This is a genomic window from Polaribacter sp. IC073, assembly GCF_007997075.1.
Taxonomy (GTDB): domain Bacteria; phylum Bacteroidota; class Bacteroidia; order Flavobacteriales; family Flavobacteriaceae; genus Polaribacter.
On record NZ_VORS01000004.1, the window covers coordinates 288,357 to 338,733 of the forward strand.

Genomic DNA, 50,377 nt, shown 5'->3' on the forward strand with positions numbered 1-50,377 from the left:
AACGGAAAGCAAATTGACGGTGCTACCGACGATGTTTTACCAATGGGAAGCATTAGAGCAAAGTTTGAAGCTTTTGGTTGGGATGTTTTAGATGTTGAAAAAGGAAATGATATTGAAGCGGTATTGGCTGGTTTAGCAGCAGCAAAAGCATTAACAGGTAAAGGAAAACCAGTGTGTATTTTATTGCACACAGAAATGGGGAACGGAGTAGATTTTATGATGCACACACATGCATGGCATGGTAAAGCACCAAGTGATGCTCAATTAGAAAGCGCATTGGCTCAAAACCCTGCAACTTTAGGAGATTACTAAAAATTGAATTTTAAAATCAAAATTATATTTATAAGAAAGCTTTTCAATTTAATTGAAAAGCTTTTTTTATGGTTTTATTTTGATTTGAAGTGTAAGAATACCTTTACCTTTACAACTAACAAATTAAAATTGATTCAAGTTTAAATCATTTATTATTCAAAAAATTACATGAAAATAGGTATTGTATGTTACCCAACATTTGGTGGAAGTGGAGTAGTTGCTACAGAGTTAGGAATGGCTTTAGCAGACAAAGGTCATGAAGTACATTTCATCACGTACAATCAGCCAGTTCGTTTAGATTTTTTATCACATAATTTGCATTTTCATCAAGTAGTGATAGAAGAATATCCACTTTTTGAATACCAGCCGTATGAATTAGCGTTGTCTAGTAAAATGGTAGAAGTTGTTAGAAAACACGAATTAGAAGTTTTACATGTGCATTATGCTATTCCGCATGCCTATGCAGCGTATATGGCAAAACAAATGTTAAAAGAGAAAGGCTTAGATGTTAGAGTTGTAACTACATTACACGGAACAGATATTACTTTAGTAGGAAGTCACCCAACCTATAAAACAGCAGTAGAATTTAGCATTAATAATTCGGATGTTGTAACTGCCGTTTCTAATAGTTTAAAAGAAACGACGAATAAATTATTCAATATTACAAAAGATATAAAAGTAATTTACAACTTTATTGATGTAGAAAAGTATGAAATTGCAGATAAAGAAGAATGCAAACGTATGGCATTAGCAAAACCCAATGAAAGAATTTTTACGCATATTAGTAACTTTAGACCCGTAAAAAGAGTAGAAGATGTTGTTCGTGTTTTTGGTGAAGTGAGAAAAGAAATTCCTGCTAAATTATTAATGATTGGCGAAGGGCCAGAAAGAGCAAAGGCAGAAAAATTAGTAAAAGAGTTAAAATTAACAAAAGATGTTTTCTTTTTAGGAAACAGTACAGAAGTTGCTAAAATATTATGCTATTCAGATGTTTTTTTATTGCCTTCTCAAACAGAAAGTTTTGGTTTGGCCGCTTTAGAAGCAATGGCTGCAGGAACTGCTGTAATTTCTACAAATACTGGTGGTTTGCCAGAAGTTAATATTCATGGCGAAACAGGTTATTTAAGCAACTTGGGTGATGTTGCAGACATGGCAAAAAATGCCATTTCTATTGTAAAAGACGATGCAATTTTAGAACGATTCAAACAAAATGCTAAAAAACATACCAGGCAATTTTCTTTAGAAAGCATACTTCCTGTTTATGAAGAAATTTATAAATCTTGTTATAAAAGTAATGTTTCATAAATAAAAAGCTCAAACAAATGAATGTTTGAGCTTTTTTTATGTAATTCAGTACAATTATTTCCCAAAAATACCACCAAGCATTCCGCCAAGTCCACCAGATTGTTTTTTATCTCCACCGCCTAAAAACATACCAGCAACATCATCAATAACGCTTCCGTCACCATCTGCATCTAGCATTTTTTCTAAAAAATTCTGGTCGTTATCCGCAGAATTACCTCCTAATAAACCACCTAAAAGACCTGTTAAATCGCCAGAATTACTAATGTTTTTCTCTTTCTTTTGTTTTGCTAAAACGCCCATTAAAATAGGAGCCGCAATTTTTAAAATATTTGCGACAGAACCAGCGTCTAAACCAGATTTCTGACCAATAATTTTTTCTACACCTTGTTGTTTGCTTCCTAAAACATGATTTAAGATGCCTGCACCGTCTTGTTTTACACGCTCATCAACTCCGTCACTAAACAAACCACCAAGATTGTCTAAAATACTCCCATCATGTTTACCAGATAAAGCCCCCATTAAGCCTGCGGCACCTTCAGGAGTTGCAGCATTTCTTTCCATAGCTTTCATTAATAAAGGTAAAGCCATTGTTAAAGCACTACTTGTTTTAGCTGTATCATTTCCTGTAGAACCTGCTACACCAGAAACAATCTGTTTTCCTAAATCACTACTCAATAAGTCTAAAATACCCGCCATTTTTATGTTTTTAATAATTAATATGAATGTTTTCTAATTTTATGACACAATATACGCATAAAGTCACCTCATTTTTAATTATTTTTTTATCTTTCCATTCTAAAATAATTTTAAACAATCTAATGAAGAATTTAGCATTACACTGGAAAATTTTAATGGGAATGGTACTCGGTATCATTTTTGGTTTTATTATGAATACTGTTGATGGAGGTAAGGGTTTTGTTACAGATTGGATAAAACCATTCGGAACCATATTTATCAATCTATTAAAGTTAATTGCAGTGCCATTAATTTTAGCCTCATTAATTAAAGGAATATCAGATTTAAAAGATATTTCTAAAATTAAAAAAATGGGTTTAAGAACTATCTCTATATATGTTGGTACTACTTTAATTGCCATTATTATTGGTTTAGGTATTGTAAATATTGTAAAACCAGGTGCAGGAATGTCTGCTGACACCATTGAGAAAATTAAAGCTAAATACGAAACAGATTTAGGTGTAACCGATAAGTTGGTAAAAGCATCGGCTCAAAAAGATGCAGGTCCTTTACAAGCTTTAATCGATATTTTCCCAAGTAATATTTTTCAGTCATTTGCAAATGCAAGCATGTTGCAAATTATCTTTTTTGCCATGTTTGTAGGAATTTCTTTGTTACTAATACCAGAGAAGAAAGCAAAACCACTAGTAGATTTCTTCGATTCTTTAAATGAAATGGTCATGAAAATGGTCGATTTAATTATGCTTTTTGCACCTTATGCTGTATTTGCACTGTTAGCAAACGTAATTATTGCTTTTGATGATACCGAGATTCTCTTAAAATTATTGGTGTACGCACTTTGTGTAATTGGTGGTTTATTATTAATGATTGCTTTCTACTTAGTTCTTGTGAAGGTGTATACTAAAAAATCTCCTTTATGGTTTTTAAAGCAAATTAGTCCAGCTCAATTATTAGCATTTTCTACAAGTTCTAGTGCGGCAACATTGCCGGTAACTATGGAGCGAGTAGAAGAACATTTAGGCGTAGATAAAGAGGTTTCTGGGTTTGTTTTACCGGTAGGAGCAACTATAAATATGGATGGAACAAGTCTATACCAAGCAATTGCTGCGGTATTTATTATGCAGGTAATTTGGCCAGAAGGTTTAACTTTTTCGAATCAAATTATAATTGTGTTAACAGCATTATTGGCTTCTATTGGTTCTGCAGCAGTGCCAAGTGCAGGTATGGTAATGTTGGTCATTGTATTAGAATCAATTGGTTTTCCGGAAGAATTATTACCAATTGGTTTGGCATTAATTTTCGCAGTAGACAGACCTTTAGATATGATGAGAACTACGGTAAATGTAACCGGAGATGCTACTGTTTCTATGTTAGTAGCCAAATCTTTAGGGAAATTAAGAGACCATCCGCAAGAAAAAAATTGGGACGATAATTACGAAAAAGTAAAATAAAGAAGTTTGTGGTTTTTAGTGGCAGTAGATATTAAAAAATAGGATGTAAATTTCATGTAATGTGCGCGAGAAAAAATTTTTGAAAAATAATTTTCACTCGAAAGAGGTGTCTTTTTACGCTACTATTAATACACTATCACATCCAGTGATTTTCATTTTTCGCAAAATGGTATCGAGATGTTTTTAAAAAAAATACAACACAATAAATAATTATGTCTTTAAAAATTACACATCCTTTAGTTTCTGTAGATTGGTTAAAAGACAATGTAGATGCCAAAAACCTCATTGTTTTAGATTGTACAATTCCGAAAGTAACTTCGGATGCCGTTATTTCTGAATCGAAAACTCAAATTAAAGGGGCTGTTTTTTTTGATATACAACATAGTTTTTCTGATAAAAATGCAATTTTTCCAAATACCGTTTTGGCGCCAAAAGCATTTGAAGTAAAAGCACAAGAATTAGGCATCAATAAAGATTCTATATTGATTTGTTATGACGATTTAGGTACGTATTCTTCACCGAGAGTTTGGTGGATGTTTCAATTAATGGGCTTTAAAAATGTGGCTGTTTTAAATGGAGGTTTGCCAGAATGGAAAGCTAAAAACTATCTGGTTGAACAACCAGAAGTGCAGCAACCAAAAAAAGGAAATTTTAAAGTTGTGTACCAACCAGAAAAATTAAAAGAAACTACAGATGTTCTTTATTCTATAGAAAATAAAAACGTTTTAATAGTAGATGCACGTTCAAAAGGAAGATTTTACGGTACAGCTCTAGAACCTAGAAAAGATGTAAAAAGTGGGCATATTCCGAACTCAGTGAGTTTGCCTTTTGAAGAAATTCAACAAAACGGAAAAATGAAATCTAATGTAGAGTTGATAAAAATTTTCAGTAATTTTAGAAATAATAAAGAACTCATTTTTACTTGCGGATCTGGAATAACGGCTGCTATTTTAGCTCTCGGTGCTACCATTGCAAAAGTAGAAAATGTGGCTGTTTATGACGGATCCTGGACAGCGTGGGGAAGTACAAATAATTTACCAATAGCTTTGTAATTATGAAATTAGAATGGACCAGAAAAGAATTTGAAGCCTACGTACTTTTATACGCAGCACATTGCAATCGTATAGAAGACATTGCAGAACAAAATTATATTCGTACTAAAATAAACGAAAAAACATTTCATAAAATGCATACCGAGGTGGTGCTAGATTGCGAAGAAGAGAAGTTGCATAAAATACAACATTATGTTTCTCTAAACAATTTCTCTCAAGAAGAAAAAGAGGGGTTGTTAAGAGCTGTAAAACAAGTCTTTTTTGCAGATGGCTCTGTAGATACTTTAGAAAAGAATCTCTATAAAATTTTGAAGAAAATTATAGATTAGTTTGGTATAGCTACCTGCCAATTTCCTGTAAAAATAAAAAGCAATTGCTTTTATTTAGAGCATATTTTGATGTTTTTTTACTAAATTTATCTTAAACACGGTTTCAATCAATAGAAAAAACCTAAAAATCACTATATTTGATGCATTGAGCTATTTATAAAGTAGCTTACCATATTTAGTAGAATTTAGGGAATGACCTTGGATTTGTACATCAATTGAACAAAAAAAAGCAACACATTATTTTGAATTCTAACGAAAAAAAAACGACGACACCTCAAACCTTAAACGATTTAATAGTCGCCTTAAATGAAGGAGAGAGGACGACTTACAATCACATAATACACACAACAAAATTAGAAGCTACTGCTTTTAAGACCTACGCCTCTTGGTCTAATAATTGTTATACTAGAAACTGTATTGTAGATTCAGAAAAATTTGAACTCATTTTAATTTGTTGGCGCGAAGGAGACCAAACAGCTATTCATGACCATGGTGGCGAAGAATGTTGGGTAAAAGCCATAGAAGGGGAGTTTAAAGAAACCATTTATAAGAAAGATGAAACAGGCGAATTAAAAGCTGTTAAAACTACTATTTCTAAACCGAATGACATTACCTATATGAAAGATTTTATGGGGTTTCATCGGTTAGAGAACATGTCTAAAAAGAGAAGTATGTCACTTCATTTATACGCAAAACCAATTCGTAATTGCAATGTTTTTAATGAAGATTTAAAAACCTTCGAGAACAAAAATTTAGACTACGATACCACAGCATAATCAATAACATACTTTAAAAGATAAAAAATAATATGTCTAATATTCCCAGTGATTTAGCTTTATTTAATGAACTTGCAGCGACTTTAATTTCTGAAGAAGAAAAAAATCCGGTAGCAGAAAGAATCGATTCAGATAAATTGTACGAAACGATAGATCTTTCGCTAAATGATGGCGCAATGATAGATGATGCTTTTAAATTGTTATTAAAAGAAGTGTTAATTTCAACACCAAAAACAGCAACTAATTTATTTTTTAATCAGTTATTTGGTGGGCGACAAAGCAAAGCAATTTTAGGAGATTTGTTGGCCGTAATGCTAAACAATAGCATGTACACCTACAAAGTTGCGGGGCCACAAGTTGGTATAGAGCAAGAAATTATTAGACAATCTTGCAATTTAATTGGTTATGGTGCTGCCAGTAACGGCACGTTTCCAACGGGCGGTTCTATGAGTAATTATATGGCTTTGGTTATGGGGCGAGACGCAAAAGATCCGGAGTGTCGATTAAACGGAATGTCGAAACCATTAATTATTTATACCTCTAAAGAATCTCATTATTCAAATGCTAAAAACGCAAGTTTTGCAGGTATTGGTAGAAATAATATTAGATATATAAAAGCAGATGCCAAAGGGAGCATGTTGCCGGCAGCATTAGAAGCGCAAATTTTAAAAGACATTGAAAATGGTGGCATTCCTACGTATGTAAATGCAACTGCAGGAACCACGGTTTTAGGTGCTTTTGATCCTATAGATGCCATTGCAGACATCACCGAAAAGTATGAAATTTGGTTGCATGTAGACGGCGCGTATTGCGGAAGCGTACTTTTTAGCGAGAAATACAAACACTTAATAAAAGGAGTAGAAAGATCGAATTCTTTTAGCTATAATGCACACAAAATGTTAGGTACACCTTTAACGTGTTCTATTATTTTAGTGAATGATAAAAAACATTTGCACGACTCTTTTAGCAACGATGCCGATTATTTGTATCAAACAGATGGAGATGATTTTAACTTGGGTAAAACCTCTTTTCAATGTGGAAGAAGAAATGATGCTTTAAAATTCTGGACGCTCTGGAAATCTTTGGGAACAAACGGATTGAAAGACATTGTAGAGCAACAATTTAATTTGGCAAATGTTGCTTTAAAGTACATTAGAAATAACCCAGATTATACCTTGTACAGCTTCGATGATTCAATTTCTATTTGCTTCAATTATAAAAATATAGATCCGATAGCGCTTTGTACAGCCTTATATGAAAATCAAATTACCGTTGTTGGTTTTGGTTCTTTTAACGCCGATACTTTTGTTAGATTGGTTACTATTAATGCGAATAATAGCGAACAAGACATTTTAAATTTCTTTAAGGTTTTAGAAGATTTTGCTTCGAAAACACCCAATTTATTAAACATAAAATAGAAAAGTAGTTTCAAAAAAACGACTTGTTAAATACACGCGCACATTATTATGTGTTGTGAAATTACTGTTTTAAAATAATTTTGTATCGAGAATAATTACCGTAAACTTCTCGATACAAATGCTTAAAAAATTGAACGTATTCAAACTTCTAAAGCAATATTTTAAAATAAGAACGCCTTTAAGAGCTATTATTCTATCGTTATTTGGTTAATTTCTTGCATAATTTTATGCGTTTCGGTTAACGCTACAATAATTCTAGAACAATTAAAAATATCATTAAATTCTAGAACCCTGCCTTTTTTGTCTTTTAAATCTTTTTTATAATCATTTAATAATTTTTCCATCCATTTTCCTTTATTTGTGCTGCTCAAAGTGTATGGTGGATTTCCAATAATACACATTACAGGCGTATCTCTCTTGATATGGTTGGCTTCATTGGATTCCGAACTCAACTAATTGCAAATAATGTACCCGTATCTGGGTGGTATTCTTCTAAACTATTTGTTAAATATATTTTTGTTCGTTGGTTAAGTTGCTTGGTACCTCGCATGACGGTGTAACAAGTTTCTTTCAGCAATAAATCTATCTGTAAATGTGCCATTGCGTAGGAAGCCATTAACAATTCAAAACCATTTAAATGCGGTAATAAACCTTTTTCTGCATAGCTGCTCCAAATCCCAGATTGTCCTTTAATTTTTTTTATGCACGTGTTTTATTACTTCGGATAAAAAAGTACCTATACCTGTTGCTGTGTCTAAAATTTGCACTTTGTCTACTTCTTTGTCTACTTCTTTGTCTATTTCTTGGTAACCACTTTTAAACTTTTTATTGGCAATGTCTGTTTCTACTTTTACGTTAGTTTTAGAGGTATCTGCCAAATCTTTGGGTGTAATGTCATGAATTAGAATGTCTTTAAAAGCCAATATTTGCTCTTATAAAGTACTGTTTTCTTGGTTTATTTCATCGCTATTTAATGCTTATTCTATCACATCAGACAGCAAACGGACTTTATCCGCCGTCATTTCTGCTAGTTTTAGAACTTTTTATGTTTTGCCCAATATGGGGTCTAAAATCTTTGATCATATTTGTAAACTTTTCAAAATTTTCTGAAATTGGTTTTAACTGATTGTTTACAATTTCTGCAGTGGCAATTTTGGTAATAAACTCACCATCTTGGTAGATATGAAAATCGATATAATCTTTAAAAATAAGATTGGTTAATGAGTCTTTGTACCTATCAAACGGCTCTTTATTACCCGGTTTATTTTCCCTTTAAATCTTTATCGCCAATATCTTTGGCCTCTATAAACCCAACCGGAATGTCTTTTTAGTTAAAATATAATCTGTCGCACCACAACATTGCCTTTTTGGCTCTTTGGTGGCTCTAATATCTTGTAAAATAGTTTCTAGTAGTTATTGTAAATCGCCTCTGAAGGTCTGTTCTGTTGTATTACCTAAAGTAAATCTTTGGTTAAGATTGTCTATGTAGCTTTCTAAAGTTATGTTTTATTTTCTAGCAATGCTTAAAAAAGACTTTTTTATGAGGAATCTTTTATAATACCAGTTTCTTTTTTAAAAAAAAAGGATGCTCTAAAAAGTGACTGGCAATTGTATTTTTTTTAATAATTGTAAATTTTAATGAAGTGGTTTGCTGTAAGTAAAATAAAGTAGCAGCTTTTAAAATTGTATAACAAGAATTAACCTTCACTAAAAATAGAAAGATCTTTTAACGGTGTTTTTAGTATTTTTGATGGCAGCCTTTGATATAAAAAAGGGTGTTTAAATAAAAGTTTTTAAAGTATTAAAATCATGAATTACAACATCTGCATTTTCTAAAGTTTGATCTTCAGAGAATTTATTTGCATAGCCAAAAACAAAAATATTTGCATCATTTGCAGCCTTAACTCCATTGTCTGAATCTTCTATAACAATACAGTTTTCTTTTGGCGTGTTTCCTAAAATGGCCGCTTTGTTAAAAATTTCTGGGTTTGGTTTTGATTCCTTTAAATCTGCGCCACTAATTTTTGCAGAAAAATATTGATTCAGGTTAAATCTATTAAAAACCCTGTCTATATTTACCATGGCAGAAGAAGACGCCAAAACCAACGTAATTTCTTTCTTGTAGAAATATTTTATTATTTCTTCTACACCTTCCACCAGCTGCAAATTAGGATCGTTTTCAAAGAAATTTACATAGCGTTTTCGTTTCTGTAAAACCAACTCTTCTGGGTTTTCATTTAAATTAAAATGAGACACTAAACGCTGAAAAGCATTTATGGTAGAAGAACCTGTAAAAGATTTGTAAAGTACATCTGAAACCGTAACATTTAAAGACAGAAAGGTTTCGTAATACGCTTTTTTGTGAATTTCTTCAGAATCTATAATAACGCCATCCATATCAAAAATAACGCACTTTATTTGTTGTTGCATTTTCATTAGTTAAAAAAAGAGATGAAGTCTTTACCATTGGCTGCTAGAATGTAAATAAAAAGTAAAACGAAGCCACTGTGTACCAAAAGAGCCATTATTTTTTTAAAAGAATTTTTTTCCTTGAAGCTTTTCATAGCATTAAAAAAACCAATGATAGAAAAAATACCAATCATAAATGTAAGAACTCCTATAATGGTAGAGATTACATAAAAACTAGCATTCTCATGAAACGAACTTAAAATTACAATTAAAAAGGTTAAAATAATGCAAATGATACTTAATTTAAAGGCTTTATTGGTGTTTTTCTGTGTCATAATTTATTCTAAAAATTTTGCTTTTAACGCGGCTGTTGGTAGCATGCAACTGTCTTTTTTACCAAACCATTTGTAGCGGTTTTTTGCGATAAAATCATATATATAATCTCTAAATACTTCAGGGAAAACCCATAACAACCGGGTGAGTTGCCAAAGTCCGCCAAAATCATTCATTATTTTCAAAGCCGCCGTAGATTTTATCTCATAAGAAACGCCCGGTTCATAGAGAATAATTGAGTCGGTTTTAGAAGTATCAATTTTTAAATAATTGATAATTTCTTGTCCTTTTTTAGACTGAATTGCAGCAAATAAAAAGGTGTCTTTTGCATCGAATGTAATGGTTTTTGTAACTGCAGTATTGCATAAATTACAAACACCATCAAACAAAATTACTTTCTTATTTTTAGGAATATCAACCATATAAAACACTGTATTTTATGAATTTTCAAAGATACTTTAACTTTTTTTAATTCGAAAATATTTTGGTTGGGTTTACTTCATGATTCCCCATAAATTATACCTTTAATTTTTCGGTAAAACGACTAAAAGCCGTCCATTAGGGAAAATAAAAAATAGTTACTAGAGCCAAGTTAAACGATTATTTCTATTAGTTAAGCAAGAAAATGGTGGGTTTTAAAAAAAAACGATTTTTCTTGTAACATAATTTATTTTGAGACGTCTTATGTTTGTATTTGGATTGTGCTGGTAATTCCTTTTAACAAAAAATTAGCAATACAAACCTTTAGCAACCAATACTTTTATATCAAAATAACCAACAAATGATTAAAATAGAAGGACTACACAAATCTTACCCAATAGGAAAAGATTCTTTACACGTTTTAAAAGGAATAGATTTACACATAAAAGAAGGCGAATTTGTTTCTATTATGGGCTCTTCTGGTTCTGGAAAATCTACTTTATTAAATATTGTTGGTTTATTAGATGGGCACGATGAGGGTAATTATTTCCTAAATGGGCAATTGATAAAAGATTTAAATGAGAAAAAAGCCGCAATTTTAAGAAATAAGTTTTTAGGCTTTGTTTTTCAATCTTTTAATTTAATCTCGTACAAAACAGCTTTAGAAAATGTTGCTTTGCCTTTGTATTATAAAGGTATGGCAAGAAAAGAACGTTTAAAAGTAGCATTAGATTATTTAGAAAAAGTGGGTTTAAAAGATTGGGCAAATCATTTACCAAATGAACTTTCTGGTGGCCAAAAACAGCGTGTGGCAATTGCTAGAGCTTTGGTTACAAAACCAAAAGTAGTTTTGGCAGATGAGCCAACAGGTGCTTTAGATTCTACCACAACAGATTCTGTGATGGATCTGTTAAAAGATATTAATAACGAAGGAATGACTGTTTTTGTAATTACCCATGAAGAGGAAGTTGCAGAACAGACCAAAAGAATTGTACGTTTAAAAGACGGTGTAATTATTAGTGATGAATTTACCAACGCAGCAAAAGCAATATAAATATGTTTGATTTAGATCGTTGGAGAGAAATTTTTCAAAGCATTAATAAAAACAGGTTGCGTTCTGTAATGTCTGGTTTTACGGTAGCTTTTGCAATTTTACTTTTCACCTTATTATTTGGTATTGTTAGTGGTTTAAGCAATTCTTTTAAAGGTGCTTTTGCAGATGACGCTCAAAATGCCATGTTTGTACGTGTTTGGAAAACGTCTAAGCCTTACAAAGGTTTGCAAACGGGTAGAAAAATTCAGTTAAAGAATAAAGATTATGAGTATATCGCAGAAGAGTACTCAGAAAAAATTCAATATAAATCATCTAGAATTTATAAAAATTTCTTCATTAAATATAAAAATGAAGCAAATTCTTACAGTGTAATGGCTGTGAACCCAGACCATCAATTTTTAGAAAAAACAATTATAGATGATGGTAGGTATTTAAATGAAAGAGATTTAAATGAAAAATCGAAAGTTATTGTTATTGGTCGGTTAATTAAAGAAGATTTATTTGGAGAAAGACCCGCTATAGGAAAAAGGGTAAATGTTAGTGGTAGTTCTTTTTTAGTGATTGGTATTTTTTCTGATGATGGCGGAGATAATGAAGAAAGAAAGGCATTTATTCCCTTAACTACGGCACAATCTATGTATGGTAATAACGATTATATTAGTCAGGTTGCACTAGGTTATAACCCAGATTTAAGTTTAGATAAAGCCATTGCTTTCGGAAATCAAATGGAGCGTGATTTGCGTAATAAGATGAATATTCACCCAGATGACCAAAGCGCTCTTTCTGTAAGAAATATGGCAGAAGCAAATAAAGGAATTGGGCAGTTTATGGGTATTTTATATGCCATCGTAATTTTAATTGGCTCTGGAACTTTAATTGCAGGAATTATTGGAATTTCTAATATTATGATTTTTGTGATAAAAGAAAGAACCAAAGAATTCGGAATTCGAAAAGCATTAGGCGCAAAACCATCTTCTATAGTAGGTATGGTAGTGCAAGAATCGGTTTTAATTACAACCATTGCAGGTTATCTTGGGCTTTCTTTAGGAACTTATATTTTAAGTTTGATTGGGAATAGTTTAGAAGAAGATTATTTTATTAAAGACCCAAGTGTAAGTCCAGAAATTGTTTTTGGAGCAACACTTGTATTGATAAGTGCAGGATTAATTGCAGGATATATTCCCGCAAAAAGAGCTGCAAATATTAAACCTATAGAAGCATTAAGAGCAGATTAATTATGAAATTTTTATTCGATTCAGATACTTGGCAAGAAATTTACGGAAGCATTCGTAAAAACAAAGTAAGAACTGCAATTACTATTATTGGTGTGCTTTGGGGAATTTTCTTGTTAGTGGTTTTATTAGGTGCTGCAAGAGGAATGGAAAATGGTTTTAACAAACTGTTTGGTAATTTTGCAACCAACAGCGTTTTTGTTTGGACGCAGTCTACAGATACCCCTTTTAAAGGTTTTCAAGAAGGAAGAAGATTTACTTTAACAATGAATGACATCGATGTTTTAAAATCGGAATATTCAGACGAAATTAAATTGTTAGCACCAAGAAATCAAACCAACAATTTAATTATAAAAGATTTTAAATCGGGTAACTTTAAAGTTAGTGGCGATTATCCTATTTTAGATCAAATTCAGAAAAAGCAATTATTATATGGTCGTTTTTTAAATCAGAATGATATTGCATCTATTGCAAAAGTTACCGTCATATCAGAAGATATGTACAAACAATTATTTGATAAAGATGAGTTTCCGATTGGGCAATACATTAAAATAAATAGCATTAGTTATAAAGTTATTGGTGTTTACAAACCCTCTAACACCATAGATTTTGATGGAGATTGCGCGTATGTTCCGTTTTCTACCTTCAGAAAAGTGTACAATACAGCCAATAAGGTGGATTGGATGATGATTACTGCGCATGAAGGCACAGATATCGAACAAATGGAAAGTGATGTCTTGTTAACTTTAAAAGGGTTGCACAAAGTACACCCAGACGATGAAAGAGCATTTGGTAGTGTAAACTTAGGAAAAGAAATAGGTAAAATTACTGGTTTTATAACAGGTATGCAGTTTTTAACCTGGTTTGTAGGTATTGCCACTTTAATTGCGGGCGTTTTTGCCATTGGTAATATTCTATTAATTACCGTAAAAGAACGTACAAAAGAAATTGGAATTAGAAGAGCGCTAGGCGCAACACCAAAAAGTATTAGACAGCAAATTGTGTTAGAATCTGTTTTTTTAACCACAGTAGCTGGTATGTTAGGTATTATTTTCGGGAGTGTAGTTTTGTTTCTAATTGACATGGCATTTGGTCAAGGAGAAGATGCAGCATTAATAAACCCAACAGTAAATATTCCTATTATATTGATCGCATTTGTCACGTTAATTGTGTTAGGAACCTTAATAGGACTAATTCCTGCGCACATGGCAACAGTAGTAAAACCAATAGAAGCATTAAGAGAAGAATAAAATCAATCAACAAAAATCATGAGTAAAAGATCTAAAATTATTTTAATAGTTATTGCAGTATGTTTTATTGCAGCACTTGTTTGGTTCGGTAAAAAGAACAAAAAGAGTCTTGTAGAATATGAAACAGAAACACCTTTTAGAACCACAATTGTTAAAAAAACTGTTGCAACAGGAAAAGTAATTCCTTTGGAGGAAATTGAAATTAAACCTCAAATTACAGGAATTATAGACAAGGTAATCTTGTTAGAAGGTTCTAAAGTTAAAAAAGGAGATTTAATTGCAGTGGTAAGAGTGGTGCCAAACGAGCAATCTTTAATTAGTGCTAGAGGTAGAGTAGACAATGCTAAACTAAGAGTAGATAACGGACTTGTTTCTTACAAAAGAACGAAGAATTTATTTGACAAAGGTGTAGTTGCAAGAGCAGAATATGAAGGTGTAGAATTATCTTACAACCAAGCAAAACAAGATTTAAAGAATGCTCAGAACGACTACTTAATCATTAAAAGAGGTTCTGCAGGTTCTGGTGGTGCAGCAAATACCAATATTATCGCACAGATGTCTGGGACTATTTTAGAGATTCCTGTAAAAGAAGGAGACCAAGTAATTCAGTCGAACAATTTTAATGCAGGTACAACCATCGCATCGATTGCAGATATGAGTAAAATGATTTTTGAAGGAAAAGTAGACGAATCTGAAGTTGGTAAACTTGTAAAAGGTACCGATATAGAGGTTTCAATTGGTGCTATCGAAGGAACTAAATTCCCTGCAAAACTAAACTTTATTGCTCCTAAAGGAACAGATGAAGGTGGTGCTGTTCAATTTAAAATTAAAGCTGATGTTTCCTTAGATGACAAATTCTTTATTAGAGCGGGTTATAGTGCGAATGCAGACATTGTTTTAGTAAAAAAAGACAGTGTTTTAGCAATAAAAGAAGGATTGTTAAAGTTTGATAAAAAAACTGAAGAGCCTTATGTTGAAGTAAAAACTGGAGAAGGGACTTTTGAGAAAAGAACCGTAAAACTAGGAACTTCTGATGGTGTAAATGTGGAAGTTTTAGACGGAGTTACTAAAGATGACGAAATAAAAATATGGAACAAAGCTTCTAAAGACGAGAAAAAGAAAGACTCATAAAGAATAATTGATCTTAAATAAAAGAGGAACTTATGTATGTAAGTTCCTCTTTTTTATGCTTATGAAAATTTACTTTTGATAACTAATGTCTGTTAGAGCGCAGTCGAAAACTCTTTAATTATGAACTAATAAAACACTTCATTACCACCAAACTAAAAAGAACTTCTCAATTTCTCCGTTTTCTTTTTTTAGCCAGCAAAGAGGTGAAAATTCACGGTCTAAAATTGGAGTCGTTGCTTCTTTAAATTGAGAAAATGATTGCCACTTTACGTTTTCATGTGGAACTAGCAACCAATCTTTTTTAATTGGTATGTAGAATTTACACTTTGAAAATTGTGCTAGTTCTTTCAGTTTGCCATAAAAACCAACAATACACTCTTTATTTATTTTAGATAACTGAATATTTCGATTAGCAATAGGAACAAATAATTGTGCCTTAAAATAGACCTGTTGGGCTACATTTTCTGATGATAAATTGATTGTTTTTAAATATTCTAAACATTCATTGGAGTAGAGAAGTGGTAACTGTTTTTCTTTTAGTTTCGTTAGTTTTTCAAGTAAAGAATCTTTTCTATTGGGACCAATAAAATGATCTATCTCAGTATGACCAACAGAAGCATCATATAGATAGAGTTTATAAATAATTTCTAAATGAATTGGTTTTTTTTCTTTTAAAAGGATACAATCTAATTCACCAAGTGTAATTTTTTCTTTTTGAATTTGAATATTTTCTGCAATAATTTCTATGGATGTATTTTGTGCTAATTCGAAGGAAACAAACCGTTCTATGTATTTTCCTAAGCGTAATTTTTCATCAAGAATACTATTAATTTTTGATGATTTGTACGGAATCTCGAAATGATGTAAGTCAAAAACTGCATTGTCTTTCCACAAACAATTTGTTTGTAAAAAACCATCGTATCTTTTTTGTATATCTTTTGTTGTTTGATGCATAATAGATTTTAAATACTTCGCAAATTTACCATTTTTAAATACGTACGATTGAAAAAATAATGAATTCGTGGTAAAAGTTTTATAGAATTCTTTGTAAATTGAACTTTTAAAACTTCTATAAAATGCAATTCGAAAAATCGACCATTAAATACCTACAAGATTTACAAAAAAATAACAATAGAGATTGGTTTGCAGATCATAAAGAAACGTATTTAAAAGAGCAACAAAAAGCGAAAGATGTATTTGCAGCTATTAATTATAATTTGCAAAAGCACGACGAAATAGAGAAATCTAAAATGATGCGTATTTATAGAGATGTTCGTTTTTCTAAAGACAAAACACCTTACAAAGCACATTTTGCAAATTCTTTCTCTCGATTAGGAAAAGATTTAAGAGGTGGTTATTTTTTAAAAATAAGACCAGGAGAAAGCTTTTTAGCAGGCGGCTTTTGGGAACCTAATAAAGAAGATTTATTAAGGTTAAGAAAAGAAATTGAGTTAGATGCTTCGGAAATTAAAGACATTTTAAAGGATAAAAACTATCAAAAATATTTTGGTGGAAAATTTGAAAGTTTTTCGGAATTAAAAACAGCTCCAAGAGGTTTTGATAAAGAACACCCAGATGTAGATTTATTACGAAAAAAAGGATTTATAGCAACCAGAAACTTTACAGATGCAGAAGTATTAGCGCCTAATTTTGTAGCGGAAGTAGATAAAAGCTATAAAGCATTACGTCCGTTTTTTAACTTGTTTAGTGATATTTTATCAACGAACTTGAATGGAGAATCTTTGAGTTAAAAGGGATACAAAGAGATATTTAATCTTGCTTATTTAACAAGCCTCATGTCGTTTTGAAATGAGCTTTTAGCGATGGAGAAATCTTAAAGTTTTTAAATTTACGGGTTCTTCTTTATAGCTTCGTGAGATTCTATTAATCAACTTAATTTTGTTTTACAAAAAAAAAGTATAAAACAAGCTCTGTTGTTATAGGGTTGTTTGTGAATTATAGGTTTAGAATCTTTTAATATGAGTTTTTTTGGTTTTTAAGGAGTTTTTAGCAACGCTACTTGGTAGGCAAAATTTGCGTTAGGGATTGAAACGGCATCCTTTTAAACTGTTCCCGAAACTTCGGGATAAAACAGTTTTAAAGATAGAGTGTAAAGCCCGACCTTTTAAGGGAACGCCCAAAACTATCTTATTAAATTCTTGTATTGATAGGCTTCAAAAATTAAATTTTTACTTCAAATTTCGATTAACTTCTCGTCTTAACACCAAAACAGTAATAATTGTAGACAGTACATCTGCAATAGGAAATGACCACCAAACGCCATTTATACCAAAGTAGATTGGTAGAAAATATGCCAACGGAATTAAAAATATTCCTTGTTTTAAAAGTGTTAAAAATAAGGCGGGCATTACTTTTCCTGCTGCCTGAAAATACGCTGCCCCCACTAATTGCATGGTTACAACTGGTGTAACTAAAAAGACAATTAACATGGCATCTGGTGTGTTTTCTAAGAGCGTTGCATCGTTTGTGAAAATCCAAATAATTTCTTCCTTAAAGGTAGCAATTGCTATAAAAATTAGGGTTCCAATAATAGATCCAAAATAAATAGATTTCTTGATGGTTTCTTTAACTCGGTCGTTTTTTTCTGCACCAATATTGAAGCCTGCAACGGGTAAAAAACCTTGAGAAATACCTAGAATTGGAGATAAAGCGAACATCATTACTCTATTGATAATTCCGAAAACTGCAATAGAAATTTCTCCACCATAGGTAAATAGTGAGTAATTTAAAACGATCATTAAGATACTAATTGCACCTTGTCTAACTACAGAAACGCCACCTATTTGTGTGATTTCTTTCACTATTTTAAAATCTAATTTAAAGTTCTTCGGAATAATTTTTAATTCACTTTTAGATGATAAAAAGAAATATAAAATATACAAACCACAACTCGCATAAGAAATAGAAGTAGCTAAACCTGCACCATACATGCCCCAATTAAAATATTTTATAAATAAAATATCTAGCAAAACATTTAAAACAGCAGGAACCATCATTGCATACATGGCATATTTTGGTTTTCCTTCTGCTCTAATTGTTGGGTTTCCCATCATTGCAAATGCTAAAAAGGGAACTCCGTAAATAATTACGTTAAAATATTCTGATGCAATTGGTAAAATATCTCCTTTTGCGCCAAATAAATTTAAAATAGGAACGCTAAAAATGTTTCCAATGATTACAAAAATAATGGCGAGAATAACCGTTAAACTAATCTGATTCCCGAAACTTAAGAAAGCTTTTTCAGGATTGTTTGCACCTAAAGCTCTCGAGATTATAGAACTTCCTCCAATTCCAATTCCCATTCCTATAGAAGAAATTAAAAAAGCAATAGGTAATACCACTGTAATTGCGGCAATTGCCAAAACACCAATCCATTGTCCCACAAAAATAGTGTCTACAATCATGTTTAAAGACATTACAAGAATTCCTATAGTTGCAGGAACCGCTTGTTTTACCAATAATTTGCTTATTTTTTCTGTACCTAATTCGTTCGCTAGTTTGTTCATAGAAGTAGTGCAAAGAACGTAAATATTAAGTAAAAAGGAAGCTGAATAATTGTTATAGAATTATTAAAATTTATAAATTTGTACAAAATAGTAGAATGAAAGATATTTTTGAAGTAAAAGTAACGGTAACATCGGAAAATATAGACGATTTAAATCATGTAAACAACGTGGTTTATGTACAATGGATGGACACAGTTGCTTTTAAACATTGGGCATTTTTAACGAGAGATACTCCTTTGCCACAATATATTTGGGTTGTTTTAAAACATGAAATCGAATATTTAAAACAAGCTGTTTTAGGAGATGAAATTACGGTAAAAACGTGGGTTGGTGAAACGAGTGGTTTTAAATCGGAACGTTTCATGGAGTTCTATAGAGAGAATCAATTATTGGTAAAAGCTAAAACAGTTTGGGGAATGTTAGATGTATTAAAGTACAAACCAGCAAGAATTAGAGAAGATGTAATGAAGGTTTTGTATCCTTAAAAAAGAGGTTATTTATATTACAAATATCCTAATTATGAGGTTCAAAATTTAGAATTAACGGTATCCGTTTCTTTAAATAAAACAACATCATAATTTGTTCGTTTATAGTTGAATAAAATCCAAACCCTTTTCCAATTATTAACATCAATAAAAGTATCTTTGCACAAAATTTAGAGACAAAATGGCTTCATTTTCAGAGTTAGGGATAAAATCCTCATATATAAAATCGATTAAAGAATTAGGGATTTCTGAACCTTCAGAAATTCAAGAAAAAGGAATTCCTATTTTATTAAAATCTAAAACAGATTTTATTGGTTTGGCACAAACAGGTACGGGTAAAACGGCTGCTTTTGGTTTGCCAATTTTACACCATATAGATACAACATCTAACAATATACAAGCGTTAATTTTATCGCCAACTAGAGAATTAGTACAACAGATTAAAAAGCAGTTGTTTAAGTTTACTAAGTATGATGAAGAAAAGATATTTATTGAAGCTGTTTTTGGTGGAGAAAAAATAGATAGACAAATAGGTAATTTAAAAAGAACTACACATGTTGTTGTTGCAACTCCTGGTAGATTAATCGATTTAATAGAACGTGGAGATATTGACATTAGTCATGTAAACACCGTTGTTTTAGATGAAGCTGATGAAATGTTAAGTATGGGCTTCAAGCAAGATTTAAATAGAATCTTGAAGTTTACAGTTAAGAACGATAGAAATACGTGGTTATTTTCTGCTACAATGCCAGAAGAGATTAAGAAAATTGTAAAAACTTATATGGATTCTAATGCGCCAAGAATTGAGATTAATCCGGATTCTTTGGTAAATGAAAATATTAGACATCAATTTGTAAAAACTACAATTAAAGAAAAAGCAGGTAAAATTATTTCTTTTTTAGAAAAAAGAGGGGCACAACGTGGTATTATCTTTTGTAGAACAAAAGCAGGCGCACAAAATTTAGCAGAATTATTAATTGAAGAAGGTTTTTCTACAGCCGCTTTAGAAGGTGATATGCAACAAAAAGAACGTGACAAAGTAATGCGTGCTTTTAAAAATGAAAGTTTACAATATTTAGTTTCTACAGATGTTTCTGCTCGTGGAATTGATGTAAGAGATTTAGAGTTTGTAATTCATCATCAATTACCAGAACAATTAGATTATTATACACACAGAAGTGGTAGAACTGCTAGAGCTGGTAAAACAGGAATTTCGATAGCATTTGTTTTGCCTTATGAAATTGAGAGAATTCACGAAATACAGAGAGATTTAAATATTAAATTTACAGAGGTAGAGGTGTAATGAGTGTTATTTATGTATTAGATATTTTAGGAACCTTTGCCTTTGCCATTAGTGGTGCATTAGTTGCTTTAGATAAAAAATTCGATATTTTTGGAGTTATAATTATTGCGTTTGTTACCGCTGTTGGAGGTGGAATGTTGCGTGATGTCTTAATAAATGCGCATCCCATAAATTGGATTGCAGATCTAAACTACTTATATGTTATATTTACTGCTGTAATGTTTACTTTTCTTTTTAAAAGTAAAATTGCCTATTTAAGTAAAACAATGTTTTTATTTGATACGATTGGCATTAGTGTCTTTACTTTATTAGGTTTAGAAAAGGCATTAGCAATTGATTTACACCCAATTATTGCTTTAGTAATGGGAATGGTTTCTGCTGTTTTTGGTGGTGTTTTAAGAGATGTTTTAACGACTAAAATTCCGTTAATTTTTGAAAAAGAAATATATGCTTCTGCTTGTTTGTCTGGCGGAATAGTGTATTTAATCTTAAATTATTTTAGGGTTGATGAAAATATCAACTTTATAATTTCTGCGGCTGTAGTTGTAATAATTAGAGTAATTGCTGTGAGGTTTCACTTAGAACTTCCGAAAGTAAAAAGTGATTTATTTACAATATTTAAAAAATAAAGATGTTGGTCTTTGAAACAATTTCTGACCTTAAAGAAATAGTAGGCAAAGATTTACCAACAGGAAATTGGTATGCGGTTACGCAAGAAATGATTACCGATTTTGCTAATGCTACTTTAGACAAACAATGGATTCATGTAGACGAAGCTAGAGCAGCAAAAGAATCTCCTTTTAAAAGTACTATTGCGCATGGTTTTATGTCGGTTTCTATGATTTCTAAATTGTTAGAAGATGTTTTTACGATTAAGAGTTTAAAAATGGGACTGAATTATGGCTTGAATAAAGTCCGTTTTCCAAACCCTGTTCCTGTAAATAGTCACTTAAGAATGCTTTCTAAAGTGATTGCAATTGAGCCGTTAGCAAATAACGGAGTGAAAGCAACCTTTTCTTGCACCATAGAAATTAAAGGAGAAGACAAACCTGCTTGTGTTGCCGAATTTTTAGCAGCTTTCTATGAGTAGAAAAGCGAATGAATAAACTGCTGTTAATTTGTACTATTTTAAAATTCCGTCTGGAATACATTTTTTAGCATACCAATATAGAAAAAGAGAAAATAGCGGAATTATGACCAACATTACATATTCAAAATAGCCATACAATTCTTTTCCTGGATTTATAAACAGGTTGTAAATTGTTTGAATAGCTACTGCAATTAAACCTATAAGTAGCAATGTTTTTGCTTCTTTTTTTCTCAACAATAATAAAATACACCCTAAGAGAGAAGAAAAGACTGCAATTGCAAAAATGGCTGTCACCCAAGAAGGTAGGTTAAATATAATTTCTAATTGTTCTTGCGAGTACATCGTTTTAAAACGTGCTGTTTTATAAGTCTGATTTAAATAACCATCTACACCCATTACATTCCATATAAGTCCCGTAATTCCGATAACCCAAAAGGCAATACTGGGTTTAGTTGTATCTGTTGTCATGATAATAGTAGGATTGTTTTGCATAAATATACGAAACAAATAATTTATTCAGAAAAAGAAATAACAGCTTCTTTAAATAAATTTGCTTTTGCTTTAAAGAAAGAGTTTTCTAAACCAATTGCTTTTAATCTAGAATCGATGTATTTTTCTTCTCTATAATTTACCAAAAATAAAGAGCTTTCGCCTAAGAAAAATTTACGTTCTTCAGCTTTTAGTAAAATATCATAATCTCTTACTATTTTAAAAGTGAAGTCATTTTGTAAAATATAAGAAGCTAATTCTTGCTGTATGGCGTTTATTTTATTTCTGATGACTACTTTTGTTGCGTTATTTTCTAACCTTTTATCTTGTAACTTTATTTTTGCCAACTTTAAATCTCCTCTTTCTTTTCTTATAAATAAAGGCATGCTAAAATTAATTCCTGCTTTATAATTGTTGTTGTTGAAAGCATTTATTTGATCTCCTTTTGAAGAAATAAAATGATACTGAACATCAATTTTTGGTAATAGATTATTCTCTTTTAGACGTTTTTCTTCATTTAAACTTTTAATTTTAAAACCTAAAGATTTTATTTTTGGGTGATTTTCAATGTCAAAATTTTTAGTATTAAAAAGTGCAATATTAAACGTTCTGTCAATATGAATAACGGTTTCTATATCTGGAATGATGTTTTCTTTTAATTCGATAGGAGTATTTTCATTCAACCATAAAAAATTAGACAATTCTAAGGATGATTTTACCAATTTAATTTTAGATTTTTCTAAATTTAACTTTCGGATATTTAAAATAATTCCTGCTTCAAGTGTATCTATTGCAGGTTTTTCGCCTTCTTTAAAAGCTCTTTTCGTTCCATTAAAACGGACTTTAGCATTGTTTAAAAAGGATTCATAAACTAGTTTTTCTTTATATGTTTTCAACCAGTTAAAGTAAGTTAAAGAAGCATCGTATAAAATTGTATTCACCAATATTTGTTGGTCTTCTTTTGCCTGATTAAGAAAGAACTTTGCTTGTTTTAAAGATGCCATTCTTTGGTTATTTAAGAATCCTTTTGCTAAAGAAACTGAAACACCAGCACTATACAAACCGTCTAAAGGAACTTTATTTTCAGGGTTTAAGTAAACGCCATCATTTTGTTCAAAATTTGCTTTGAACTCGACGCCATACCAAGTAGGAATTTTAAAGGCACCGTTTAATTTGTTATAATATTCTTTTTCTTTAAAGAGTTTTTTATCAAAATCTATTTCAATTTTAGGATCAAAAGCACCTCTTGCTTTTAATAGTTTCGCTTCACTATTATTAATTACAAGATTTGCCTGTTTTACAATAGGATGGTAATTCTTTACGAAACCTAAAAATTCAGGTAAAGTTAGAATATCGCCTACTTTTTCTTGTGCATTTTGCTGCCAAAAAATCAATAAGAAGAATACAATTAGCTGTTTTTTCATATGATTATTTTTTGGTGTCAGATTTTTCTCTTTTACTTCCTTCTGGTTGGTAATAGTTAGGAGGAAAACTGTTTAATTGTCTCCATAATTCAAACCAAATAGGAACCTCTTCTAAAAGTGCAATTGTTTTTGCACCAGAACCTACTCTAATTGCTGCTGGCCACGTATTATCTGTTTCATCTGGCGCTAATAAAATCCTGTATTTTCCATTATTACTTATAAAGTTTTCAATAGCAACTACTTTTGCGCCATACGTTCCGTAAGAAGCATTTGGCCAACCAGAGAAAACAATTGCTGGCCAACCATCAAACTGAACACGTACTTTTTCGCCAATATGCAATAGTGGTAAATCTATAGGTCTTACATAGGTTTCTACTGCTAAATCATATTTCTCTGGCATAATACCAACCAAAGATTCTCCTTCTTTAAAAGTTCCCCCAATTCCGTCTTTTATAGCTTTATTTATAGAGCCATTTTGAGGCGAAGTAACATATAAAAGGCTGTTTCTAATTTTATAATTACTATTATTATTTTCTAATTTAGATACTTGTGCTTTTGCATCAAAACCGTTAGACTTTGCAGTGTACATGTTGCTTTGTGCTTTTGAAATTTTATCAGTAAATGTTGCGCCAATTCTTGTCAATTCTAATTCAGAATTTAAAATTTCATTCTTACTCGCTAACAGTTTGTTCTCTTGTGCAATTAATTTAGACTGGGTTTCTTGCAGTTTTAAACGTTTCTGCTCCACATCTACCACTGCTTTTAAACCTTCCTTTTGAAGTGTTGCGGTTCTATTAAATTGTTTTTCTGCGATTTTTAAGTTTGTTTTAGCAGCTTCAAAATGAATGCTATCACTTTTAGCCTTTAACTTAGATTGCAGTAATTTATTTTTAGATTGTGCTATTTTTAAGCCACGTTCTTGTTTGAGTGCTTGCACTTGTCTTTCTAAAGCTTGCACTTTTCCTTGATATGCACTTACGGAAGATGACTTTGCACTAATTTGCTCGTTTGTCCTTTCAATTAAACGCTTGTCAAAATAATCGCTTTTTACTTCAGAAATTCTAAGAATAGTATCCCCTTTTTTTACATAATCTCCTTCTTTTACAAACCATTGTTCAATTCTACCAGGAATTCGAGATTGTATTGTTTGTGGTCTTTGATCTGGGGTTAAAGTAGTAACTAAACCTTTGCCTGTAATATTCTGAGTCCAAGGTAAAAAAAGAAGAATAAAACCTAAAATGGCAAAAACGAATAAGAATTTATTCAACGCTTTATAATAATCTTTATTAAAAATCTCTTTACCCGATTCAAATGTTGTTAAATCTATTTTTTTATTTAATTGATTGTTAGAAATATTTAACATAGTTCTTAATTTATAGATTTAATTTCCCCTTTTTCTAAGGTAATTATTTGGTTACATTGTGTTCTCCAACTTTTTTTACTACTCACAACAATTAATGCCCAAGGTCTTTTGGCATCTGTTAAGTAACTAATAACTCTTAAAGTTTCCTCTAAGTTAAATTGATCTAGCGGATCTTCTAAAATCATAATTTTTGGCTGTTTAATAATTGCTCTTGCTAAAATTATTTTCTTTGCAATGCTGTAAGACATTTGTTTTCCTTCAGGATATAGAACTGTTTCTAAGCCGTTTGGCTGTTCTTTTAGAAACTGAGTTAAACCTACAACCCCTAATACTTCATAAATAACACTATCTTCTATAGCTTTGTTCCCAAAAACTAGATTGTCTCTAATACTTCCTTCAAAAGGGGTTTCATCGGAAAGAGATAAACCTAATTGAGAGCGGTAATGGTTTAAATGAAGACTTGTTAAAGAGAGATTATTGATGTAAATATTTCCAGAGATTGGTTCTATAATTCCAGAAATTAATCGTAATAATGTAGATTTTCCGGCACCACTTTCTCCCAATATTAAAATTCTACTTTTAGGCTTTAGTGTTATAGAAATTTTTTTAAGTATGTGTTTTTCTCTATTTTGAACGCCATAAGAAACATCTTCTAACTCTACGGTTAAGCCCTCCTTAAATAATGGTTTTTCACCTTCTTGCGCTTCCAGTTCTTTATCAACAACTTGCCCTAATTTTTCTATAGATGTTAACACATCATAAAAAGACTCTAAACCAATAATTAGTTTTTCTACAGATTGAATAATTAATAAAATTATAATTTCTGCAGCAACAAATTGTCCAATATTCATTTCTTGATTTAAGACCAAAGCACCACCAATTAATAATAAACTTGCAGTTGCTATTACTTTAAAACCAATCATTTGACTAAATTGTAAAATGAGTATTTTAAAATGATTTTCTCTTGCTTTTAAATATTTACTTACTAGAACGTCATTTTTTTGAAGCGCCAAATGGGTGTTTCCAGATAATTTAAAACTGACAACAGTTCTTGCAACTTCCTGAATCCAATGTGCAACTTTGTATTTCATTTTAGATTCTACGAGGCTTGTTTCTAATCCTTTTTTGGCTGTAAATTTAAAAACGATGTATATTAAAAGAAGTAAAAGAATTCCAAAAATGATAAAAAATGAATGATAAAAGGATAATAAAATTAAAGCAAATATAATTTGTAACAATGCTGTTGGTACATCAATTAAAATTTTAGACAACCCTTTTTGAATGTTTAAGGTATCAAAAAAACGATTTGCTAATTCTGGTGGATAGTAGTTGCGCAATTCGTTCATTTTTATCTTCGGAAAGCGATAGCTCAACTCAAAAGAAGCTCTTACAAAAATTCTTTGCTGAATGGTTTCTATAATTCGCAATTGCATTAATTGTAAAGCTCCAGAAAAAAGAACACCAATAGTTACTACAATAACTAAAACTACCCAAGAAGTTGAAATTTGTGCTCCTTGAATTAAATTTATAATCGCTTGTATACCTAAGGGCAAGGTTAAGGCGACAATTCCTCCAAAAACGGCATAATAGAATATCTGAATGATGTCTCTTCTTTCTAATTCTAAAAGCCCTACAAAGCGTTTCCAGGGTGTGAACTTTTTATTTTTCATAATTATTTTAACGTGTTTTCAACAAGTTGAATAAAGAAGTTTGTAGGTGTTTTACCATTTTTACAATTGGTTATAGAAGGAAAGTGTTCTTTTAAAAAATGCTGATGCAAACTACCTTCTAAAATACTACTTGCCAAACTTAAAGCAAACTCGTATTCTGGCTTAACAGCTAAAATCATTTCTTCTAACCTTGTTATTAATCGTTTATAAATTTCAAAATAACCGTCATTATTTTCTTTGTCGACTTCTTTTGTTAAGAAAGATTTAGAATTTTCATTTACAATTATTTTGCATAGAATGGCTTCATTAATATGTGAGAAATTGCTGTCTATTGCTACCGTTTTTGTAAGAATAGAAATTGCTTTTTCTAATTTCGATTTTGCATCTAAAATACTAAACGTTTCAATAACCAATTGGTATTCTAACCAAGCCCAATACCATGAAGATAAATATAAAAGGAGTTTGTGTTTACTTTCAAAATACCTATAAATAGAGCTTTCATTAGAACCAATTTTAGTTCCTAGTTTTTTAAAAGTGAAATGATCAAAACCTATCTCATCTATTAATAAAATACTATTCTCAACAATTCTTTTTCCTAAATCTGACGTTTCTGGGTCTTTTATAAAAACCTGATGTGGTACAGCAATTTTTAAAACAGATAATAAATTCTTCATATTAAGTTTTTATGGTTGCAAATGTAATAGTATTACTATTATAAAAGAATATTTTACTTGTAATTTATTATTATTTTGATAGATACATCACTATCAATACAAATTATTGTTTATAAATTTGTATATTTGCACGCTAAGACAGAATACACTTCGATTATTCCACAAGTTAATTTGATTTTGAATTTATTTGTTTAGTATTTTATCTTTTCAGAAATAACAATTTAAAACCAGTAGTATTTTAATGGCAAAATCGCAGCAAACATTTAGTAAAAGTGAAAAAGAAAAGAAACGTTTAAAGAAACGTCAAGACAAGCAAAAGAAAATGGACGCAAGAAAAGCGGACAAAGACGAAAATGGATCAACAGGAATCCAATTTGCTTATGTAGATCATAATGGAAATTTAACAGATACTCCACCAGATCCAGAATTAAAAGTAGAATACGAATTAGAAGATATTCAGATTTCTGTAACTAAAAAAGAAGATCTACCAGAAGAAGATCCTGTTAGAAAAGGTAAAGTTTCCTTTTTTGACTCTTCTAAAGGTTTTGGTTTCATTATAGATATGGAGAATAACGAAAAATATTTTACGCACGTTAGTGGTTTAATAGATGATATTGCAGAAAACGATAAAGTTTCTTTCGAACTAGAAAGAGGAATGCGTGGTATGAATGCAGTAAAAGTTACTAAGATTTAATTCTTTATTAAAAAATATTTAAAGCCTTTTCAGTAAAATGAAAAGGCTTTTTTTATGTTTAAATTTCAATCGTTTTCGTAATTACAAGTTAAATAATAATAAAGAATCTTAATTTTTAATTTTATTTGTAATTATCAATAAAATTATAATATTTAATGAAATTTTTCCTTAGAAACCTTTCACTCCTGTTCATTCTTTCCCTTCAAAGTATGTCTGCCCAATTAACAGGTAAAGTTGTAGACAAACAAGACAACTATCCGCTAGAATACGCAAGTGTTGCAATTTATAAAACCATAAATAACAAATTAGTTATAGGTGCTGTAACAGATAAGGATGGTAATTTTTCAATTGCAGATATAAAACCAGGAAACTATTATTTAGCAGCTTCTTTTTTAGGATATCAAGTAAATAAAATCCCTTCAATTATTATTAATAAAAAAGGAGAAAAGAAAGATTTCGGAATTTTGAAATTAGTTTTGGGTACCGGTAATCGATTGAATGAAATTGTTATAAAGTCAGAAAAACAAACGGTTTCTCATAAAATTGATAGACAAGTTTTTGATACAAAAAAATACCAAAGCACCGTTGGTGGAAATGCAGTAGACGTAGTTAAGAATTTACCTTCTATAACTGTAGATGGTTTAGGAGATATTAGTGTAAGAGGTAGTAAAGGTTTTACAGTTTTAATCAACGGAAAACCAACACAAGGAGATGCTAATGTCATTTTAGCACAATTACCTGCTAATGCTTTAGAAAGTGTTGAGTTAATTACAGCGCCTTCTGCAAAATACGATCCTGAAGGAAAAGGAGGTATCTTAAATATTATCACTAAAAAAGGGGCTATTAACGGAACTTTTGCGCAAGTAAATGTTCGTGGCGGATTTCCATCTATAGAAGAATATGACACTAAAGTTGCTGCACAAAGATACGGAATTGATGCAACTGTAAACAAAAGAACAGATAATTGGAATATTTCTGTAGGTGCTAGTTACCAAAGAAATGACAAAGCAGGTAGAAGAGAAGGTGAGATGTTTATTGTAAATACACCAGAAAATAAAACAACTTTTTTACCTTCGGATGGTGAACGTAGTTTTGATGAAGTTACTTATAACGGACGTTTTAACGTAGATTATACGCCAAATAAATCTGATAGTTATTCGGTAGGGCTTTATGCAGGAAAACGTACCAAAGAACGTTTAGCAGATATTGTATATGGTGATAACCATGCTGTTTCGCCAATTGGAAGTGATAACCGCCAATATACATTTGCATATTACAACCACAATTTAAGAATTAGAAAAGGAGACTTTGCTTTGGGTAGTTTTGATTATGCTCATAAATTTGATAATGAGTCAAAAATTTCTACATCAATTTTATATGAATATACTTTTTTAGGAGGACCTACAGAGAACTTCAACTTAGGACATCCTGATAATAGCATTGAGTATCAAAAAGAATATAATACGAATGACAATCCTTTATACGGAACACGTTTTAATTTAGATTATCAATGGAAACCTTTTTCTTTTGGGACCTTAGAAACAGGTTATCAATACAGAGACTTAGACCATACAGGTGAGTTTGTATATGAAAGAGATAACGGGTTAGGTAAAGAAATCGTTAAAGAGTTTTCTAGTGATGTAAGCTTAAAAAGAACCATTCATTCTGGTTATGTGCAAGTAACAGGTTCTAAAAGTAAATGGGATTATGCGGCCGGAGTCCGTTTAGAGTCTATGAATCGAGTATATAAAGAGGCATTACAGAGTGAAACTGTTGAAAAAGTATATGATTACAATTTTGTAAAGTTATTTCCGTCAGCATCTTTACAGTATAAGATTAATGATAAAACGAATATAAAAACGGCTTATAGTAAAAGAGTGGAAAGAACTACCTCTTTTAAAATGAACAGTTTTGCAGAACGTGAACATTCTGAAGTTTTTGAACAAGGAGATAATACATTATCTCCAGAATTTATCGATTTAGTGGAATTAGGAATTACTAAAAAACTAAAAAGAGGAAATTCTGTGTATGCAACTGCTTATTTTAGACATGTAGATAATGTTATTAACCGTGTAAATACCTTGGCTTATGAGCAAAGTGGCGCAATAATAGACAGTGTTATTAATAGAGTGTACTCTAATGTTGGTAAAAGTAACGCTATTGGTTTAGAGGTTGGAGCTACTATTAAGCCAACTGAAAACTGGACCAATTCTTTAGGAGTAAATGTGTATAATTATGCAATTGATGGAGTTTTAAATTTTAAACACAGAGACGGAAATGAAAGAAGTTATGATATTAATTCGAAATCAACTATTTATTCTTTTAACGTAAATTCTACGTATAATTTCTGGGAAAATGCCTCTTTACAATTTACCTTTAATTACTTGTCTGATAGAAATACAGCAATGGGTGAAGATTCTCGTTTTTACTCACCAAACTTAACATTTAGAAAAAAGTTTATGGATGATCGATTAACAGCTACTTTACAATGGCAAAATATAGATATGGGGTTATTAAGTACCAACGAACAAAGTATTACAACATCTAGTCCAAATTTATTTTATACAAGTACAAACTATAAATATGAAGTAGATATGGTTTCTTTAAATTTATCTTACACTTTTAATGCAGCTAAAAATAAATCGAAATTTATTGATAGTGAATTTGGAAAGGAAGAGTTTTAGAAAACAATTTTTATAGCATAAAAAAAAACCTTTAAGTTTTGAAACTTGAAGGTTTTTTTATCTTGGTTCTTGTATCTAAAAGCAAAGCAATCTAAAAATCTTACAAATTATAAAACTCCATACTTTCAATAATCAATTCTTCCGGAACATTACAATCAATTTTATAATCTTCATAATCATTTAAAAGCACAAAATTTACTTGTCCGTTTATATTTTTCTTATCGTGTTTAAGTAAATCCATAATTGCAGAAAAGTCTTCTTTTAAAAGATTTGTTCTGTTATAGATTGATAAAATTACGTCTTTTACTTCGGTAACCTTTTCAGTAGGAAATCCTAATAGTTTAGAAGACATAAAACTTTCACAAACCATTCCTATGGCAATTGCTTCGCCGTGGGTTAGGTTTTCTTTGTCTTCAGATTCTAAGTAAAAAGACTCAATTGCGTGCCCTAGTGTATGTCCGAAATTTAAAATTTTACGTAAGTTTTGTTCTTTAGGATCTTGTAAAACAACTTCATTTTTTATTTCTATAGAACGAAATATTAAATCATTGATATCTAGCCCTTTGTTGTTTTTTATTTCATTAAAAAGTGTAACATCATAGGTAATACCATATTTTATAATTTCTGCGGTTCCAGATTTAATTTCTCTCTCTGAAACAGTTGTTAAATAATTGGTGTCTACAAGCACCATTTCAGGATTTGCAAACAATCCAATCTGATTCTTTAAAACACCTAAATCAACCCCCGTTTTTCCACCAACAGAAGCATCTACCATAGATAATAAAGTAGTAGGAATGTTTACAAAATCAATTCCACGTTTAAAACAAGAAGCTACAAACCCACCTAAATCTGTAATAACGCCGCCACCTAAGGTAATTATTAAACTTTTACGATCGCCACCTAATTCTGTAATTGCATTCCAAACGCCAATACAAGTTTCTAGATTTTTATTTATTTCTCCAGATTCAATCTCTATAACTTCAATTCTTTTATCAGTTTCTAAATTAGGAATGAATTTAGGATAACAATGCTCAAACGTATTCTCATCTACCAAAATAAAGAGAGTAGAATACTTGTTTTTAGAAATTAAATTAGATAATTCTTGGTATCCTTTTTCTTGAAAATGAACAGGATAGCTTACTGCTTTTATAGACTTCATCATTAAAATATTGAACGTGCAAATTAAATAGAAATTATGGAATTATTTATAATCTTGACTTATATTTGTTATAATAAAAATCGATTGAATGAAGCTTTTTAATAACACGGAAGTTGCTTTTTCATTAAAAACTGATTTGCAGTTAGAGAGAGCATATTATTTATTTAAAATGATACAAAGTCAACCAATGGTAAAAATTGGAAGCGCTATAACTAATTTTGCTTTAAAGGTACATTTACCAATAGAAGGTATCATTAGAGTAACTGTTTTTGATCATTTTTGTGGTGGTGTAACAGAAGATGATTGTATGTCTGTTATCGATAATATGTATACGAATGGTAATGTACATAGTGTTTTAGATTATTCTGTAGAAGGGCAAGATAAAGAAGTAAGTTTCGATGGAGCTTTAGATAAAATTCTAAAAATTATTAATTTCTGTGAAGAAAAGAAATCGATTCCGTTTGCCGTTTTTAAACCAACAGGGTTTGGTCGTTTTATTTTGTATCAGAAAATATCTGAAGGAAAAGAACTGTCTAAAGAGGAAACAGAAGAATGGGCTAGGGTAGTAGCGCGTTATCATAAAGTGTGCAAAGTAGCGGTGGCAAAAGACGTTCCTTTATTAATAGATGCAGAAGAAAGTTGGATGCAGAAAGCGGCAGATGAATTAATTGAAGAATTAATGGAAACGTATAATAAAGACAAGGCAATTGTTTTTAATACGTTACAAATGTACAGACATGATAGACTCGATTATTTAAAAGAATTGCATTCAAAAGCAAAAGAAAAAGACTTTTACATTGGTTTAAAAGTGGTGCGTGGTGCTTATATGGAAAAAGAAAGAGAACGCGCAGAAGAAAACGGATACGCATCTCCAATTTGTGAAAACAAAGAAGCCACAGACATTAATTACGATGCAGCAATTAAGTATATGATACACCATTCTAAAATGGCTTTGTTTGTAGGAACGCACAATGAAGAAAGCTCTTACTTAGTAATGGATTTAGCAAAAGAATACGGTATTAAAGAAGATGATAAAAGGCTTTGGTTTGGGCAATTATTTGGTATGAGCGATCATATAAGTTACAATTTAGCAAACCAAAACTATAACGTTGCAAAATACCTTCCTTTTGGCCCTGTAAGAGATGTGATGCCATACCTAATAAGAAGAGCAGAAGAAAATACGTCTGTAGCAGGACAAACAAGTAGAGAGTTAAATTTGATTAAAACAGAACGAAAACGTAGAAAAGGATAATGCAAACGATTGATGAAATAAAAATGCTGTTGCGCAGGAATAAATTGAGATTGCATCAAGAATTGTTACAAAGTAAAGAAGCAATGCATTTAATTAGAAAATCTACACGCACTCAATTATCTGAAGAAGAAAAGTTGAAAATTAAAATTCAACTGTTAGATATTTGCAAAGCGATACCTGCGTTTACTGTTTTTATGTTGCCTGGTGGCGCATTATTATTACCATTGTTAATCAAATTAATTCCAGATATTTTACCATCTGCATTTAGAGATGACTTGCCAAATGATAAAAAATAACTAATTAAAATACTTTTACAATTAAATAACTTAAAACTTCTTTTATCTTTAAATAATACAATACATTTGTAAAGTAAACTTTAGGAGTAGCTATTCAATTAGTTTGAGAAAAATCCTTAGAACCTGATTTGGTTAATACCAACGTAGGAAAAAGTTGCTTAGATTTAGTTATACAAAAACTAGCTCTCTACGGTTTACAGTAAATATTTTATAAATATGATTACTATAAAAGTAAACCAAGAGAAGCATCAATTTTCAGAAACTTTAGCGGTAGAACAATTAATTCTTTTTTTAGAAATAAAAACGAACGGAATTGCTGTTGCTATAAATGGCAGTGTAGTTAAGAAAAGCGATTGGTCTTTACGGTTACTTCAAAATAGTGATGAAGTTTTAATTATTAAATCTACGCAAGGAGGTTAGTAATTAGACATTTAAAAAGCAAACTATTTAATTGATCTAACTATAATTATGAAGAACAAAGACACCGCACCAAAGCAAGACGTAATTACAAGACATCCGTTTCCTAATTCTACAAAAGTGTATGTATCAGGTAAAATTCATCCACAGATTAAAGTAGCAATGCGAGAAATTGCGTTAAGTGATACGACAGATTCACTGACAAAAAAGAAAACGTCCAACGAGCCTGTAACCGTGTATGATACTTCTGGGCCGTATACAGATCCAAACAAAGAAATTAATGTTCATGCAGGAATCGAAAGAATTCGTGAACAGTGGATTTTAGACAGAAGAAACGTAGAACAATTAGATTCTTTTTCTTCGGAATATTGCAACGAACGTTTAAACGATAAAAGTTTAGATCATATGCGTTTTGCTTTATTAAAGAAACCTTTAAGAGCAAAAAAAGGACAAAACGTTACGCAATTGCATTATGCAAAGCAAGGTATGATTACTCCAGAGATGGAATATATCGCCATTCGAGAAAACCAACGAATCGATGAAATGACAGAGATTAGAAAGCAGCACAAAGGCGAGCACTTTGGCGCTTCTATTCCAGATAAAATTACAGCCGAATTTGTACGTTCAGAAGTTGCAAGAGGTCGTGCGGTAATTCCGTCTAACATCAATCATCCAGAAGCAGAACCAATGATTTTAGGGAGAAACTTCTTAGTTAAAATAAACGCAAACATTGGTAATTCTGCCGTAACTTCATCTATAGAAGAAGAAGTAGAAAAAGCGGTTTGGGCGTGTCGTTGGGGAGCAGATAATATAATGGATTTATCTACCGGAGAAAATATTCACGAAACTCGCGAGTGGATTGTTCGTAATTCTCCAGTACCAATTGGTACTGTTCCAATTTACCAAGCCTTAGAAAAAGTAAACGGAGTTGCAGAAGATTTAACGTGGGAGATTTTTCGTGATACGTTAATTGAGCAAGCAGAACAAGGGGTTGATTATTTTACCATTCACGCAGGTGTTTTGTTACGCTACGTACCAATGACCGCAAAACGAGTTACAGGTATTGTTTCTCGTGGAGGATCTATCATGGCAAAATGGTGTTTGGCGCATCATAAAGAAAGCTTTTTATACACACATTTCGAGGACATTTGCGAAATCTTAAAGCAATACGATGTTGCTTTTTCTTTAGGAGATGGTTTACGTCCGGGTTCTGTTGCAGATGCAAATGACGAAGCACAGTTTGCCGAATTAGAAACTTTGGGCGAGTTAACTCAGGTTGCGCGTAAGCACGAAGTACAGTGTTTTATAGAAGGTCCAGGTCACGTGCCAATGCACATGATTAAAGAAAATATGGAAAAACAAATTGAGGTTTGTGACGAAGCTCCTTTCTATACTTTAGGTCCTTTAACTACAGACATTGCACCTGGTTACGATCATATTACTTCTGGTATTGGAGCGGCTATGATTGGTTGGTTTGGTTGCGCCATGTTGTGTTACGTAACCCCAAAAGAACACTTAGGTTTGCCTAATAAAGAAGACGTTCGTGTGGGGGTTGTTACTTATAAATTGGCGGCGCACGCAGCAGATTTGGCAAAAGGGTATCCAGGTTCTCAGCATAGAGATAACGCCTTAAGTATGGCACGTTTTGAGTTCCGTTGGTACGATCAATTCAATTTAGGACTCGATCCTGAGCGTGCTTTAGAATATCACGATGAAACCTTACCTGCCGATGGTGCAAAAGTTGCGCATTTCTGTTCTATGTGCGGACCGAAATTCTGTTCTATGAAAATTTCTCAAGAAGTGAGAGACTTTGCAGCCGAAAACGACATTGTAGATAATGAAGTGATTGCAAAAGGAATGCAAGAAAAATCTAAGGAGTTTAAAGAAAAAGGATCCAAAGTGTATTTATAAAATAATTAGGAAGTTCCCACGCTTAGAAAAAAAGCGTTGGCGGGCTTTCCGTTATATCTTTTGCCAAAAAAGCAAAAGGATGCCACTGCAATCCCTAACTCAAAAACCAAGCAACCGTAATTACGAGAAGGTGAAAATTATCGTCATTACGAAAAGTAACGACGAAGTAATCTGTTCATTTAAAATCTAAAAACGAAAAAAAAATCAAAATACATGATAATTCTTATCGCACCAGAAAATGATATCCCAAACGAAATAGAAATACTAAACCAATTATTTGAAGAAGGTTTAATGTTTTATCATTTCAGAAAACCAGCTAAAAATTACGAAGAGCACGTTGCGTATTTAAATAAGATAGATAAAAATTACCATAAAAGAATTGTAGTGCATTATCATCATGAATTGATAAATGAGTTCAATTTAAAAGGAATCCATTTTCAAGAACAAAAAAGAATAGATCATATAGATAACCCGAGTGCGTATTTTAAAAATCTAAACATGTATGGTAAAACAATTAGTTCTTCTTTTCATGAACCAGAAGTTTTAAAAGATTGTTATTTCGAATTTGATTATCATTTATTGAGTCCTGTTTTTTCTTCCATTTCAAAAGAAGGGTATGAAGGCAGAGGTTTTGATGTAAATCATATTAATAAAACCATTGTTGGAATGGGCGGAATTAATACAGAAACCATCCAAGAAACGTTGCAATTAGGTTTTAAAGGAATTGGAGTTTTAGGTGGCGTTTGGAATGCTGAAAATCCGGTTGAGAGTTTTAAAAGTATAAAACATGCTTATCAAGTATGTGCAACAAATTAATTTTATTGGCTTGTCAGTTCGAGCGCAGTCGAGAACTACATAAGCTAAAAGTTATTTAGAATGAGGGATAGGAAAACGTATTAAATATAGATTGCCACGTCTTTCATCCTCGCAATGACAGTTATTAAAAATGTATAGAGAACACTTTTAGAGTTACGAAACTGTTTTGCGTTAAGGATTGAGCGGTTTGTTTGAGCTCTTTTTGTGATTTTTTCTTTCACAAAAAAGCGAGTAGTGAAAGCCTGCCCTAAAAGGGAACGCCATTATTAAAAGAAATAAAATAGAGAATAAAGAAAATTGAAAAGTAAAAACTACATATTAACCATTGCAGGTTTAGATCCATCAAGTGGTGCAGGAATTACGTCGGATATTAAGACGTTTGAAGCGCATAATGTATACGGATTATTGGTATGTACAGCAGTTACGGTTCAAAATGATATTGAATTTAAAAACTGTGTTTGGATAAAGAAAGAAATCATCTTAGAACAGATAGCGTTACTTTTCGAGCGTTTTTCAATTCCTGTCGTAAAAATAGGAATCATTCAATCTTGGGAAATCTTGCTAGAAGTGATTCTAACCTTAAAAAAGTGGAATCCAAAGATAAAAATAGTCTTAGATCCTATTTTAAAAGCAAGTGCCGGATTTACGTTTCATGACAGGCAAGACTTAGTAGTTTTCGAAAAAGTGTTGCAACATTGCTATTTTATAACGCCAAATTATGATGAGATAAAAGCATTGTTTCCAGATAAAACAATAGAAGAAACCATTGAGTTTATCGCAGAAATAACAAATATCTACCTAAAAGGAGGACATAGAACCGATAAAAAAGGTTGGGATGAGGTGTATTACAGTAAAATAGTAAAACTAAATATTCTGCCAATAACCACGAAAGCCATTTTTGAAAAACATGGAAGTGGTTGTGTTTTATCCGCAGCATTAGCGGCAAATTTATCAAAAGAGACTCCTTTAGAAGACGCTTGTAAAAACACAAAATTGTACACAGAACAGTTTTTAAGTTCTAACGAATCTTTATTAGGAACGCATAATTATCAAAATGAATGATTAGTAAATTACAATATATATCACAAGGCGAAACGCCCGAAATTCATTTAGAAAACATACAAAAAGCGTGTGTTGCTGGTGCAAATTGGGTGCAATTGCGTTTAAAAAATAGGGATGCTGAAATCATTTTAGAAACTGCCCAAAAAGCAAGGGAAATAACAATTAGTTTTAAGGTAAAACTAATTATAAACGATCATTATAAAATTGCAAAAATAGTAAAAGCAGACGGAGTTCATTTAGGTAAAAATGATGAATGTCCGTTGGTAGCTCGTGCCTATTTAGGCGCCTCTTTTATTGTCGGAGGAACTGCAAATACCCTTGAAGATTGTAACAGTTTACTAGACAAGAAAGTAGATTATATAGGTTTAGGCCCTTATCAGTTTACAAAAACAAAAAAAAAATTAAGTCCGGTTTTAGGTTTAGCAGGTTACAGAGAATTAGTAACAACATTACAAACGGAAACACCAATAATAGCAATTGGTGGCATTGCTTTAGAAGATGTTTCAGAAATTATAAACACAGGTGTTTACGGAATAGCAGTTTCTGGTGCGGTTACAAATAATGCAGCTAGTATTACTGAATTTAAAGAAATTTTAAAGTGTAAGAGTATAACAGTATAAAAAGAAATGTACCCTCGAGCATTACAGATATTGAAATGTATTTTAATTGAAAGTAGAAAGCGTAGTTTTTTGGGAGGTCAATATTTAGATAAAGTTAGTAAAGGTCTCGATTGCGCTAGACCAGACAAGATATCAAAAAAATAAGAAAATGAACAACACATTAAAAATAGCAGATAAAGAATTCACCTCTCGTTTATTCACAGGAACAGGGAAGTTTAGTTCTTCAAAATTAATGAAAGAAGCATTATTGGCTTCCGAAAGTGAGTTGATAACAGTTGCTTTAAAAAGAGTGGATGTTGCTAATGAAGAAGATGATCTTTTAACACATTTAAATCATTCTCACATAACTCTTTTACCAAACACATCTGGAGTTAGAACTGCTAAAGAAGCTATTTTTGCAGCCGAATTATCAAGAGAAGCTTTAGAGACAAATTGGGTGAAATTAGAGATTCATCCAGATCCTCGGTACTTATTACCAGATCCAATAGAAACATTAAAAGCGGCAGAAGAATTGGTGAAATTAGGTTTTGTGGTGATGCCATATATTCACGCAGACCCTGTTTTGTGTAAGCGTTTAGAAGATGTTGGTGTGCAATGTGTAATGCCATTAGGTGCGCCAATAGGAAGTAATAAAGGCTTAAAAACGGTAGATTTTCTAGAAATTATTATAGCACAATCTAATGTGCCGGTAATTATAGATGCTGGTATTGGCGCGCCATCTCACGCAGCGTATGCAATGGAATTAGGCGCAGATGCCGTTTTGGTAAATACCGCGATTGCAGTTTCTCAAAATCCTGTTGCAATGGCAAAAGCATTTAAAATGGCTGTTGAAGCAGGAAGAATGGCGTATGAAGCAAAATTAGCTCCAAGAAGTGAAATGGCAATAGCAAGTAGTCCATTAACAAGTTTCTTAAATTAAAAGTATGAGTCATTTCAAAGAACTTTTCGATACGTATGACTGGGATGATACGCTAAAAAGTATTTTCGATAAAACAGCTGTTGAGGTAAAAAACGCTTTGGCTAAAGAGAAACTCAATTTAGAGGATTTTAAAGCATTGATGTCTCCTGCAGCAAAACCATTTTTAGAACAAATGGCACATAAAAGTCAAATGTTGACTAAAAAGCGGTTTGGAAATACAATACAAATGTATGCCCCCATGTATTTGAGTAATGAATGTCAGAATATTTGTACCTATTGTGGTTTTAGTATGACGAATAAAATACCAAGACGTACGTTAACCGATGCAGAAATTTTAAAGGAAGTCGCTTTTTTAAAAGAGAAAGGGTACGATCATATTTTGTTGGTCACTGGAGAAGCAAATAATTCGGTAGGAGTAGCGTATTTTAAGAACGCTATTCAATTAATTCGTTCTCAGTTTTCAAACATTACCATTGAAGTACAGCCTTTAGATCAAGATGAATATGAGTTGCTAATTGAAAACGGATTGTATGCGGTACTGGTGTATCAAGAAACCTATCACAGAGCAGCGTACAAAAAACACCATCCGAAGGGAAAAAAATCTAATTTCGATTATCGTTTAGATACACCAGATCGATTAGGGAAGGCAGGAATTCATAAAATTGGTTTGGGTTCTTTATTCGGATTAGAAGACTGGAGAGCTGATAGTTTTTTTACTGCATTGCATTTAAAATATTTACAGAAAACGTATTGGAAGACAAAATACTCCATTTCTTTTCCAAGATTAAGACCGCATTCTGGTGGTCTAGAACCAAAAGTGGAAATGACAGATTCTGATTTGGTGCAATTAATTTGTGCTTTTCGTTTGTTAGATGAAGATCTTGAACTATCTATGTCTACACGAGAAAGTGAAGTTTTTAGAAATCATATTGTAAATCTAGGAACTACATCAATCAGTGCTGAGTCTAAAACAAATCCTGGTGGTTATACGGTAGCACCACAATCTTTAGAACAATTTGAAATTTCTGATGAACGAAGTACAGATGAGGTTGTACAAATGCTAAAAAATAAAGGATTAGAAGTCGTTTGGAAAGATTGGGAACATTTTAGGTAACCAATTACGAATTATAAATTTTAACTTACAATGCTAACATCAGAAGAAAAAAAGCAATATGACCGTCATTTAATTCTAGATAAAATAGGAGAAGAAGGACAGTTGAAACTAAAAAAAGCGAAAGTTTTAGTTATTGGAGCAGGCGGATTAGGTTGCCCTGTTTTACAATATTTAACTGCTGCAGGTGTTGGAACAATTGGAATTATTGACGATGATTTGGTAGCTCAAAGTAATTTACAGCGTCAGGTTTTATATACGATGGACGATATTGGGTTTTCTAAAGCTAAAACAGCGGCAAAGCGATTATCAAGACTAAATCCGTTTGTGAAATTTAATGTGTATCAACAAAAATTAACGAGAGAAAATGCGATTTCATTGTTCAATACCTATGATATTATGGTAGATGGAAGTGATAATTTTTCTACACGTTATTTAGCAAATGATGCTTCCGTAATAACGAACAAACCTTTAGTTTACGGCGCTATTTTTAAATTTGAAGGTCAGGTTAGTGTTTTTAATTACAATGGAAGTGCAACGTACAGATGTTTATACCCAACGCCACCAAATCCAGAAGAATCCCCTAATTGTTCAGAAATTGGTGTTTTAGGTGTGTTACCCGGAATTATAGGAAGTTTACAAGCTAATGAAACAATTAAGATTATTTGTGGAATAGGAACGGTGCTAGCCAATAAATTATTAATGTACGATTCTTTGCAAATGAGACAGATGGTATTAAAATTTGAAAGAGATCTTAAATCAGAAATTAATGCTTTAGAAACTGATTATGATTTTTTCTGTGGAATTGTCTCCAATGAAGAAATATCTCTAGAAGAATTCCATATAAATAAAGAAAAATATAATTTATTGGATGTTCGTGAAAATTGGGAAAGAGATGCATATCATATTGGTGGGCAACATATTCCTTTAGGTGAATTATTGATACGTATAAATGAGGTGTATAAAAATAAAGACTTAGTAGTGTATTGTAAGTCTGGTATCCGAAGTAAAAAGGCGATTGATATTTTACTTAAAAACAATTATAATTCTAAAATTTATAACTTAAAAGGAGGTTGTTTTTAGTTAAATACCCATTAAAACAATTTTTTTTTGTGATTTTAAGTGTAAGAAAATCAATGTTTTTTGTGTATTCTACAATTTTAAATCTAAAAACACTACTTTTGCACGAAAATTAAGAATACGCAAATGCAGCCAATTAGAAATATTGCTATTATAGCCCATGTCGATCACGGTAAGACAACGTTAGTAGATAAAATTATAGATCAAGCTAAAGTATTAGATGATCGTAAAGAACGTACCGATTTATTGTTAGATAATAACGATTTAGAACGTGAAAGAGGAATTACAATTCTTTCTAAAAACGTTTCTATACAATACAAAAACACAAAAATTAACGTAATTGATACACCTGGTCACGCCGATTTTGGAGGAGAAGTAGAGCGTGTATTAAAAATGGCTGATGGTGTTTTATTATTAGTTGATGCATTTGAAGGCCCAATGCCACAAACTCGTTTTGTATTAGGAAAGGCTTTAGATTTAGGTTTAACACCTATTGTTGTTGTAAATAAAGTAGATAAAGAAAACTGTACGCCTGATATCGTTCATGAAAAAGTTTTCGATTTAATGTTTGCTTTAGAAGCTACAGAAGAACAATTAGACTTTACAACTATCTATGGTTCTGCAAAGAACAATTGGATGAGTACAGATTGGAAAAACCAAACGGATAATATCATTCCATTACTAGATGCTGTTTTAGAATCTATTCCAGCAACAAAGTATAATGAAGGGACAGCACAAATGCAAATTACTTCTTTAGACTTTTCTGCTTTTACAGGTAGAATTGCTATTGGACGTGTTTTTAGAGGAGATTTAGAAGTAGGACAAGATTACATGTTATGTAAAGCAGATGGTTCTACTAAAAAAGTAAAAATTAAAGAATTGCACGTATTCGAAGGAATGGGTAAAGTTCAAGTAGATAAAGTACCTTGTGGAGATATTTGTGCTATTACAGGTATTGACGGATTTGAAATTGGTGATACCATTGCAGATCTAGAAAACCCAGAAGCATTACCAAGAACAGAGATTGACCAGCCTACAATGAGTATGTTGTTTACAATTAACAACTCTCCTTTCTTTGGTAAAGAAGGTAAATATGTAACATCTCGTCACATTCGTGATCGTTTGTTCAAAGAATTAGAGAAAAATCTTGCGTTAAAAGTTGAAACTACAGATAGTGAAGATAAATTTAACGTTTTCGGACGTGGAGTTTTACACTTGTCTGTTTTAATTGAAACAATGCGTAGAGAAGGATATGAATTACAAGTGGGAAGACCACAAGTAATTTTAAAAGAAATTGATGGTAAGAAACATGAGCCAATGGAAACATTGTCTATTGATGTACCTGAAGAGATGGCTTCTAAAGCGATTAATTTAGTATCTCTTAGAAAAGGAGATATGTTAATTATGGAACCTAAAGGAGATTTACAGCACTTAGAATTTTCAATTCCTTCTAGAGGTTTAATTGGTTTAAGAAATAGAATTTTAACTGCAACAGCGGGTACAGCTATCATAAACCATAGATTTAGTGAATATGGTCTTTATAAAGGAGATTTTACTGAAGAAGTAAAAGGAGCAATCGTTTCTTCTGCTGCTGGTAAAGCAACTGCGTATGCATTAAACCGCTTACAAGATAGAGGTCGTTTCTTTATTGATGTAAACGAAGAAATTTATGTTGGGCAAGTAATTGGAGAGAACAGTAAATCAGATGAGATGGCTGTTAACTTAATTAAAGGAAAGCAATTAACAAACATGCGTAAATCTGGTACAGATGAAGCAATGAAAATTGCACCAAAAGTAGATTTCTCTTTAGAGGAAAATATGGAATATATTAAAGCAGATGAGTATTTAGAAGTAACTCCATTAAGCTTAAGAATGCGTAAAATTGTTTTTAAAGGATAATTTTTTATTATTCTGAATGCCTTTCTTTGTAAAAAGTTAGAAAAAAGGAATACTATTTATACAATAACAAAAAGCTCAGGTTTAAAACTTGAGCTTTTTTTATGGAGTTCAAATACTTTTATCAGGTTTTATTAAGATTTTTTATAACTATTTGATATTCTAAGCAACGTGAAATTTAGACTGATAAAGTAGTCTTAAAAAGTAGTTATAAATCTTCGGTTTTTTGTAATTTTCTATTTTTAAAAAATACAATGCTATATATAATTTCCATTGCTATACTTCTCTTTATTTTGTATGCTAGCTTTAAAGCTAAGAAAAAAGTGTCAACAACACCTTTAAAAGACGTTATAATTCCAAAACATTGGCATCAGCTATTATTAAAGAATGTTCTTTTTTATAAAAAGTTAACGATTGATGAGCAGAAAGTATTTTGTTCTAAGATGGTGCATTTTTTAAATGAGACAACTATTAGAGCAATTCATTTTAAACTAGAAGAATTAGATACTTTGTTAATTGCCGCAAGTGCAGTAATTCCGGTTTTTAGATTTCCGAAATGGAATTATTCTAATTTGACCACGGTATTAATTTATCCAGATTATTTTGATGAAGACTTACAATTTGACCCTAAAACAAAGTATAGAACTATTGGAGGTTTGGTTGGTACAGGAAGATTTGAGGATCAAATGATTCTTTCTAAAAAAGCTTTATACCATGGTTTTAATAATAAAACAGATAAAAATAATACAGCAATTCATGAATTTATTCATCTTCTAGATAAAGCAGATGGTATTATAGATGGCGTTCCTGCTGTTTTATTAGAAAAGCAATACATCATTCCGTATTTACAATTAGTGCACAAGAAAATGGAGGCAATTAATAATGATACGTCTGATATTCGAAATTATGGAGGAACTTCTGAAACTGAATTTTTAGCAGTAGCAGGAGAATATTTTTTTGAAAGACCGAAGTTGTTTCAAAGGAAACACCCAGAATTGTATAAAATGTTAACGGCTTGTTTTATTAAGTAGTTACAACTGTTTTTAAAATTCTGCTCTATCATAAAAAAGTAAGAATTCAAACAGAATAAAATCCATTTAAAAAGGTTTTAACAATTTGTTATTTATATTTTTGCAGCATGAGTGAATTTAAAGTTTTATTTGAAACATTACAACGTAGCCTAACAAATGATGAATTTGTAAAACTAACATTAAGTAAACCTATGCGAAAAAGTGAAGGTTTGTTAAATGTATATGTTCGTTTATTTGAGATTGATGGTAAGTCTATTTTTGAATTGAAATATCGTCATGCTGAAGAGAACGACTTCAAACAATTTTCTTTGGAAGAAGTAATGTCTGAAATAGAAAAATTATTAATGGAAACCTTTAGAACTGCAACTTTATTTACTTTAAGTGAAGATTTAATCGTAATGGTATCTAAAAAGAAACTAGTTTCTTACAGAGATAATGCACCTAGTTTTAGAAATAAATTACCAGAAATACCCATACAATCATAGGAGTGTAAAGAGTTATTTACTTATATATCGTATGAAAAAAGCTCAAGATTTAATTTTTGAGCTTTTTTATTTTAAACATTAAAGGTGTTTATTATTGAATAAATTGTTTTTTTATATTTTTCACATCCTTCTTTGATACTGTTTTTGCCGACTTATTTATTTTTTTAATAAATTCATTTACTTCTTCGTTACTTGCAGGTCCTCCTAAATTCTGTCCTTTAGCATCAAAAGAATTTGTAATTACTTTTAAATCGGAATCTAAAATTACCCAAAAAGGCAAACCAGCTTTGTCTCCTTCGTATTTTTTTAACAAGTTTTTAGAGCCCGGATTTTCTAATTTCTCATTTTCTTTAGTTTCATTTACTACAATAGGTACTATCACATAATTCTCTTCAAAGAACTTTTTTGTGCCTTCAGCTTTCATGTCTTTGGTCATTTTATGACACCAACCACACCAAGAAGCTTCAAACTTTATAAAAACTGCTTTACCTTCTTCTTTTGCTTTTATTTGTGCGCTTTCTAATAAACTAGTTGTAGTTTCTTGCGCAGAAATAGCAGTTATAAAAGAAAATAGACCTGCAATTAATAGTACTAAAATTTTAATTTTCATGAATTAATTTTTTAAGTTATTCTCAAATGTAGAAAAATAATTGAATGTCTTATCATAATAAATGATGATTTTTTAAAGTTAGAATTGAAAAACACGAGTAATCTTAAACTAGATAAGGTTTGAATATAAAATTTTTATTTTTGTAAAATAGAGACTTATAATTAAGTATCTATAATCTTTTTAAGATTAACGAGTATTTTTTATACTTTTATAACTACCATTAGTATAAACAGATCTAGTTTCAGGTTCTATATATAACGAATCTGAAATACTTTTATTATTTAAAAATGAACTATATCTGATATTAGCTAAATCAGCCAAAGTATAGAATAGATTGTCATTTGTTGTCAATAGGTTTTTGTTTTTTATTAAATTCGAGTATTTATAATTATTTTTAATAAATTTATTTGAACCCCATATAAATAGAGGTATATGAGTTTCTTTCTCTGTGGGGTTAGCTGAACCATAACCAAATAAATTATCACTTTCAAACAAATTAGAGCCATGATCTGAAGTAAATAATATTATAGACGATAAGTTTTCAGATTTTGTTAATTTTATTATTTTACTTAATACAAAGTCTTGTAAAAGTATCATATTATCATAATCATTTATGAAAATAGATTTATTCTTAAAGTTTAGGGGATAATTTTTTAAAAAACTATTAGGTCTAAATTTATTAAATAGTTTTGGGATTGAGCCATGACCTCCAACCATATTTATAACGATAAATCTTTTATTTTGTCCTTTGGTTTTAATGATAGAATCAAAGACAGGAAGAATTTTCAAATCAGAACCTTTTTTTTTATAAAGTTCAATTACATCGTCAGGTTCATTCTTATTTTCAATATAATCAAATATATTTTGATTAGAAATCCAAACAGTTTTATAATCAGTCTCTTTAAATAGTGATACAATAGTTTTCTGAGAATATGCGTATTCTGGATTCTCGGGTGTCGCTTGTGTAATTAAAAAAGGGATTGAACCAGCTGTTGAATTTCCATTTGAGTGATGTCTGTTAAAAGAGATAAGGTTTTCTATTGATTCTAAGTTAGGACTTGTTTTTTTATTATAGCCATTAATAGACCAATTACTATACCTAATTCTTTCCCCTATTACTAAAATGACAACATCTGGCCTCTTTAATGAATCTGTTTTATTTAGTATGTTAAATTTAAAATTTTCTTTTTTAAGCTTGTATTTATTGAATTTACTCCTTGATATGATAAATTCATAGGTTCTGTAAAAGACGTTAAAGGGATGTTGTTTTATATAATATTGTTTAAAAGTGTATTTTATCAAATTCTTACCAGAATGAAATTGGGGTGAATTATAAATAAAGAAGAATGATATTGAAATAGAGAAAAGTAAACTAATTGTTGAAAATTTGATTATAGGATTATTTTTATTATAAAAATATAGCTTAGTCTTCTTAAGAATAAATATAAATGAAATAAAGATGAATATGGGAATAAGAAAATATAAATAAAATTTGTCATAAAATTCATTTATTTCACTTTTAGATGTATGAAATAATGCCTTAATATTATCTAAAGTTATATAATTATTAAGAATGCAAATATTTATTACTTCTACAACTGAAGAGATTAAGTATAGGCTGCCTATAATCAAATATGATAGGAAATATGATTTGGTTAATTTTAGAATTAATAAAAATAAAAATAAAAATAAACTTATTTTAGAAATTATAATTAAAGAAAAAGTTAGAATATCTTCCTTAAAACTAATTATAATATCAGGAATTATTAATGTAGAAATTGAAAGTACTAATAATATGGTTTTATTAATCGATTTTATTTTTGACTTCATGTTTTCTGCTTTATGTGAATTAAGTTATAGAGCTATTAATAAAATATTTTATTTAAAATTAGTTTTAAAAGTCAACTATTAATATAAGTTATTTTAGTAGTTAGCGAATATCAGTTTTTTGAGGTGTAAATCAAAAAAAAATAGAATTTTAAAATAACTTTTTTGTTCTCAAAGAAATCAATCCAAAAACAGGTCCAATTGCCAATAACATATAGATAAAAGTAGAGTCTGTAGCATGATATAAATTACTAATTAATTGTATGCTAATAATAGTAATTGAAAAACCAATACAGTTTACAATGGTAAGCGCTGTTCCTTTGTCTTTTTCGGGCGCATTTTGTGCTACCAAAGTAGAAAACAACGGCGAATCTGCAATGACTACCATTCCCCATAAAAGTAAAAAGAGTATAAAAATAGTTTCATTAGCCATTATAAAAAAGAATGGAGAAACCAAACAACAAATACCAGAAAGTAATAACGTTGAAAAAGCTATTTTTTGAGTTCCGAATTTTTCTGCTAAATAACTGGCTAAAACACAAGCAATACTTCCAATACCAATAATAAAAAAAGATACTAACGGAATATTAAACTGAACATCTGAATGTAATTCTGAATAGGTTTTTAGTAAAATTGGCACAAATGCCCAAAAAGTGTACAATTCCCACATATGTCCGAAATAACCAAAAGCAGCTTTTCTAAAGGAAGTATTTTTAAAAACGTTTAAACAAATTGCCAAATCTAAAGAAGTTCCTTTTTTTCTAAATGGACCGTTTGGAACTAAAATAAAAAGTAAAAGTCCGCCAAAAGAAGCTAAAACAGAAATAGCTAAAAGGACATTTTTCCATGAAAAAGCATGCATGCTATCTTTTAGTAAATGTGGTAAAGCAGTTCCTAAAACCAAAGCACCAACCAAGAATCCTAAAGATTTACCTAATCCTTTTTGATAATAATCGGTGGCAATTTTCATTCCTACAGGATAAATTCCTGCTAAGAAAAAACCTGTTAAAAAGCGCAGTATTAATAGACTCTTGAAGGTATTGTTCTCTAAAATTAAATAACTATTAAAGATTGCACCTAAAATAGCGCAAACAAAAAAGACTTTAGAAGGAGAAAAGCGATCGGCAATTGTAAATAAAGCAAACAAAAGTGTCCCAATAATAAAGCCAAACTGAACAGCAGACGTTAAATTTTCTAATGCATTCGTTTCTAAATTGAAATTTGCAACCAAATCATTTAAGACCGCGTTCCCTGCAAACCATAAAGATGTGCAGCAAAATTGAGAAATAACGATAATGGGAAGGACTATTTTGTGATGTTTCATTTATACTGCGAATTTATTGAAAAGAATGTAATATTCAATTTAAAAACATTTTAGAAATCAGTTTGTTTCTATATCTTTGAATTGATGAAAAAAGTCAAAATTATTGAATGCCCAAGAGATGCAATGCAAGGAATAAAGTCTCATTTTATTTCGACAGAAAAAAAAGCATTGTATATAAATTCCCTTTTAAAAGTAGGTTTTGATACTATTGATTTTGGAAGTTTTGTTTCTCCGAAAGCAATTCCGCAAATGCGAGATACTGCAGCAGTTTTGGCAAAGTTAGACTTGTCTAGAACAGATAGTAAATTATTGGCAATTATTGCAAATGTTAGAGGTGCAAATGACGCCTCACAATTTGAAGAAATAGATTATTTAGGATATCCTTTTTCTATTTCAGAAAATTTTCAAATGCGAAATACACACAAAACTATTGAAGAATCTATAGAAGCTTTAGATAAAATTCTAACAATTGCAGACAAATCTAAAAAAGAAGTTGTTGCTTATTTATCGATGGGCTTTGGAAATCCGTATGGAGATCCTTGGAATGTGGAAATAGTAGGCGAGTGGACCGAAAAATTGTCTACAATGGGCGTAAAAATTTTATCACTATCAGATACCGTTGGTAGTTCTACACCAGAAGTTATAGAATATCTTTTTTCTAATTTAATTCCTGAATACTCTAAAATTGAATTCGGCGCACATTTACATACAACGCCAGACAAATGGCATGAAAAAGTAAATGCTGCTTTTAAAGCGGGCTGTAATCGTTTTGATGGTGCTATAAAAGGCTATGGAGGATGCCCGATGGCAAAAGACGAATTAACAGGGAACATGCCTACCGAAAAATTATTGTCTTATTTTACTGCAGAAAAAGCAGATACAAATATAAAGCCAATGAGTTTTGAAAGTGCTTACAACAAAGCTTTAGAGGTTTTTAAATAACTTATTAGTACCCGCTAACTTATAACTTTAAAACAGTTTCGCATACAATAGTCTAAATTATTTATATGACTTAAACTATTGTAATTAGATAATCTTAAAGCCTCCTAAAATTAATTTTAGAGGCATCATAATTTTGGTGCTATTCAAAGAATTAGGTATTCTCTTTTAACCAAATTATTTAATTTTTTTTTGAATAAAACTATTAATTATATGTTAAAATATATTTTTAATTAAATTAATACCAATATTTTGTTTAACTTTACTTCATAATAATTAAACAAAATATATTATGAAGAAATTTAATTTAATCGTATTGTTAATTACAACCTCATTATTTTTATACAATTGTAGTGATAATGATGACGAGTTAATACTACCATTACCTTCTGGAAAAACGACAATTTATGATCTATCAACAAAAGCTGTTGCTGGAATTTCTGGTTCAACTATCTTTGTAGAGAACACAGATGCTTCTGTAACCATTACTTTAGATATTTCTGGAGCCCCGGCAGGAGGATTGCATCCTGCTCATATACATTATAATACTGCTGCAGAAGGCGGTAATATTGCTTTAACGCTAGCACCTATAGACGGAAACACTGGTGAAAGTAGTATTACTTTAAATGCATTAGATGATGGTACCTCTATTACATATGCTGAACTTATAAATTTTGATGGTTATGTAAATGTGCATTTAAGTTCAGACGATTTAGGAACGATTGTAGCGCAAGGAGATATCGGTCAGAATGATTTAACAGGAACTACAAAAACCTATGACTTAGGAGAAAAAGCAGTTGCTGGAATTTCAGGAAACGTAACTTTTTCTGAAAGAATAAATGGAGAAGCTTTGGCAGAAATAATGTTAAGCGGAACACCATCGGGAGGAGAACATCCAGCACACATTCATGCAAACACAGCTGCAGAAGGAGGAGGAATCTTGTTTTCTTTTACACCAATTAATGGAGACACAGGAATGAGCGCTACCAATTTGGCAGCTTTTAACGATGGTACTGCTTTTATGTACGCTGATATTAATGGGATTGATGGT

Annotated in this window: 50 protein-coding genes, 1 pseudogene and 1 riboswitch (1 of these 52 running past the window's edge); of the genes and pseudogenes, 33 read left to right on the forward strand and 18 right to left on the reverse strand. The window is 31.0% G+C overall.

Translation table 11 applies throughout. From position 1 onward, the window contains the following. Both ES045_RS08210 and bshA read left to right on the forward strand, forming a co-directional pair. Positions 1-312, forward strand: the 3' portion of a protein-coding gene (locus ES045_RS08210) for a transketolase (protein WP_147115230.1). The gene continues 534 nt to the left of window position 1, outside the view; the window shows 312 of its 846 coding nt (coding positions 535-846); its start codon lies beyond the left edge, outside the window; the stop codon is at positions 310-312. A 168-nt stretch (positions 313-480) separates the two neighbouring features. After that, positions 481-1,617, forward strand: coding sequence for an N-acetyl-alpha-D-glucosaminyl L-malate synthase BshA (bshA, locus tag ES045_RS08215; protein WP_147115233.1), 1,137 nt, complete (start codon positions 481-483; stop codon positions 1,615-1,617). A gap of 54 nt (positions 1,618-1,671) precedes the next feature. On the opposite strand, the gene ES045_RS08220 is transcribed toward bshA, so the two are convergent. Further along, entirely contained in the window at positions 1,672-2,313 is a 642-nt protein-coding gene (locus ES045_RS08220; RefSeq protein ID WP_147115236.1) for a DUF937 domain-containing protein, read from the reverse strand. Positions 2,314-2,435: 122 nt separating this feature from the next. Between ES045_RS08220 and ES045_RS08225 the strand changes: the two genes are divergently transcribed. The 5 genes from ES045_RS08225 to ES045_RS08245 all read left to right on the forward strand — a co-directional run bounded on the left by ES045_RS08225 (position 2,436) and on the right by ES045_RS08245 (position 7,339). Next, on the forward strand, positions 2,436-3,764 hold the full coding sequence (locus ES045_RS08225; protein WP_147115239.1) for a dicarboxylate/amino acid:cation symporter: 1,329 nt from the start codon (positions 2,436-2,438) through the stop codon (positions 3,762-3,764). A 212-nt stretch (positions 3,765-3,976) separates the two neighbouring features. Beyond that, positions 3,977-4,816, forward strand: coding sequence for a sulfurtransferase (locus ES045_RS08230; protein WP_147115242.1), 840 nt, complete (start codon positions 3,977-3,979; stop codon positions 4,814-4,816). Between the two features lie 2 nt (positions 4,817-4,818). Further along, positions 4,819-5,145 (forward strand): hypothetical protein, encoded by a 327-nt coding sequence (locus ES045_RS08235; RefSeq protein WP_147115245.1) that lies wholly within the window; start codon positions 4,819-4,821, stop codon positions 5,143-5,145. A 242-nt stretch (positions 5,146-5,387) separates the two neighbouring features. Then, positions 5,388-5,921 carry a cysteine dioxygenase gene (locus tag ES045_RS08240; RefSeq protein ID WP_223267211.1) on the forward strand — a complete coding sequence of 178 codons (534 nt, stop codon included), beginning with the start codon at positions 5,388-5,390 and terminating at the stop codon, positions 5,919-5,921. Between the two features lie 32 nt (positions 5,922-5,953). Further along, positions 5,954-7,339: a pyridoxal phosphate-dependent decarboxylase family protein gene (locus tag ES045_RS08245; RefSeq protein ID WP_147115251.1), complete on the forward strand. Its 1,386-nt coding sequence runs from the start codon at positions 5,954-5,956 to the stop codon at positions 7,337-7,339. 188 nt (positions 7,340-7,527) lie between these two features. Here ES045_RS08245 and ES045_RS16370 read toward each other — a convergent pair whose 3' ends face one another. The 6 genes from ES045_RS16370 to ES045_RS08265 form a co-directional block, all read right to left on the reverse strand. After that, complete coding sequence (locus tag ES045_RS16370; protein ID WP_189663052.1) at positions 7,528-7,791, reverse strand: hypothetical protein; 264 nt, start codon at positions 7,789-7,791, stop codon at positions 7,528-7,530. Then, on the reverse strand, positions 7,788-7,955 hold the full coding sequence (locus tag ES045_RS16375; protein ID WP_189663053.1) for a hypothetical protein: 168 nt from the start codon (positions 7,953-7,955) through the stop codon (positions 7,788-7,790). Before ES045_RS16375 ends, ES045_RS16370 begins: the two co-directional genes overlap by 4 nt. A gap of 73 nt (positions 7,956-8,028) precedes the next feature. Further along, positions 8,029-8,262 (reverse strand): hypothetical protein, encoded by a 234-nt coding sequence (locus ES045_RS16380; RefSeq protein ID WP_189663054.1) that lies wholly within the window; start codon positions 8,260-8,262, stop codon positions 8,029-8,031. A gap of 856 nt (positions 8,263-9,118) precedes the next feature. After that, complete coding sequence (locus ES045_RS08255; protein ID WP_410524636.1) at positions 9,119-9,769, reverse strand: HAD family hydrolase; 651 nt, start codon at positions 9,767-9,769, stop codon at positions 9,119-9,121. A 5-nt stretch (positions 9,770-9,774) separates the two neighbouring features. Then, entirely contained in the window at positions 9,775-10,083 is a 309-nt protein-coding gene (locus ES045_RS08260) for a hypothetical protein (RefSeq protein WP_147115258.1), read from the reverse strand. A 3-nt stretch (positions 10,084-10,086) separates the two neighbouring features. Further along, a complete protein-coding gene (locus tag ES045_RS08265; protein WP_147115260.1) occupies positions 10,087-10,503 on the reverse strand; it encodes a thiol-disulfide oxidoreductase DCC family protein in 417 nt (138 codons plus the stop codon). Positions 10,504-10,862: 359 nt separating this feature from the next. On the opposite strand from ES045_RS08265, the gene ES045_RS08270 reads away from it, so the two are divergent. From ES045_RS08270 to ES045_RS08285, 4 genes are read left to right on the forward strand one after another with little or no spacing between them, the layout of a single operon-like run. Then, positions 10,863-11,555 carry an ABC transporter ATP-binding protein gene (locus ES045_RS08270; protein WP_147115264.1) on the forward strand — a complete coding sequence of 231 codons (693 nt, stop codon included), beginning with the start codon at positions 10,863-10,865 and terminating at the stop codon, positions 11,553-11,555. Between the two features lie 2 nt (positions 11,556-11,557). Continuing rightward, positions 11,558-12,790 carry an ABC transporter permease gene (locus ES045_RS08275; RefSeq protein ID WP_147115267.1) on the forward strand — a complete coding sequence of 411 codons (1,233 nt, stop codon included), beginning with the start codon at positions 11,558-11,560 and terminating at the stop codon, positions 12,788-12,790. A gap of 2 nt (positions 12,791-12,792) precedes the next feature. Next, entirely contained in the window at positions 12,793-14,037 is a 1,245-nt protein-coding gene (locus ES045_RS08280) for an ABC transporter permease (RefSeq protein WP_147115269.1), read from the forward strand. 18 nt (positions 14,038-14,055) lie between these two features. Beyond that, on the forward strand, positions 14,056-15,168 hold the full coding sequence (locus tag ES045_RS08285) for an efflux RND transporter periplasmic adaptor subunit (protein ID WP_147115272.1): 1,113 nt from the start codon (positions 14,056-14,058) through the stop codon (positions 15,166-15,168). A 141-nt stretch (positions 15,169-15,309) separates the two neighbouring features. Here the strand turns inward: ES045_RS08285 and ES045_RS08290 are convergent, their stop codons facing one another. Then, the gene (locus tag ES045_RS08290; protein WP_147115275.1) at positions 15,310-16,122 is read right to left on the reverse strand and encodes a DUF1853 family protein; all 813 of its coding nucleotides are present in this window, start codon (positions 16,120-16,122) and stop codon (positions 15,310-15,312) included. A 122-nt stretch (positions 16,123-16,244) separates the two neighbouring features. Between ES045_RS08290 and ES045_RS08295 the strand changes: the two genes are divergently transcribed. After that, entirely contained in the window at positions 16,245-16,919 is a 675-nt protein-coding gene (locus ES045_RS08295; RefSeq protein ID WP_147115278.1) for a DUF2461 domain-containing protein, read from the forward strand. Positions 16,920-17,357: 438 nt separating this feature from the next. On the opposite strand, the gene ES045_RS08300 is transcribed toward ES045_RS08295, so the two are convergent. Further along, positions 17,358-18,695: an MATE family efflux transporter gene (locus ES045_RS08300; RefSeq protein ID WP_147115281.1), complete on the reverse strand. Its 1,338-nt coding sequence runs from the start codon at positions 18,693-18,695 to the stop codon at positions 17,358-17,360. Positions 18,696-18,790: 95 nt separating this feature from the next. Between ES045_RS08300 and ES045_RS08305 the strand changes: the two genes are divergently transcribed. The 4 genes from ES045_RS08305 (at position 18,791) to ES045_RS08320 (ending at position 21,573) form a co-directional block, all read left to right on the forward strand. After that, on the forward strand, positions 18,791-19,180 hold the full coding sequence (locus tag ES045_RS08305) for an acyl-CoA thioesterase (protein WP_147115284.1): 390 nt from the start codon (positions 18,791-18,793) through the stop codon (positions 19,178-19,180). Positions 19,181-19,361: 181 nt separating this feature from the next. Beyond that, positions 19,362-20,483 carry a DEAD/DEAH box helicase gene (locus tag ES045_RS08310; RefSeq protein ID WP_100945097.1) on the forward strand — a complete coding sequence of 374 codons (1,122 nt, stop codon included), beginning with the start codon at positions 19,362-19,364 and terminating at the stop codon, positions 20,481-20,483. Continuing rightward, complete coding sequence (locus ES045_RS08315) at positions 20,483-21,112, forward strand: trimeric intracellular cation channel family protein (RefSeq protein ID WP_147115287.1); 630 nt, start codon at positions 20,483-20,485, stop codon at positions 21,110-21,112. Before ES045_RS08310 ends, ES045_RS08315 begins: the two co-directional genes overlap by 1 nt. Before the next feature lie 2 nt (positions 21,113-21,114). Beyond that, positions 21,115-21,573 (forward strand): MaoC family dehydratase, encoded by a 459-nt coding sequence (locus tag ES045_RS08320; RefSeq protein WP_147115290.1) that lies wholly within the window; start codon positions 21,115-21,117, stop codon positions 21,571-21,573. A gap of 33 nt (positions 21,574-21,606) precedes the next feature. Here ES045_RS08320 and ES045_RS08325 read toward each other — a convergent pair whose 3' ends face one another. The 5 genes from ES045_RS08325 to ES045_RS08345 are packed head-to-tail and all read right to left on the reverse strand — an operon-like array spanning position 21,607 to position 27,193. After that, entirely contained in the window at positions 21,607-22,041 is a 435-nt protein-coding gene (locus tag ES045_RS08325; RefSeq protein WP_147115293.1) for a hypothetical protein, read from the reverse strand. Positions 22,042-22,085: 44 nt separating this feature from the next. Continuing rightward, complete coding sequence (locus tag ES045_RS08330; RefSeq protein ID WP_147115296.1) at positions 22,086-23,486, reverse strand: TolC family protein; 1,401 nt, start codon at positions 23,484-23,486, stop codon at positions 22,086-22,088. A 4-nt stretch (positions 23,487-23,490) separates the two neighbouring features. After that, positions 23,491-24,849, reverse strand: coding sequence for an HlyD family secretion protein (locus ES045_RS08335; protein ID WP_147115299.1), 1,359 nt, complete (start codon positions 24,847-24,849; stop codon positions 23,491-23,493). Positions 24,850-24,854: 5 nt separating this feature from the next. Continuing rightward, positions 24,855-26,519: a peptidase domain-containing ABC transporter gene (locus tag ES045_RS08340; RefSeq protein WP_147115302.1), complete on the reverse strand. Its 1,665-nt coding sequence runs from the start codon at positions 26,517-26,519 to the stop codon at positions 24,855-24,857. Positions 26,520-26,521: 2 nt separating this feature from the next. Continuing rightward, positions 26,522-27,193, reverse strand: a complete 672-nt coding sequence (locus ES045_RS08345) for a TetR/AcrR family transcriptional regulator (protein ID WP_147115307.1) — start codon at positions 27,191-27,193, stop codon at positions 26,522-26,524. A 241-nt stretch (positions 27,194-27,434) separates the two neighbouring features. Here ES045_RS08345 and ES045_RS08350 point away from each other — a divergent pair, with 241 nt between their 5' ends. Continuing rightward, positions 27,435-27,887 carry a cold-shock protein gene (locus ES045_RS08350; protein ID WP_100945105.1) on the forward strand — a complete coding sequence of 151 codons (453 nt, stop codon included), beginning with the start codon at positions 27,435-27,437 and terminating at the stop codon, positions 27,885-27,887. A gap of 209 nt (positions 27,888-28,096) precedes the next feature. Further along, on the forward strand, positions 28,097-30,571 hold the full coding sequence (locus ES045_RS08355) for an outer membrane beta-barrel protein (RefSeq protein WP_223267212.1): 2,475 nt from the start codon (positions 28,097-28,099) through the stop codon (positions 30,569-30,571). Between the two features lie 100 nt (positions 30,572-30,671). Here ES045_RS08355 and aroB read toward each other — a convergent pair whose 3' ends face one another. Continuing rightward, positions 30,672-31,730 carry a 3-dehydroquinate synthase gene (aroB, locus tag ES045_RS08360; RefSeq protein ID WP_147115314.1) on the reverse strand — a complete coding sequence of 353 codons (1,059 nt, stop codon included), beginning with the start codon at positions 31,728-31,730 and terminating at the stop codon, positions 30,672-30,674. 88 nt (positions 31,731-31,818) lie between these two features. Between aroB and ES045_RS08365 the strand changes: the two genes are divergently transcribed. From ES045_RS08365 to ES045_RS08425, 13 genes are all read left to right on the forward strand, one after another. Further along, positions 31,819-32,982, forward strand: coding sequence for a proline dehydrogenase family protein (locus tag ES045_RS08365; RefSeq protein WP_147115318.1), 1,164 nt, complete (start codon positions 31,819-31,821; stop codon positions 32,980-32,982). Then, the gene (locus tag ES045_RS08370; RefSeq protein WP_147115321.1) at positions 32,982-33,278 is read left to right on the forward strand and encodes an LETM1 domain-containing protein; all 297 of its coding nucleotides are present in this window, start codon (positions 32,982-32,984) and stop codon (positions 33,276-33,278) included. The genes ES045_RS08365 and ES045_RS08370 overlap by 1 nt, the downstream gene beginning before the upstream one ends. Positions 33,279-33,350: 72 nt before the next feature. Further along, positions 33,351-33,445: riboswitch (TPP riboswitch) on the forward strand. 49 nt (positions 33,446-33,494) lie between these two features. After that, complete coding sequence (gene thiS, locus ES045_RS08375; RefSeq protein ID WP_147115324.1) at positions 33,495-33,698, forward strand: sulfur carrier protein ThiS; 204 nt, start codon at positions 33,495-33,497, stop codon at positions 33,696-33,698. Positions 33,699-33,746: 48 nt separating this feature from the next. After that, a complete protein-coding gene (thiC, locus tag ES045_RS08380; RefSeq protein ID WP_147115329.1) occupies positions 33,747-35,606 on the forward strand; it encodes a phosphomethylpyrimidine synthase ThiC in 1,860 nt (619 codons plus the stop codon). Between the two features lie 213 nt (positions 35,607-35,819). Continuing rightward, entirely contained in the window at positions 35,820-36,422 is a 603-nt protein-coding gene (locus tag ES045_RS08385; protein WP_147115333.1) for a thiamine phosphate synthase, read from the forward strand. Positions 36,423-36,719: 297 nt separating this feature from the next. Then, positions 36,720-37,484 carry a hydroxymethylpyrimidine/phosphomethylpyrimidine kinase gene (locus ES045_RS08390; RefSeq protein ID WP_147115336.1) on the forward strand — a complete coding sequence of 255 codons (765 nt, stop codon included), beginning with the start codon at positions 36,720-36,722 and terminating at the stop codon, positions 37,482-37,484. After that, complete coding sequence (gene thiE / locus ES045_RS08395) at positions 37,481-38,104, forward strand: thiamine phosphate synthase (protein ID WP_147115339.1); 624 nt, start codon at positions 37,481-37,483, stop codon at positions 38,102-38,104. The genes ES045_RS08390 and thiE overlap by 4 nt, the downstream gene beginning before the upstream one ends. 148 nt (positions 38,105-38,252) lie before the next feature. Continuing rightward, positions 38,253-39,023 (forward strand): thiazole synthase, encoded by a 771-nt coding sequence (locus ES045_RS08400; protein ID WP_147115342.1) that lies wholly within the window; start codon positions 38,253-38,255, stop codon positions 39,021-39,023. Positions 39,024-39,027: 4 nt separating this feature from the next. Beyond that, positions 39,028-40,137 (forward strand): 2-iminoacetate synthase ThiH, encoded by a 1,110-nt coding sequence (gene thiH / locus ES045_RS08405; RefSeq protein WP_147115345.1) that lies wholly within the window; start codon positions 39,028-39,030, stop codon positions 40,135-40,137. 30 nt (positions 40,138-40,167) lie between these two features. Further along, positions 40,168-41,217 (forward strand): HesA/MoeB/ThiF family protein, encoded by a 1,050-nt coding sequence (moeB, locus tag ES045_RS08410; RefSeq protein WP_147115348.1) that lies wholly within the window; start codon positions 40,168-40,170, stop codon positions 41,215-41,217. A gap of 123 nt (positions 41,218-41,340) precedes the next feature. Further along, positions 41,341-43,113 carry a translational GTPase TypA gene (gene typA / locus ES045_RS08415; protein WP_147115351.1) on the forward strand — a complete coding sequence of 591 codons (1,773 nt, stop codon included), beginning with the start codon at positions 41,341-41,343 and terminating at the stop codon, positions 43,111-43,113. Positions 43,114-43,364: 251 nt separating this feature from the next. Next, entirely contained in the window at positions 43,365-44,141 is a 777-nt protein-coding gene (locus tag ES045_RS08420; protein ID WP_147115354.1) for a zinc-dependent peptidase, read from the forward strand. A 107-nt stretch (positions 44,142-44,248) separates the two neighbouring features. Continuing rightward, positions 44,249-44,626 (forward strand): hypothetical protein, encoded by a 378-nt coding sequence (locus tag ES045_RS08425; protein WP_147115356.1) that lies wholly within the window; start codon positions 44,249-44,251, stop codon positions 44,624-44,626. Positions 44,627-44,717: 91 nt separating this feature from the next. Here the strand turns inward: ES045_RS08425 and ES045_RS08430 are convergent, their stop codons facing one another. The 3 genes from ES045_RS08430 to ES045_RS08440 all read right to left on the reverse strand — a co-directional run bounded on the left by ES045_RS08430 (position 44,718) and on the right by ES045_RS08440 (position 48,387). Then, positions 44,718-45,236: a thioredoxin family protein gene (locus ES045_RS08430; RefSeq protein ID WP_147115358.1), complete on the reverse strand. Its 519-nt coding sequence runs from the start codon at positions 45,234-45,236 to the stop codon at positions 44,718-44,720. A 186-nt stretch (positions 45,237-45,422) separates the two neighbouring features. Further along, positions 45,423-47,066 (reverse strand): phosphoethanolamine transferase, encoded by a 1,644-nt coding sequence (locus ES045_RS08435; RefSeq protein ID WP_147115363.1) that lies wholly within the window; start codon positions 47,064-47,066, stop codon positions 45,423-45,425. A 148-nt stretch (positions 47,067-47,214) separates the two neighbouring features. Then, positions 47,215-48,387, reverse strand: a complete 1,173-nt coding sequence (locus tag ES045_RS08440; RefSeq protein ID WP_147115366.1) for an MFS transporter — start codon at positions 48,385-48,387, stop codon at positions 47,215-47,217. A gap of 84 nt (positions 48,388-48,471) precedes the next feature. Here ES045_RS08440 and ES045_RS08445 point away from each other — a divergent pair, with 84 nt between their 5' ends. Both ES045_RS08445 and ES045_RS08450 read left to right on the forward strand, forming a co-directional pair. Beyond that, positions 48,472-49,329 (forward strand): hydroxymethylglutaryl-CoA lyase, encoded by an 858-nt coding sequence (locus ES045_RS08445; RefSeq protein WP_147115370.1) that lies wholly within the window; start codon positions 48,472-48,474, stop codon positions 49,327-49,329. A gap of 289 nt (positions 49,330-49,618) precedes the next feature. Further along, a pseudogene (locus tag ES045_RS08450) lies at positions 49,619-50,377 on the forward strand (superoxide dismutase family protein); the annotation flags it as partial.

What these genes read in the sequence shown, in the direction of transcription:
- bshA (WP_147115233.1), top strand. Translation starts at nt 481, where the DNA reads ATGAAAATAGGTATTGTATGTTACCCAACATTTGGTGGAAGTGGAGTA.
- ES045_RS08220 (WP_147115236.1), bottom strand. Translation starts at nt 2,313, where the DNA reads ATGGCGGGTATTTTAGACTTATTGAGTAGTGATTTAGGAAAACAGATT.
- ES045_RS08225 (WP_147115239.1), top strand. Translation starts at nt 2,436, where the DNA reads ATGAAGAATTTAGCATTACACTGGAAAATTTTAATGGGAATGGTACTC.
- ES045_RS08230 (WP_147115242.1), top strand. Translation starts at nt 3,977, where the DNA reads ATGTCTTTAAAAATTACACATCCTTTAGTTTCTGTAGATTGGTTAAAA.
- ES045_RS08235 (WP_147115245.1), top strand. Translation starts at nt 4,819, where the DNA reads ATGAAATTAGAATGGACCAGAAAAGAATTTGAAGCCTACGTACTTTTA.
- ES045_RS08245 (WP_147115251.1), top strand. Translation starts at nt 5,954, where the DNA reads ATGTCTAATATTCCCAGTGATTTAGCTTTATTTAATGAACTTGCAGCG.
- ES045_RS16375 (WP_189663053.1), bottom strand. Translation starts at nt 7,955, where the DNA reads ATGGCTTCCTACGCAATGGCACATTTACAGATAGATTTATTGCTGAAA.
- ES045_RS08255 (WP_410524636.1), bottom strand. Translation starts at nt 9,769, where the DNA reads ATGCAACAACAAATAAAGTGCGTTATTTTTGATATGGATGGCGTTATT.
- ES045_RS08260 (WP_147115258.1), bottom strand. Translation starts at nt 10,083, where the DNA reads ATGACACAGAAAAACACCAATAAAGCCTTTAAATTAAGTATCATTTGC.
- ES045_RS08265 (WP_147115260.1), bottom strand. Translation starts at nt 10,503, where the DNA reads ATGGTTGATATTCCTAAAAATAAGAAAGTAATTTTGTTTGATGGTGTT.
- ES045_RS08270 (WP_147115264.1), top strand. Translation starts at nt 10,863, where the DNA reads ATGATTAAAATAGAAGGACTACACAAATCTTACCCAATAGGAAAAGAT.
- ES045_RS08275 (WP_147115267.1), top strand. Translation starts at nt 11,558, where the DNA reads ATGTTTGATTTAGATCGTTGGAGAGAAATTTTTCAAAGCATTAATAAA.
- ES045_RS08280 (WP_147115269.1), top strand. Translation starts at nt 12,793, where the DNA reads ATGAAATTTTTATTCGATTCAGATACTTGGCAAGAAATTTACGGAAGC.
- ES045_RS08285 (WP_147115272.1), top strand. Translation starts at nt 14,056, where the DNA reads ATGAGTAAAAGATCTAAAATTATTTTAATAGTTATTGCAGTATGTTTT.
- ES045_RS08290 (WP_147115275.1), bottom strand. Translation starts at nt 16,122, where the DNA reads ATGCATCAAACAACAAAAGATATACAAAAAAGATACGATGGTTTTTTA.
- ES045_RS08295 (WP_147115278.1), top strand. Translation starts at nt 16,245, where the DNA reads ATGCAATTCGAAAAATCGACCATTAAATACCTACAAGATTTACAAAAA.
- ES045_RS08300 (WP_147115281.1), bottom strand. Translation starts at nt 18,695, where the DNA reads ATGAACAAACTAGCGAACGAATTAGGTACAGAAAAAATAAGCAAATTA.
- ES045_RS08305 (WP_147115284.1), top strand. Translation starts at nt 18,791, where the DNA reads ATGAAAGATATTTTTGAAGTAAAAGTAACGGTAACATCGGAAAATATA.
- ES045_RS08310 (WP_100945097.1), top strand. Translation starts at nt 19,362, where the DNA reads ATGGCTTCATTTTCAGAGTTAGGGATAAAATCCTCATATATAAAATCG.
- ES045_RS08315 (WP_147115287.1), top strand. Translation starts at nt 20,483, where the DNA reads ATGAGTGTTATTTATGTATTAGATATTTTAGGAACCTTTGCCTTTGCC.
- ES045_RS08320 (WP_147115290.1), top strand. Translation starts at nt 21,115, where the DNA reads ATGTTGGTCTTTGAAACAATTTCTGACCTTAAAGAAATAGTAGGCAAA.
- ES045_RS08325 (WP_147115293.1), bottom strand. Translation starts at nt 22,041, where the DNA reads ATGACAACAGATACAACTAAACCCAGTATTGCCTTTTGGGTTATCGGA.
- ES045_RS08330 (WP_147115296.1), bottom strand. Translation starts at nt 23,486, where the DNA reads ATGAAAAAACAGCTAATTGTATTCTTCTTATTGATTTTTTGGCAGCAA.
- ES045_RS08335 (WP_147115299.1), bottom strand. Translation starts at nt 24,849, where the DNA reads ATGTTAAATATTTCTAACAATCAATTAAATAAAAAAATAGATTTAACA.
- ES045_RS08340 (WP_147115302.1), bottom strand. Translation starts at nt 26,519, where the DNA reads ATGAAAAATAAAAAGTTCACACCCTGGAAACGCTTTGTAGGGCTTTTA.
- ES045_RS08345 (WP_147115307.1), bottom strand. Translation starts at nt 27,193, where the DNA reads ATGAAGAATTTATTATCTGTTTTAAAAATTGCTGTACCACATCAGGTT.
- ES045_RS08350 (WP_100945105.1), top strand. Translation starts at nt 27,435, where the DNA reads ATGGCAAAATCGCAGCAAACATTTAGTAAAAGTGAAAAAGAAAAGAAA.
- ES045_RS08355 (WP_223267212.1), top strand. Translation starts at nt 28,097, where the DNA reads ATGTCTGCCCAATTAACAGGTAAAGTTGTAGACAAACAAGACAACTAT.
- aroB (WP_147115314.1), bottom strand. Translation starts at nt 31,730, where the DNA reads ATGAAGTCTATAAAAGCAGTAAGCTATCCTGTTCATTTTCAAGAAAAA.
- ES045_RS08365 (WP_147115318.1), top strand. Translation starts at nt 31,819, where the DNA reads ATGAAGCTTTTTAATAACACGGAAGTTGCTTTTTCATTAAAAACTGAT.
- ES045_RS08370 (WP_147115321.1), top strand. Translation starts at nt 32,982, where the DNA reads ATGCAAACGATTGATGAAATAAAAATGCTGTTGCGCAGGAATAAATTG.
- thiS (WP_147115324.1), top strand. Translation starts at nt 33,495, where the DNA reads ATGATTACTATAAAAGTAAACCAAGAGAAGCATCAATTTTCAGAAACT.
- thiC (WP_147115329.1), top strand. Translation starts at nt 33,747, where the DNA reads ATGAAGAACAAAGACACCGCACCAAAGCAAGACGTAATTACAAGACAT.
- ES045_RS08385 (WP_147115333.1), top strand. Translation starts at nt 35,820, where the DNA reads ATGATAATTCTTATCGCACCAGAAAATGATATCCCAAACGAAATAGAA.
- thiE (WP_147115339.1), top strand. Translation starts at nt 37,481, where the DNA reads ATGATTAGTAAATTACAATATATATCACAAGGCGAAACGCCCGAAATT.
- ES045_RS08400 (WP_147115342.1), top strand. Translation starts at nt 38,253, where the DNA reads ATGAACAACACATTAAAAATAGCAGATAAAGAATTCACCTCTCGTTTA.
- thiH (WP_147115345.1), top strand. Translation starts at nt 39,028, where the DNA reads ATGAGTCATTTCAAAGAACTTTTCGATACGTATGACTGGGATGATACG.
- moeB (WP_147115348.1), top strand. Translation starts at nt 40,168, where the DNA reads ATGCTAACATCAGAAGAAAAAAAGCAATATGACCGTCATTTAATTCTA.
- typA (WP_147115351.1), top strand. Translation starts at nt 41,341, where the DNA reads ATGCAGCCAATTAGAAATATTGCTATTATAGCCCATGTCGATCACGGT.
- ES045_RS08420 (WP_147115354.1), top strand. Translation starts at nt 43,365, where the DNA reads ATGCTATATATAATTTCCATTGCTATACTTCTCTTTATTTTGTATGCT.
- ES045_RS08425 (WP_147115356.1), top strand. Translation starts at nt 44,249, where the DNA reads ATGAGTGAATTTAAAGTTTTATTTGAAACATTACAACGTAGCCTAACA.
- ES045_RS08430 (WP_147115358.1), bottom strand. Translation starts at nt 45,236, where the DNA reads ATGAAAATTAAAATTTTAGTACTATTAATTGCAGGTCTATTTTCTTTT.
- ES045_RS08435 (WP_147115363.1), bottom strand. Translation starts at nt 47,066, where the DNA reads ATGAAGTCAAAAATAAAATCGATTAATAAAACCATATTATTAGTACTT.
- ES045_RS08440 (WP_147115366.1), bottom strand. Translation starts at nt 48,387, where the DNA reads ATGAAACATCACAAAATAGTCCTTCCCATTATCGTTATTTCTCAATTT.
- ES045_RS08445 (WP_147115370.1), top strand. Translation starts at nt 48,472, where the DNA reads ATGAAAAAAGTCAAAATTATTGAATGCCCAAGAGATGCAATGCAAGGA.